Annotated in this window: 54 protein-coding genes and 1 tRNA gene (2 of these 55 running past the window's edge); 34 read left to right on the forward strand and 21 right to left on the reverse strand. The window is 42.3% G+C overall.

Features of this window, described 5'->3' with window-relative positions; all coding sequences use genetic code 11:
* From AAC855_RS10465 to AAC855_RS10480, 4 genes are all read right to left on the reverse strand, one after another.
* A protein-coding gene (locus AAC855_RS10465) for a solute:sodium symporter family transporter (protein ID WP_340609494.1) crosses the window boundary here: on the reverse strand, window positions 1-384 show its beginning. It extends 1,305 nt beyond the left edge of the window; 384 of the gene's 1,689 nt are visible here — the first part of the coding sequence; it begins with the start codon at window positions 382-384; its stop codon lies beyond the left edge, outside the window.
* A gap of 26 nt (window positions 385-410) precedes the next feature.
* Complete coding sequence (gene iolG, locus AAC855_RS10470; protein ID WP_340609495.1) at window positions 411-1,397, reverse strand: inositol 2-dehydrogenase; 987 nt, start codon at window positions 1,395-1,397, stop codon at window positions 411-413.
* A gap of 446 nt (window positions 1,398-1,843) precedes the next feature.
* The gene (iolD, locus tag AAC855_RS10475) at window positions 1,844-3,808 is read right to left on the reverse strand and encodes a 3D-(3,5/4)-trihydroxycyclohexane-1,2-dione acylhydrolase (decyclizing) (RefSeq protein WP_340609577.1); all 1,965 of its coding nucleotides are present in this window, start codon (window positions 3,806-3,808) and stop codon (window positions 1,844-1,846) included.
* Window positions 3,809-3,872: 64 nt separating this feature from the next.
* Window positions 3,873-5,384, reverse strand: a complete 1,512-nt coding sequence (locus AAC855_RS10480) for a CoA-acylating methylmalonate-semialdehyde dehydrogenase (RefSeq protein ID WP_340609496.1) — start codon at window positions 5,382-5,384, stop codon at window positions 3,873-3,875.
* Window positions 5,385-5,585: 201 nt separating this feature from the next.
* Between AAC855_RS10480 and AAC855_RS10485 the strand changes: the two genes are divergently transcribed.
* Complete coding sequence (locus AAC855_RS10485; protein WP_340609498.1) at window positions 5,586-6,419, forward strand: MurR/RpiR family transcriptional regulator; 834 nt, start codon at window positions 5,586-5,588, stop codon at window positions 6,417-6,419.
* Window positions 6,420-6,892: 473 nt separating this feature from the next.
* Here AAC855_RS10485 and hpaR read toward each other — a convergent pair whose 3' ends face one another.
* On the reverse strand, window positions 6,893-7,339 hold the full coding sequence (gene hpaR / locus AAC855_RS10490) for a homoprotocatechuate degradation operon regulator HpaR (RefSeq protein WP_340609500.1): 447 nt from the start codon (window positions 7,337-7,339) through the stop codon (window positions 6,893-6,895).
* A gap of 386 nt (window positions 7,340-7,725) precedes the next feature.
* Here hpaR and AAC855_RS10495 point away from each other — a divergent pair, with 386 nt between their 5' ends.
* The 15 genes from AAC855_RS10495 (at window position 7,726) to dtpB (ending at window position 23,659) form a co-directional block, all read left to right on the forward strand.
* On the forward strand, window positions 7,726-8,373 hold the full coding sequence (locus AAC855_RS10495; protein WP_340609502.1) for a fumarylacetoacetate hydrolase family protein: 648 nt from the start codon (window positions 7,726-7,728) through the stop codon (window positions 8,371-8,373).
* Window positions 8,370-9,134: a fumarylacetoacetate hydrolase family protein gene (locus AAC855_RS10500; protein WP_340609504.1), complete on the forward strand. Its 765-nt coding sequence runs from the start codon at window positions 8,370-8,372 to the stop codon at window positions 9,132-9,134. The genes AAC855_RS10495 and AAC855_RS10500 overlap by 4 nt, the downstream gene beginning before the upstream one ends.
* Window positions 9,131-10,597 carry a 5-carboxymethyl-2-hydroxymuconate semialdehyde dehydrogenase gene (gene hpaE / locus AAC855_RS10505; RefSeq protein ID WP_340609505.1) on the forward strand — a complete coding sequence of 489 codons (1,467 nt, stop codon included), beginning with the start codon at window positions 9,131-9,133 and terminating at the stop codon, window positions 10,595-10,597. Before AAC855_RS10500 ends, hpaE begins: the two co-directional genes overlap by 4 nt.
* Before the next feature lie 111 nt (window positions 10,598-10,708).
* On the forward strand, window positions 10,709-11,584 hold the full coding sequence (gene hpaD / locus AAC855_RS10510) for a 3,4-dihydroxyphenylacetate 2,3-dioxygenase (RefSeq protein ID WP_340609506.1): 876 nt from the start codon (window positions 10,709-10,711) through the stop codon (window positions 11,582-11,584).
* 12 nt (window positions 11,585-11,596) lie between these two features.
* Window positions 11,597-11,995, forward strand: a complete 399-nt coding sequence (locus AAC855_RS10515; protein WP_340609508.1) for a 5-carboxymethyl-2-hydroxymuconate Delta-isomerase — start codon at window positions 11,597-11,599, stop codon at window positions 11,993-11,995.
* Window positions 11,996-12,097: 102 nt separating this feature from the next.
* Window positions 12,098-13,570 carry an NAD-dependent succinate-semialdehyde dehydrogenase gene (locus AAC855_RS10520; RefSeq protein WP_340609509.1) on the forward strand — a complete coding sequence of 491 codons (1,473 nt, stop codon included), beginning with the start codon at window positions 12,098-12,100 and terminating at the stop codon, window positions 13,568-13,570.
* A gap of 20 nt (window positions 13,571-13,590) precedes the next feature.
* A complete protein-coding gene (gene hpaH, locus AAC855_RS10525) occupies window positions 13,591-14,394 on the forward strand; it encodes a 2-oxo-hept-4-ene-1,7-dioate hydratase (RefSeq protein ID WP_340609510.1) in 804 nt (267 codons plus the stop codon).
* Window positions 14,395-14,459: 65 nt separating this feature from the next.
* A complete protein-coding gene (hpaI, locus tag AAC855_RS10530; RefSeq protein WP_340609511.1) occupies window positions 14,460-15,269 on the forward strand; it encodes a 4-hydroxy-2-oxoheptanedioate aldolase in 810 nt (269 codons plus the stop codon).
* A 20-nt stretch (window positions 15,270-15,289) separates the two neighbouring features.
* The gene (gene hpaX, locus AAC855_RS10535; protein ID WP_340609512.1) at window positions 15,290-16,639 is read left to right on the forward strand and encodes a 4-hydroxyphenylacetate permease; all 1,350 of its coding nucleotides are present in this window, start codon (window positions 15,290-15,292) and stop codon (window positions 16,637-16,639) included.
* A gap of 65 nt (window positions 16,640-16,704) precedes the next feature.
* Window positions 16,705-17,634 carry a 4-hydroxyphenylacetate catabolism regulatory protein HpaA gene (gene hpaA / locus AAC855_RS10540; protein WP_340609514.1) on the forward strand — a complete coding sequence of 310 codons (930 nt, stop codon included), beginning with the start codon at window positions 16,705-16,707 and terminating at the stop codon, window positions 17,632-17,634.
* A gap of 269 nt (window positions 17,635-17,903) precedes the next feature.
* Entirely contained in the window at window positions 17,904-18,482 is a 579-nt protein-coding gene (locus tag AAC855_RS10545; protein ID WP_340609515.1) for a hypothetical protein, read from the forward strand.
* 217 nt (window positions 18,483-18,699) lie between these two features.
* Window positions 18,700-20,262, forward strand: a complete 1,563-nt coding sequence (gene hpaB / locus AAC855_RS10550) for a 4-hydroxyphenylacetate 3-monooxygenase, oxygenase component (RefSeq protein WP_340609517.1) — start codon at window positions 18,700-18,702, stop codon at window positions 20,260-20,262.
* A gap of 21 nt (window positions 20,263-20,283) precedes the next feature.
* The gene (hpaC, locus tag AAC855_RS10555; RefSeq protein WP_340609578.1) at window positions 20,284-20,802 is read left to right on the forward strand and encodes a 4-hydroxyphenylacetate 3-monooxygenase, reductase component; all 519 of its coding nucleotides are present in this window, start codon (window positions 20,284-20,286) and stop codon (window positions 20,800-20,802) included.
* Window positions 20,803-21,038: 236 nt separating this feature from the next.
* The gene (locus AAC855_RS10560) at window positions 21,039-21,638 is read left to right on the forward strand and encodes a LysE family translocator (RefSeq protein WP_340609518.1); all 600 of its coding nucleotides are present in this window, start codon (window positions 21,039-21,041) and stop codon (window positions 21,636-21,638) included.
* Between the two features lie 554 nt (window positions 21,639-22,192).
* Window positions 22,193-23,659, forward strand: coding sequence for a dipeptide/tripeptide permease DtpB (dtpB, locus tag AAC855_RS10565; protein WP_340609519.1), 1,467 nt, complete (start codon window positions 22,193-22,195; stop codon window positions 23,657-23,659).
* 109 nt (window positions 23,660-23,768) lie between these two features.
* Here dtpB and fbaA read toward each other — a convergent pair whose 3' ends face one another.
* From fbaA to AAC855_RS10590, 5 genes are all read right to left on the reverse strand, one after another.
* The gene (gene fbaA, locus AAC855_RS10570; protein ID WP_340609521.1) at window positions 23,769-24,845 is read right to left on the reverse strand and encodes a class II fructose-bisphosphate aldolase; all 1,077 of its coding nucleotides are present in this window, start codon (window positions 24,843-24,845) and stop codon (window positions 23,769-23,771) included.
* A gap of 69 nt (window positions 24,846-24,914) precedes the next feature.
* Window positions 24,915-26,081 carry a phosphoglycerate kinase gene (gene pgk / locus AAC855_RS10575; protein WP_340609522.1) on the reverse strand — a complete coding sequence of 389 codons (1,167 nt, stop codon included), beginning with the start codon at window positions 26,079-26,081 and terminating at the stop codon, window positions 24,915-24,917.
* A gap of 161 nt (window positions 26,082-26,242) precedes the next feature.
* A complete protein-coding gene (gene epd / locus AAC855_RS10580) occupies window positions 26,243-27,277 on the reverse strand; it encodes an erythrose-4-phosphate dehydrogenase (RefSeq protein ID WP_340609523.1) in 1,035 nt (344 codons plus the stop codon).
* 335 nt (window positions 27,278-27,612) lie between these two features.
* Entirely contained in the window at window positions 27,613-29,607 is a 1,995-nt protein-coding gene (tkt, locus tag AAC855_RS10585; RefSeq protein ID WP_340609524.1) for a transketolase, read from the reverse strand.
* 385 nt (window positions 29,608-29,992) lie between these two features.
* Window positions 29,993-30,508, reverse strand: coding sequence for an O-acetyl-ADP-ribose deacetylase (locus AAC855_RS10590; RefSeq protein ID WP_340609525.1), 516 nt, complete (start codon window positions 30,506-30,508; stop codon window positions 29,993-29,995).
* A gap of 88 nt (window positions 30,509-30,596) precedes the next feature.
* On the opposite strand from AAC855_RS10590, the gene AAC855_RS10595 reads away from it, so the two are divergent.
* Window positions 30,597-31,142, forward strand: a complete 546-nt coding sequence (locus AAC855_RS10595) for a GNAT family N-acetyltransferase (RefSeq protein ID WP_340609526.1) — start codon at window positions 30,597-30,599, stop codon at window positions 31,140-31,142.
* 65 nt (window positions 31,143-31,207) lie between these two features.
* On the opposite strand, the gene AAC855_RS10600 is transcribed toward AAC855_RS10595, so the two are convergent.
* Both AAC855_RS10600 and dnaQ read right to left on the reverse strand, forming a co-directional pair.
* A tRNA-Asp gene (locus AAC855_RS10600) sits at window positions 31,208-31,284 on the reverse strand.
* A 127-nt stretch (window positions 31,285-31,411) separates the two neighbouring features.
* The gene (gene dnaQ, locus AAC855_RS10605; protein ID WP_340609528.1) at window positions 31,412-32,161 is read right to left on the reverse strand and encodes a DNA polymerase III subunit epsilon; all 750 of its coding nucleotides are present in this window, start codon (window positions 32,159-32,161) and stop codon (window positions 31,412-31,414) included.
* Window positions 32,162-32,224: 63 nt separating this feature from the next.
* Between dnaQ and rnhA the strand changes: the two genes are divergently transcribed.
* Window positions 32,225-32,686 carry a ribonuclease HI gene (rnhA, locus tag AAC855_RS10610; protein WP_340609529.1) on the forward strand — a complete coding sequence of 154 codons (462 nt, stop codon included), beginning with the start codon at window positions 32,225-32,227 and terminating at the stop codon, window positions 32,684-32,686.
* Between the two features lie 25 nt (window positions 32,687-32,711).
* Here the strand turns inward: rnhA and AAC855_RS10615 are convergent, their stop codons facing one another.
* Window positions 32,712-33,428 (reverse strand): class I SAM-dependent methyltransferase, encoded by a 717-nt coding sequence (locus tag AAC855_RS10615; protein WP_340609531.1) that lies wholly within the window; start codon window positions 33,426-33,428, stop codon window positions 32,712-32,714.
* A 129-nt stretch (window positions 33,429-33,557) separates the two neighbouring features.
* Between AAC855_RS10615 and gloB the strand changes: the two genes are divergently transcribed.
* The 6 genes from gloB (at window position 33,558) to AAC855_RS10645 (ending at window position 38,019) form a co-directional block, all read left to right on the forward strand.
* On the forward strand, window positions 33,558-34,313 hold the full coding sequence (gene gloB, locus AAC855_RS10620) for a hydroxyacylglutathione hydrolase (RefSeq protein WP_340609532.1): 756 nt from the start codon (window positions 33,558-33,560) through the stop codon (window positions 34,311-34,313).
* A gap of 72 nt (window positions 34,314-34,385) precedes the next feature.
* On the forward strand, window positions 34,386-35,717 hold the full coding sequence (mltD, locus tag AAC855_RS10625; RefSeq protein WP_340609533.1) for a murein transglycosylase D: 1,332 nt from the start codon (window positions 34,386-34,388) through the stop codon (window positions 35,715-35,717).
* Between the two features lie 144 nt (window positions 35,718-35,861).
* Window positions 35,862-36,461 carry a hypothetical protein gene (locus tag AAC855_RS10630; protein ID WP_340609534.1) on the forward strand — a complete coding sequence of 200 codons (600 nt, stop codon included), beginning with the start codon at window positions 35,862-35,864 and terminating at the stop codon, window positions 36,459-36,461.
* 133 nt (window positions 36,462-36,594) lie between these two features.
* Window positions 36,595-37,125, forward strand: a complete 531-nt coding sequence (locus AAC855_RS10635) for a MepB family protein (RefSeq protein WP_340609535.1) — start codon at window positions 36,595-36,597, stop codon at window positions 37,123-37,125.
* 98 nt (window positions 37,126-37,223) lie between these two features.
* Window positions 37,224-37,514 (forward strand): putative quinol monooxygenase, encoded by a 291-nt coding sequence (locus AAC855_RS10640; protein WP_340609536.1) that lies wholly within the window; start codon window positions 37,224-37,226, stop codon window positions 37,512-37,514.
* A 127-nt stretch (window positions 37,515-37,641) separates the two neighbouring features.
* A complete protein-coding gene (locus AAC855_RS10645) occupies window positions 37,642-38,019 on the forward strand; it encodes a RidA family protein (protein ID WP_340609537.1) in 378 nt (125 codons plus the stop codon).
* A gap of 93 nt (window positions 38,020-38,112) precedes the next feature.
* Here the strand turns inward: AAC855_RS10645 and AAC855_RS10650 are convergent, their stop codons facing one another.
* Both AAC855_RS10650 and AAC855_RS10655 read right to left on the reverse strand, forming a co-directional pair.
* On the reverse strand, window positions 38,113-38,883 hold the full coding sequence (locus AAC855_RS10650) for an ABC transporter permease (protein WP_340609538.1): 771 nt from the start codon (window positions 38,881-38,883) through the stop codon (window positions 38,113-38,115).
* Window positions 38,880-39,806 (reverse strand): ABC transporter ATP-binding protein, encoded by a 927-nt coding sequence (locus AAC855_RS10655; protein WP_340609540.1) that lies wholly within the window; start codon window positions 39,804-39,806, stop codon window positions 38,880-38,882. Before AAC855_RS10655 ends, AAC855_RS10650 begins: the two co-directional genes overlap by 4 nt.
* A 182-nt stretch (window positions 39,807-39,988) precedes the next feature.
* Here AAC855_RS10655 and can point away from each other — a divergent pair, with 182 nt between their 5' ends.
* Complete coding sequence (gene can, locus AAC855_RS10660; protein ID WP_099110459.1) at window positions 39,989-40,642, forward strand: carbonate dehydratase; 654 nt, start codon at window positions 39,989-39,991, stop codon at window positions 40,640-40,642.
* Between the two features lie 80 nt (window positions 40,643-40,722).
* Here can and hpt read toward each other — a convergent pair whose 3' ends face one another.
* The 4 genes from hpt to AAC855_RS10680 form a co-directional block, all read right to left on the reverse strand.
* Window positions 40,723-41,259, reverse strand: coding sequence for a hypoxanthine phosphoribosyltransferase (gene hpt, locus AAC855_RS10665; protein WP_099110457.1), 537 nt, complete (start codon window positions 41,257-41,259; stop codon window positions 40,723-40,725).
* A 361-nt stretch (window positions 41,260-41,620) separates the two neighbouring features.
* On the reverse strand, window positions 41,621-41,776 hold the full coding sequence (locus AAC855_RS10670) for a DUF2474 domain-containing protein (RefSeq protein WP_340609579.1): 156 nt from the start codon (window positions 41,774-41,776) through the stop codon (window positions 41,621-41,623).
* A 1-nt stretch (window position 41,777) separates the two neighbouring features.
* Window positions 41,778-42,785: a cytochrome d ubiquinol oxidase subunit II gene (cydB, locus tag AAC855_RS10675; RefSeq protein ID WP_340609541.1), complete on the reverse strand. Its 1,008-nt coding sequence runs from the start codon at window positions 42,783-42,785 to the stop codon at window positions 41,778-41,780.
* On the reverse strand, window positions 42,775-44,157 hold the full coding sequence (locus tag AAC855_RS10680) for a cytochrome ubiquinol oxidase subunit I (RefSeq protein WP_340609543.1): 1,383 nt from the start codon (window positions 44,155-44,157) through the stop codon (window positions 42,775-42,777). The genes cydB and AAC855_RS10680 overlap by 11 nt, the downstream gene beginning before the upstream one ends.
* A gap of 695 nt (window positions 44,158-44,852) precedes the next feature.
* Here AAC855_RS10680 and AAC855_RS10685 point away from each other — a divergent pair.
* A complete protein-coding gene (locus AAC855_RS10685; protein ID WP_340609544.1) occupies window positions 44,853-47,132 on the forward strand; it encodes an FdhF/YdeP family oxidoreductase in 2,280 nt (759 codons plus the stop codon).
* 111 nt (window positions 47,133-47,243) lie between these two features.
* On the opposite strand, the gene AAC855_RS10690 is transcribed toward AAC855_RS10685, so the two are convergent.
* Complete coding sequence (locus tag AAC855_RS10690; protein ID WP_340609580.1) at window positions 47,244-48,167, reverse strand: LysR family transcriptional regulator; 924 nt, start codon at window positions 48,165-48,167, stop codon at window positions 47,244-47,246.
* Window positions 48,168-48,659: 492 nt separating this feature from the next.
* Between AAC855_RS10690 and AAC855_RS10695 the strand changes: the two genes are divergently transcribed.
* The 3 genes from AAC855_RS10695 to speD all read left to right on the forward strand — a co-directional run bounded on the left by AAC855_RS10695 (window position 48,660) and on the right by speD (window position 50,796).
* Window positions 48,660-49,007 (forward strand): YacC family pilotin-like protein, encoded by a 348-nt coding sequence (locus tag AAC855_RS10695; protein ID WP_340609545.1) that lies wholly within the window; start codon window positions 48,660-48,662, stop codon window positions 49,005-49,007.
* A 104-nt stretch (window positions 49,008-49,111) separates the two neighbouring features.
* Window positions 49,112-49,975: a polyamine aminopropyltransferase gene (speE, locus tag AAC855_RS10700; protein ID WP_340609546.1), complete on the forward strand. Its 864-nt coding sequence runs from the start codon at window positions 49,112-49,114 to the stop codon at window positions 49,973-49,975.
* A gap of 26 nt (window positions 49,976-50,001) precedes the next feature.
* Entirely contained in the window at window positions 50,002-50,796 is a 795-nt protein-coding gene (gene speD, locus AAC855_RS10705; RefSeq protein WP_340609548.1) for an adenosylmethionine decarboxylase, read from the forward strand.
* A gap of 161 nt (window positions 50,797-50,957) precedes the next feature.
* Here the strand turns inward: speD and AAC855_RS10710 are convergent, their stop codons facing one another.
* Complete coding sequence (locus AAC855_RS10710; protein WP_340609550.1) at window positions 50,958-51,506, reverse strand: cysteine hydrolase family protein; 549 nt, start codon at window positions 51,504-51,506, stop codon at window positions 50,958-50,960.
* Between the two features lie 462 nt (window positions 51,507-51,968).
* On the opposite strand from AAC855_RS10710, the gene AAC855_RS10715 reads away from it, so the two are divergent.
* From AAC855_RS10715 to AAC855_RS10735, 5 genes are all read left to right on the forward strand, one after another.
* Window positions 51,969-52,598 (forward strand): response regulator, encoded by a 630-nt coding sequence (locus AAC855_RS10715; protein WP_340609551.1) that lies wholly within the window; start codon window positions 51,969-51,971, stop codon window positions 52,596-52,598.
* A 3-nt stretch (window positions 52,599-52,601) separates the two neighbouring features.
* Complete coding sequence (locus AAC855_RS10720) at window positions 52,602-54,149, forward strand: MASE1 domain-containing sensor histidine kinase (RefSeq protein ID WP_340609552.1); 1,548 nt, start codon at window positions 52,602-52,604, stop codon at window positions 54,147-54,149.
* Window positions 54,150-54,227: 78 nt separating this feature from the next.
* Window positions 54,228-55,538, forward strand: a complete 1,311-nt coding sequence (gene uhpC / locus AAC855_RS10725; protein WP_340609553.1) for an MFS transporter family glucose-6-phosphate receptor UhpC — start codon at window positions 54,228-54,230, stop codon at window positions 55,536-55,538.
* A gap of 872 nt (window positions 55,539-56,410) precedes the next feature.
* Complete coding sequence (locus tag AAC855_RS10730) at window positions 56,411-57,442, forward strand: ABC transporter substrate-binding protein (RefSeq protein ID WP_340609554.1); 1,032 nt, start codon at window positions 56,411-56,413, stop codon at window positions 57,440-57,442.
* A 115-nt stretch (window positions 57,443-57,557) separates the two neighbouring features.
* Window positions 57,558-57,671, forward strand: partial view of an ABC transporter permease gene (locus tag AAC855_RS10735; RefSeq protein ID WP_340609555.1) — the 5' portion only. The gene runs 1,965 nt beyond the window's last position; the window shows 114 of its 2,079 coding nt (coding positions 1-114); its start codon is at window positions 57,558-57,560; its stop codon lies beyond the right edge, outside the window.

A 57,671-nucleotide genomic window follows, 5' to 3' on the forward strand; every position in this document is an offset into this window, starting at 1 on the left:
ATACATGGCCAGAAATAAAAGAGAAGTAATTAACAAAGTATTTTTGTCAAATCGCCGTTCTAAATATTCTGGAATTGTTGATATCCCCAATTTTAAATATTTGGGCAGGAAATAAATGGCAAACAGGACAATAGTTAAGGCAGCTATAACTTCCCATGCCATAACAATAAATCCCGTTCTGAATGCCAACCCATTTAAACCAACCAGATGTTCTGTAGACAGATTCATTAATAACATGGAGCTACCGATATAAACTCCGGTCAGAGAGCGCCCACCAAGAAAATAACCTTCAGTGGAATCAATTAAATGTTTATTCCTTGTTTTATAATAAGCAATCCCTGCCACCAGCAGGGTGAAACCAATAAAAGAAAGAAAAGCTGACATGTAATGTTCCCCTGTTTTTCTGTGGTTTATAATTTGATTTCTTTACCGGACAACAGGGATTCAAGCGCCTTATCAGCAAGATATAATGCCTGTTCACCATCAAAACCGGTTGTTTCTGGAGTGGCTCTGCCAGCCATAACATCGACAAAATGATCCCATTCCGCGATATATGCCTCACGATAACGTTGCAGGAAAAAATGTTCGGGTTTAGCGGAAAGACACCCGTTGTCTCCCCATAATTCCACACTATTTTCCTTAATATTACCGGCTGTCAGTAAACCTTTTTCACCATGCAGCTCAAGACGCTGGTCATAGCCATACCCTGAACGGCGGCTATTCGCGATGCTCACCATAGCGCCGGAAGGAAATTTCATCACAATAAACGCAGTATCAATATCACCCGCGAAGCCAATGGCAGGATCAACAAGATTACTGCCTTGTGCATAAATAGCACACGGCTCCTCTCCGATAATAAAACGGGCCATATCAAAATCATGAATCGTCATATCCCGAAACATACCACCGGAAACCCGGATATATTCAGCGGGTGGCGGAGCAGGATCGCGGGATGTGATCATCAGGGATTCTGCCTTACCTATTTTCCCCGCATGAAACAGATTTTTCAGCCGTCGGAACTGAGGGTCATAGCGACGATTAAAGCCGACAAATAGAGGGACCTGACACTCTTTTACCACAGCAAGACATTGCCGTACCCGTTCAAGCTCAAGATGAACCGGCTTCTCACAGAAAATCATTTTATGATTACGCGCAGCCAGTTCGATCAAATCAGCATGCGTATCTGTTGCTGAAGCAATAAGTACACCGTGAACCTCCGGATCAGACATGGCTTCTTCAGTTGTTTGTATTTTGACCTGATATTTCTGTGCCAGTGTTTCAGCATTTACCTGATAAGGATCAACGACAGAGTAGAGACAGGTTTCTTTATGACTAGCAATGCTAACTGCATGCACCAGACCAATTCTGCCAGCACCAAATAATGCAATATTAAACATGAATGCTCCTTGATACCTCTGTATCCCCGTCGTCTTTCAGATTGCTGCGTTATGAACCATTCCCTGAAATTCATCGGGTCTATTTGCTTTGGGTTTGAATAAAAATATATCAATCAAAATATTTATTTCAATTTAACTAATATTGAAAATTTTATTTTTTAGAGGCGCTTAGCATTTTGAGATGAAAAAGATGAAATTAGTGTTATACCTATCACGAAAAAAAAGCTATCAGGTATGAGAAATTAAACAAAAATCCCTTAAAATCATATAGTAGATACAAAAAAGCACCCAACTACAGAAAAGTTGAATGCATTGAAATTACAATTGTGTTGAAGAGATAATGAAGCCGTCCGGCATGAAATAAATATTCCATTCCTTGTATAAAAAAGCATTTTCACGGTCAGATGAAAGGCATGAAACAATATATAAACAATGATAGTCGAATATTAGTACTGCCGAGTATATTTCTCCACATACTGCCTGATATTTTCAGCCGCATTGGTGATCGCCTGATTATCTGCAACCTGTGCTGTTCCTGTTCTCCACCATGATTCATAATCATGGGTCATGGTCTTCGGCAACACTTTAATATCAATCAGAGTGGCACAGAGTTGTTGACGAGCGTCCTGCAAAGCAGCAATTAATTGTTGTTCGTTATGTACCCGATAACTTTTGCAACCGTAACTTTCTGCATTTTTGGCAAAATCTACCGGAATCAGTGCGCCATCCAGCCGACCACTTTGTTGATTACGATAACGATTTTCTGTCATAAAACTGCCCATGCCCTGACTCATCTGTAAGTTATTGATGCAGCCAAACCCCGTATTATCAAATAACAGCACAGTAATTTTGATGTTTTCCTGAATCGCCGTTTGCAGCTCACTGTGTAGCATCATATAAGAGCCATCCCCGACCATTGCATAAACTGGCTGATTAGGGCAGGCAATTTTTGCTCCCAGCGCTGCCGCAATTTCATATCCCATACAGGAATAACCATATTCAAGGTGATAGGTATCCGGCTCTTTCGGTTGCCACAGGCGTTGTAAATCCCCCGGCAAAGAACCGGCTGCACCGACAATAATTGCGTTATCTTCCAGATACTGATCCATTAGCCCAAGCACCCGCGTCTGCGCCAGATTAGTCTGCAATGTGTCACTGTATTCATTTAATTTCTCATCCAGATGACCTGCAATTTCTGGCCTGTCTCCGGCCTGATATTGGATAGAAAACAGCCGTGACAGTTCCTCCTGCCAGACTGATTTAGTCTGAGCAACCTCCTGTTGCCAACCGGAGTACCATCCCGTTTTTGCTAATGCCTGAGTCAACGAAGATAAACCTTCTCTTGCATCAGAAATCACTGCGACCGCATCCAGTTTGTAGGCATCAAACTCTGCCACGTTAATAGTAAGAAATTCAGCTTGCGGATGTTGGAACAGGGATTTGGATGCTGTCGTAAAATCAGTAAAACGGGTGCCGACACCAATGATTAAGTCCGCATCCTTAGCCAGCAAATTAGCGGCCAGACACCCTGTTGTTCCGATTCCACCGCAATTCAACGGATGTGTTGCGACAATGGCACTTTTTCCTGCCTGTGTTTCTGCAAATGGAATATTAAAAGTTTCTGCGAACTGGCGGAAAGCTTGATCTGCACCGGAATAACGTACTCCTCCCCCACAAATCAATAATGGCTTTTTCTTACGCTGTATCAGCTCTACGGCATCCTGAATACGGGATAAAGAGGCAGGCCGACGTTCAAGATGATGTACCCGTTTCTGAAAAAAGTAATCAGGGTAATCCCAAATTTCTCCCTGTACATCCTGCGGCAAACAAATTGTCACTGCACCGGTATCCGCCGGATCAGTCAATACCCTCATGGCCTGAATCATCGCCGCCATTAATTGTTCAGGTCTGGAAATGCGATCCCAATAGCGAGAAACAGGCCGGAAACAATCGTTGGTACTGATAGTGCCATCCCAGTACTGTTCAACCTGCTGTAAAACCGGATCCGGCTGGCGGCATGCAAAGGTATCTCCCGGTAATAACAGTAGTGGGATACGGTTAGCCGTCGCTGTCGCTGCGGCTGTAACCATATTGGCCGCTCCCGGCCCGACAGAGGAGGTGACAGCAAAAATCTGTCGCCGTTTTTTCTGCCGGGAAAAGCCGGTGGCTATGTGTGCCATTCCCTGTTCATTACACCCCTGATAGACCCGGAGATGCCCGGGCTCCTGTTCCAACGCTTGACCTAACCCCACAACATTACCGTGACCAAATAGGGTAAAAACACCACAGATAAAGGGCAGTTCCTCCCCATCCACGTTGATATACTGCTGATTGAGAAACCTGACCAAAGCCTGAGCCATGGTCATTTTCTGAGTGTGTTTTGTCTGAGAAAATGTTGCCGATTCTTTCATGGAGCGGGTATTTATAGAATCAGTATTTATGGGCTTGGTATTTATAGGCTTAGTATTCATAGGATTACTCCATTGTTGGCATGACAAAGCTGCTGCTATGGTGTTCCAGACGAACACTGGCAGGCCAACGGCTCGTGATTGTTTTCATGCGGGTATAAAAACGTACACCATCATTGCCATGTACATTCAACGGACCGAAAATAGAACGTTTCCAGCCGCCAAAACTATGGAATGCCATAGGAACAGGAATAGGGATATTGATGCCAACCATACCAGTCTGTACATCTTCACTGAATTGACGGGCCGTTTCACCATCACGGGTAAAAATAGCCGCGCCATTACCGTATTCATGGTGGTTAATCAATTTCAGTGCGGTGTGATAATCAGGTACGCGCACAATGGATAGTACAGGCCCGAATATCTCTTCTTTATAAATTTTCATCTCCGGCGTGACATAATCAAACAAAGTCGGCCCCACGAAATAACCCTTCTCATGACCTGTGACCTGATACCCTCGCCCATCTACCAGTAGCTTTGCTCCCTGCTCCACACCACTGTTAATGTAATCACAGATTTTTGATCTGTGCTGCTCAGAAATGACCGGCCCCATATCATTTTCACGACCCTCGCTGATCCCGGCACCGATAACCATTCCGTCAATTTGCTGCCGGAGTTCTGTTACCAGCTCATCCGCTATTTCATCCCCTACAGCCAGAACAACAGACAGTGCCATACAACGTTCTCCTGCGGCACCAAAGGCGGCCCCTATAATGGCATTTGCAGCCATTTCCAAATCAGCATCCGGCATTAGAATGCTGTGGTTCTTCGCACCACCCAGTGCCTGACAACGCTTGCCATGTGCTGATGCCGTTGCATAAACATACTCAGCAACCGGTGTTGAACCCACAAAACTGACAGCCTGAACATGGGGATCGGTCAATAAGATATCTACGGCTTCCTTATCCCCTTGTACGACATTGAATACCCCATCCGGCAACCCCGCCCGCTGTAACAATTTAGCCAGTTCAATCGAGAGAGAGGGATCTTTTTCGGAAGGTTTCAGAACAAAAGTATTTCCTGTTGCTAACGCAATCGGGAACATCCACATTGCGACCATAGCAGGAAAATTAAACGGAGTGATCCCTGCACATACGCCCAGTGGCTGCATCAGGGAATGGCTATCAACCCCGGTCCCTACATTGGCAGAGTGCTCACCTTTTTGTAAGTGAGGAATACCACAGGCAAACTCAACGACTTCAAGGCCACGGGTCAATTCCCCCACCGCATCAGAGTAGATTTTCCCATGTTCTTCGGAAATCAGGCGAGCTAAATGCGCCTGATTTTCTTCAAGGAGTGACTTAAATTTGAACATGATCCTGGCTCTTTTCAATGGTGAGGTTTTAGACCATTCTTCAAAAGCCTGATGGGCAGATTCGATAGCGGATTTTGTTTCATTAGCGGTACTCAAGGCAACCTGCCGTATTGATTCCCCCGTTGCAGGGTTAAAAACAGGTAAGATTCGAACACTTTGACTACTGATAAGTTTCCCGCCAATAAAATTTTTAATCTGTTCCATTTTGAGCCTCTCTCAATACAATTATGGGCCTAACCACATACAGGCTGAACCACGTAAGATGAGTTGAATCATTATGAATTGAACCACGATGCTAAAGATATATGAAATATAAATTTCATTTTCAATCGGAATTGAAATACTATTTTATTAATGTGATCAACACGCTATTTTTGTGCAATTACAATTTATTAGGGAGACATTATGTCTGCTGCATCGAATCTGCCCGAACTACAGGAACAAATTCGCTCGCGTTATGACGAGTTAAGTAAGCGGTTACAGCAAGTTGCAAGGTATGTTCTGGATAATACCAATAGCGTGGCATTTGATACGGTTGCGGTTATTGCAAAAGAAGCTGATGTTCCGCCTTCTACTCTTATCCGCTTTGCCAATGCCTTTGACTTCAATGGGTTCAATGAAATGAAACAATTATTTCGCATGAATCTGGTAGAAGAAACCGCCAGTTATACCGACCGTGCCCGTCTGTTCAGGGCACTGGATGGTGATAACCAGCAAGTGGAAGATCCACAACATATTTTGCAGGAATTCGCCCATTCCAATGCTCAGGCTATGCAGCAACTTGCCGCCCGCACTCCGGCGGAAGACTTAAATAAGGCCGTCGATTTACTGGCAAATGCTCACAATATTTACATTATCGGGCTGCGGCGTTCGTTCAGTGTCGCATCATATTTAGCCTATGCCCTGAGTCATCTGGAATGCCGCCCTTTGCTGGTAGATGGTCTGGGAGGAATGTTCCGCGAACAAATAAATATGATTGGGGCAAATGATGTGGTGATTTCCATCAGCTTTACCCCCTATGCCGAAGAAACGGTGATGGTCAGTGAAAGAGCTGCAAAGGCTGGAGCAAAACAGATTGTGATTACTGACAGCCAAATCAGCCCATTAGCGAGTTTCAACGACGTTTGTTTTGTGGTGAAGGAAGCTAAAGTTGATGCATTCCGCTCCCAGTCTGCCACGTTATGTCTCGTTCAATCACTGGCTGTCGCTTTGGCTTACCGGCAGGAAAATTCCGGATAATTATTCTCTTTCGAGTTGCTTCGCGGAGGCAAAGGAACAACAAAGAGGCAACTTGAAAGACAACGGGTATATTAATTTCAGGTTGTTGGCTCACTGATGACAGCCTGAAATATATTGCTTAATTAAACAGAAAATAACCCCTCATCAAAAATTAATTATTTTCCTCAGCTTATAAACTGTGATTATTTTTTTATTCACATAATCACCAATCATGTTCTATTCATTCTTTGAGTCAATAATCAATATTCATTATGGGTTATTTCATACAGAGGCGTTTTAACATAAATATATTTTATGAAATATACGGCATCATAAATAAAATTCATAATGTGATAAGGCTGCTGAATTTTTCTCAAATCAAAGAAAACACCGCAATAAACTGTTCAAAAAAATAACAACCAGTTTATTCCGGTGCTCTTTCTCTTATTATGGAGAGATTGATTAATTAATATATTAATACAAATATGTGTGTACTACTCTTCGTTTTCATCTATATTGGTTTGAGAGTGGTTTCCGATAGAAATAAGATCATCCAACAATTTTAACAGCTGAGCTAATTTTTCTGGGGAAAAAGCGGCTTCAATTGCTTTATAGCCTTCATCGACTTCTCCTTTTGCCTGTTCATACAGCTCCTGACCTGCCGGTGTCAGAGAAACGTACAGCTTCCGCTGGTCATTCATTGGTTTTAAGCGAAAGATAAGACCGTCACGCTCCATGCGGGTCAGAATGCCCGTCAGACTTGGGCGTAAGATACAGGTGAGGTTAGCCAAATCATGAAAATCAATCGAGCGACTGCTTGCGAGTACACGAACAATACGCCATTGCTGTTCAGTCAAATTATAACTCTTCAATATCGGGCGGAAAAAACTCATCGAGGTTTCCCGAGCTTGAAGCAATGCTAATGTCAGGGATTCATGCATAAGTAAAGGTGACTCTTAAGTTAACCACGGGCAATTCTCTATAAGTTGAACGCATGCGCTACCGATTATAGACAACATTAAAGTCGAAAAGACTAACATGCTCATAACTATCCACAAAGGAAAAAGAATTCAATATTAACAAATAAATAAAATTATTTTGCCATAAAAAGTTAACAGAAAGTTAAACACAATACCAAATGACCCTATTAGATAATATAACGGTTTGATCTTTATGTACTAAAAATAGTCATGAACAGAATGTTGTTACAGAGATCACAATTAAAATTAACAATTAACTTAACATATTGAACATCATCGCTTCTTGATTTATTAATATATTAATGATTTACTTTGCGATACGTCGCCCAGCTTTCAAGGAGTTGTTAATGAAAGGCACCGTCTTTGCCGTCGCTCTCAACCACAATAGTCAGCTCGATTTTTGGCGTAAGGCATTTCACGAAGCGCCATATAACGCACCACCTCAAACTCCAGTTTGGTTTATCAAACCCCATAATACAGTGATTAAGTCTGGTGATGTTATTCCCCACCCCATTGGGGAAACTGTGCTAAGTGGCGCAACGTTGGCACTGTTTATCAGCACAAATAACACCGGCAAAGCTGTCCGCAAGGTTTCAGTCAAAGATGCCGAACAATACATAGCCGGTTATGCACTGGCTAACGAAGTCAGCTTACCGGAGACTTCATTTTATCGCCCGGCTATAAAAGCAAAATGCCGTGATGGTTTTTGCCCAATTGGTCAGATGTCGGATGTAAAGACTGTAAGTTCACTGGATATCATTACCGAGATAAACGGGCAGGAAGTTGATCGCTGGACAACTCATGATCTGGTGCGTTCTGCATCAGAACTTTTATCAGCATTAAGCGATTTCACCACTCTGAATGAAGGAGATGTCATTCTGCTGGGGACTCCTCACCAACGTGCCACTCTGCACCCCAATGATACTGTCACCATCAAGGCTGATGGTTTTCCCATTTTACAAAACACCGTTGTATTGGCCGGAGGTCAGGCATGAAACACGCCAGAATTCACTATCAGGGTCAGGATCTTCATGTCACTGTTGATGAGCAGGAGAATGTACTGCTGCCTGATGGCAGCCGGGTCAGCGGGCTTGATGTTGTATGGCTTCCGCCAGCCAATGGAACCCTGTTCGCATTGGGTCTGAATTATGCTGATCATGCCACCGAGCTGGAATTTAAGCCGCCGGAAGAGCCTCTCGTATTTATCAAGGCAGCCAACAGTTTCACGGGCCACCGTCAGGTTTCTGTCCGTCCTGACAACGTGGAATATATGCACTATGAAGCAGAATTAGTTGTTGTCATTGGTAAGCCAGCCCACAAAGTTTCCAGAGCCAATGCTATGGATTACGTTGCAGGCTATACCCTCTGTAACGATTATGCCATCCGTGATTATCTGGAAAATTATTATCGCCCCAATTTGCGTGTAAAAAGCCGTGACACGTTAACACCCATCGGGCCATGGATTGTTGATAAACACGAAATTGCCGATCCACACAATCTGACCCTGAGTACCTGGGTTAATGGTGAATTACGCCAGCGTGGCACAACCGCAGATTTGATCTTCGATATTCCCTTCCTGATTGCCTATCTGAGCGATTTCATGACATTACAGCCAGGAGACATGATCGCCACGGGTACGCCCAAAGGTTTATCCGATGTTGTTCCCGGAGATGAAGTGATCGTGGAAATCGATGGTATCGGACGTCTGGTAAATCATATTGTCAGCCAGCAAGCCTATGAGGAAAGCCTGTCATGACCACAATTAATCATTGGATCAACGGTAAAAACGTTGGCAGCAGTACCTATTTTGAAACAGTCAATCCCGCAACAGGTGAGGTGTTGGCAGAAGTCGCTTCTGGCGGAAAGGAAGACATTGATCAGGCGGTGGCTGCCGCAAAAGAGGCCTTTCCTAAATGGGCAAATACCCCAATGAAAGAACGCGCACGTCTGATGCGGCGTTTAGGCGAATTAATCGACCAGAATGTACCTGAAATTGCTGCGATGGAAACCAGTGATACGGGCTTGCCAATCCATCAGACAAAAAATGTCCTTATCCCACGCGCTTCCCACAATTTCGATTTCTTTGCGGAAACTTGTCAGCAGATGAACGGGCGCACTTATCCCGTCGATGACAAAATGCTCAATTATACCCTTATCCAGCCTGTAGGCGTCTGCGCACTGATTTCCCCGTGGAATGTGCCGTTCATGACTGCCACATGGAAAGTTGCCCCCTGTCTGGCTCTGGGAAACACCGCTGTTCTGAAAATGTCCGAACTGTCACCACTGACTGCTAACCGTCTGGGAGAACTGGCTCTGGAAGCCGGTATCCCCGCTGGGGTACTGAATGTGGTACAGGGATATGGCAATACCGCAGGTGATGCGCTGGTAAAACATCATGATGTCCGCGCTGTTTCTTTCACCGGTGGGACAGCTACCGGTCGCCTGATTATGCAGAATTCAGGGCTGAAAAAATATTCCATGGAACTGGGCGGTAAATCGCCGGTACTGATTTTTGAAGACGCCGATATTGAACGCGCGTTAGATGCAGCCCTGTTCACGATTTTTTCCCTCAATGGTGAACGCTGTACAGCAGGTTCCCGTATTTTCATTCAGGAAAGCATCTATCCTGAATTTGTGAAGCGTTTCGCAGAACGCGCCAGTCGCTTGCGTGTCGGTGATCCACAGGATCTGAATACACAGGTCGGCAGCCTGATCAGCCACCAGCATTGGGAAAAAGTTTCCGGTTATATCCGATTGGGTATTGAAGAAGGCGCAACGCTGTTAACCGGAGGCCCGGATAAACCGGCAGATCTGCCTGATCATCTGAAAAAGGGTCACTTCCTGCGACCAACTGTCTTGGCTAATGTAGATAACCGGATGCGCGTGGCACAGGAAGAAATTTTCGGCCCGGTTGCCTGTCTGTTGCCATTCAAGAGTGAAGAAGATGGTCTTCGCATGGCTAACGATGTGGAATATGGGCTGGCATCTTATATCTGGACTCAGGATGTGAGCAAAGTTCTGCGTCTGGCACAGGGAATTGAAGCCGGCATGGTTTTCGTCAATTCCCAGAACGTACGCGATCTGCGCCAGCCATTTGGTGGTGTCAAAGCCTCCGGTGTAGGACGGGAAGGCGGAGAATATAGCTTTGAAGTTTTTGCTGAAGTGAAAAATGTTTGTATTTCAATGGGAAATCATCCCATTCCTCGCTGGGGACTTTGATCTGAGAAAAGAGATATATCCGAGGGATTTCAGACTACAAACTGAATGATGGCGGCGATATCACTTCCAGCGTTAACCGCTTTTCATCATCCTGATACTGAGTGAGGATTTATGGGCAAGTTAGCGTTAGCAGCAAAAATTACACATGTACCTTCCATGTATCTGTCCGAATTGCCGGGTAAACACTATGGTTGTCGGCAAAGTGCGATTGACGGGCATAAGGAAATCAGCCGTCGCTGCCGGGAGTTGGGTGTCGATACGATTATCGTGTTTGATACCCACTGGCTGGTAAATAGTGCCTATCATATTAACTGTGCCGAACATTTTTCCGGTATTTATACCAGTAATGAATTACCGCATTTTATCCGCGATATGAATTATGAGTATGACGGAAATCCCGAACTGGGACGAATGATCGCAGAAGAAGCGCGCCAGATGGGCGTTCGTGCAAAATCCCATGAGATTGCCAGCCTGACGCTGGAATATGGCACATTAGTGCCAATGCGCTATATGAATAGTGACCGTCATTTTAAAGTGATTTCAATTTCTGCTTTTTGTACTGTTCATGCTTTCGAAGATAGCCGTAAGTTGGGAGAAGCCATTTTACGGGCTATTGAGAAATATGATGGCACCGTTGCCGTGCTGGCCAGCGGTTCACTCTCCCACAGTTTTATCGATGATCAACGTGCCGAAGAAGGTATGAACAGCTATACCCGCGAGTTTGATGAGCAAATGGATAACCGGGTTGTCAAACTTTGGAAAGAAGGTCGCTTCAGGGAGTTCTGCGACATGCTGCCTGAATATGCCCTCTACTGTCGGGGGGAAGGCAATATGCACGATACCGTCATGCTACTCGGGCTGCTTGGCTGGGATAAATATGACGGCAAAGTCGAGTTTCTCACGGAATTATTTGCCAGTTCAGGGACAGGACAGGTGAATGCTGTTTTCCCATTACCACATTCTGTTAACCAGACAACTTCCGTCTGACAGGAGTTAGCTATGCCACATTTTTATGCTGAATGTACCGAAAATATCCGCAAAGAAGCCAATTTACCGGAACTGTTTGCGAAAGTGAATCAGGCGCTTGCCGATACCGGCATTTTCCCTCAGGGCGGGATCCGCAGCCGAGCGATTTGGCTGGATACGTGGCAAATGGCAGATGGAAAACAGGATTATGCTTTTGTTCACATGACGCTGAAAATCGGTGCTGGGCGCAGCGCTGAGGATTGCCAGAAAGTCGGGGAAATGCTGTTTTCGCTCATCAAAGCTCATTTTGCCGATTTAATGGCGCAGCGTTACCTTGGCCTCTCTTTTACAATGGAAGAACTTGATCCAATACTGAATTATAAATCCAATAATGTTCATAAGCTGTTTAAATCAAAAGCTAACACATTATGAGTGCCATAATTCAATGTTACTGAAATTCAAAGTGACTAAAATTCAAAGTCATTGAAGTACAAAAACGTTAAGTTCACCTTTTTGTTAAATGAAGAGAAAACCATGACAAACCATCTTGATGCTGTATTACACGATTCCTTGTTATTACGTCAGCAGGGTTATATTGACGGAAAATGGCTTGATGCTGACAATAAAGCCACCTTTGCTGTGACAAATCCTGCCACTGGTGACATCATCGCCAATGTCAGTGATATGGGGGCAGCAGAAACTCATCGTGCGATTAAAGCAGCCGAAAAAGCACTGCCTGCATGGCGTGCCCTGACCGCCAAAAAGCGTAGCCAGATACTCAGGCAGTGGTTCAATCTGGTCATCGATAACCAGAAAACATTGGCCGAGCTGCTGAGTATTGAGCAAGGGAAGTCTCATGCTGAGGCGATGGGAGAAATTGCTTATGGTGCCAGTTTTATCGAATGGTTTGCAGAAGAAGGCAAACGCGTTTACGGCGAAACTATCCCTTCCCCCATGCCTAGTTACCGTACATCCACCATCAAGCAACCCATCGGCGTGGTTGCTGCCATTACGCCGTGGAATTTTCCTAATGCCATGATTACCCGCAAAGTCAGCCCGGCACTGGCCGCAGGTTGTACTATCGTTCTGAAACCTGCCGCAGAAACCCCGCTTTCAGCACTGGCTCTGGTTGTTCTGGCTGAGCTGGCAGGCATCCCGCCTGGAGTCTTTAATATTGTCACCGGAATGGATGCCAAAGCGATTGGGGAAGCCCTGACTTCAAGCCCTATCGTACGCAAACTCTCTTTTACCGGATCGACGCGTGTTGGGAAATTGCTCATGGCGCAAAGCGCCGATACGGTGAAAAAACTCTCTCTTGAGTTAGGTGGCAATGCACCTTTTATTGTTTTTGATGATGCCGACTTAGATGCCGCAGTTAAAGGGGCAATGGCAGCGAAATTCCGTAATAGCGGTCAGACTTGTGTTTGTGCAAACCGAATTCTGGTTCAGGAAAACATTTACGAAGCATTTGCTGAACGTCTGGCTCAGGCGGCCAAGAAATTGCACGTCGGGCCAGCCAGTGATAGTTCTTCACAACAGGGCCCTCTGATTAATCAGGCTGCGGTAGATAAAGTTCAGACGCATGTCAGTGATGCCGTTTCCCGTGGTGCAAGGCTTCTGACCGGAGGAAAATCCCACAAACTGGGTGGCCTGTTCTTCGAACCCACCGTACTGGCTGATATTGATGAAACAATGCAAGTCGCCCATGAAGAAACATTCGGCCCTCTGGCTGCCCTGTTCAAATTCCGGGATGAAGAAGAGGCTATTCGCATTGCCAACAATACCGAGTACGGTCTGGCGGCTTATTTTTATTCCCGCGATATCGGCAGGATTTACCGTGTAGCAGAAGCACTGGAAAGCGGTATGGTCGGTATTAACGAAGGGCTGATTTCCAACGAAGCTGTTCCGTTCGGCGGCATAAAACAGTCTGGTCTGGGGCGTGAAGGTTCGCGCTACGGCATAGAAGATTATCTGGAAGTGAAATACCTCTGTTTCGGAGGATTATAAACCAAAGGAGTTTGACACATATGCTACAGCAAGAAGTCGTATCACAGGTTGCTCGTCGTTTATATCTGGCAGAGAAAGACCGTAAACAGATCCGTCAAATCTCTCTGGATTATCCGGAAATAACCATTGAGGATGCATACGCCATTCAGCGTGAGTGGGTCAGTATGAAAATGGCGGAAGGCCGGGTATTGAAAGGGCATAAAATCGGCCTGACATCCAGGGCCATGCAGCTCAGTTCACAAATTGAAGAACCGGATTATGGCGCACTGCTGGATGATATGTTTTTTCAGAGCGGTAGTCATATCCCCTGCGAACGTTTTATTGTTCCACGCATTGAGGTGGAACTGGCATTTGTACTGGCAAAACCGCTGCAAGGCCCGAACTGTACACTGTTTGATGTTTACAATGCGACAGATTACGTCATTCCGGCACTGGAGCTGATCGATGCCCGCTGTCATAACATCGATCCGGAAACCCAGCGCCCGCGTAAAGTCGTGGATACGATTTCTGATAATGCAGCAAATGGGGGCGTCATTATGGGAGGACGCCCCATCAAACCCCATGAGCTGGACTTAAGATGGGTCAGCGCTCTGCTCTATCGCAATGGTGTCGTTGAGGAATCCGGCGTAGCCGCAGCAGTGCTTGACCATCCCGCCAGTGGTGTTGCATGGCTTGCTAATAAGCTGGCACCACATGGTGTCCAGCTTGAAGCGGGCCAGATCATACTGAGTGGCTCTTTCACCCGACCGGTTGCAGCCCGAAAAGGCGATACATTCCATGTGGATTATGGCGTATTAGGTTCAGTGAGCTGTTATTTTTCTTAAAGATCAGTCTGGTATAAAACATGGATTAAACATTTAATTAAAAATTAGGAACATAAGGTGCACTCATGGATCAACTGACAAATAGATTCAAACAGGCCCTGCAATCGGGGCAGCCACAAATCGGTTTGTGGCTTGGGCTTTGTAGTTCATACAGCGCTGAAATGCTGGCGGGAACCGGTTTTGACTGGTTATTAATTGATGGCGAACATGCCCCTAATGATATTACTTCTGTCCTGAATCAGTTACAGGCTATTGCTGCTTACCCAAGCCAGCCGGTTGTGCGTCCGCCATGGAACGATCCGGTAATTATCAAGCAACTGCTGGATATCGGCGCTCAGACACTGCTCATCCCGATGATCCAGAATGCTGAGCAGGCACGTGAGGCTGTGCGGGCTACCCGCTACCCGCCTGAAGGCATTCGGGGTGTAGGCAGTGCGCTGGCAAGAGCTTCGCGCTGGAATCGTATCCCTCATTATCTGGCTCGTGCCAATGAAGAAATGTGTGTTCTGATCCAAGTGGAAACCCGTGAGGCTTTGAATAATTTGTCAGAAATGCTGACCGTTGAGGGTGTTGATGGTGTATTTATCGGCCCCGCAGATCTCAGTGCTGATATGGGGCATCACGGCAATCCCCAACACCCCGAAGTTAAGGCAGCGATAGAACATGCCATCAGGCAAATCAACACAGCAGGTAAAGCTGCCGGAATATTGATGACCAATACTGAAGCCGCTGATCACTATCTGGATCTCGGTGTGCAGTTTATTGCCGTTGGTGTTGATACCACACTGCTCACTAATGCAGCCAGTTCACTGGCAGCACATTTCGGTAAGGGACAGGAAAACGCCGTATCGTCTGTATCCAACGCTGCATATTAATCAATAAAAAGGTAACAGCCATGAGCAGCTCACCTGAAGCCATACAGAAACAAGATACACCAGACTATTTACATAAAAACCTCACAGCTCAGCAGCAAAGTGTTATCAAAAAATTATTTCGCCGCCTGATCCTGTTTCTGTTTGTCCTGTTCATATTTTCTTTCCTGGATCGTATCAATATTGGTTTTGCCGGTTTAACGATGGGAAAAGATCTGGGTCTTACATCGACCATGTTCGGGTTAGCTGCAACATTGTTTTATGTGACTTATGTAGCTTTTGGTATTCCCAGTAATATCATGCTGGGTATTGTGGGAGCCAGACGCTGGATTGCTACGATTATGGTGCTGTGGGGGATTGCTTCCACTGCGACAATGTTTGCTACCGGTCCCACCAGCCTGTATATCCTGCGTATGCTGGTCGGGATTGCAGAAGCCGGCTTTCTGCCCGGCATTCTGGTCTATCTGACATATTGGTTTCCGGCTTATTACCGTGCCCGTGCTAATGCCCTGTTTATGATTGCTATGCCTGTCACAATGGCATTTGGCTCGCTGGCATCCGGTTATATTCTGGAAATGGACGGGATCTGGGATCTGCGCGGCTGGCAGTGGCTGTTTTTTCTGGAAGGCTTCCCCTCTGTTCTGCTGGGTGTTGTCGTCTGGTTTTATCTGGATGATTCACCCGAGAAAGCAAAGTGGCTGACAAATGAAGATAAAAAATGCCTACAGGAAATGATAGAGAACGATAAAGTTGCTTTGACACACGCTGAACCTGCATACACAAAAACCAGCCTGTGGCGTGAAATTTTTACCCCGATTGTCCTGATGTACACCTTCGCTTACTTCTGCCTGACCAATACGCTGAGCGCCATTAATATCTGGACGCCACAAATTATGCAGAGTTTCAATCAGGGAAGCAGCCACACCGTTATTGGCCTGCTAACAGCCATACCTCAATTTTGTACTATTTTGGGGATGATCTACTGGAGCCGTCGGTCAGACCGCCTGCAAGAACGAAAAATGCACACAGCGCTGCCTTATTTGTTTGCTGCTACTGGCTGGGTTCTGACGTCACTGACAGACAACAGCATGATACAGCTTTTAGGCATCATCATGGCATCAACCGGCTCGTTTACTGCGATGGCAGTATTCTGGACGACACCCGATCAATCCATTAGCCTGCGAGCGCGTGCCATTGGGATCGCGGTGATCAATGCCACGGGTAATGTGGGTTCGGCTGTCAGTCCTTTATTGATCGGGTGGCTGAAAGATCAGACCGGCAGCTTTAACTCTGGTCTCTATTTTGTTGCCGGGCTGCTGGTGATCGGGGCACTGATAGTTCTGCTGATCCCGATGAAACACGCAAGATCATAAAAATCAGCCAAGTTCCGACGTTTCAACACAATATCCTGATTACCGGCTTAAAAGGGAATAAATTGATGTCATCCAGCCAGATAAACAGCGAAGTTATTAGCAATATTGATATCAGTAAAGATTATGATGAAACTCAAGGGTCAGATGATGTCCATTATCAGACTTTTGGCCGCATGGCTGCATTTTTTGGCCGTGATATGCAGGCACACCGTCATGATGGCTTTTTTCAAATCCACTATCTGGTAACCGGCCGGATTGAATTACAATTGGATGATCTCCGCTACTCTGTACAGGCTCCGCTGTTTATCCTGACTCCTCCCTCCGTACCCCATGCATTTTTCACGCAGGAAGACACAGATGGTTATGTATTGACTGTGCGTCAGGAATTAGTCACTCCGCTACTTAACTCGCTCTATCCTGCGCATCGGGAACTGATTGATATTCCCGCTTTCTGCCTTTCCATTGCCGATAGACCGGACGAACTGGAAACATTCAATCACTACTGGGCATTGATTAAGCGTGAAGCTGTCAATCAATTTGCAGGCCGGGAGCAATCGTTATCTTTCTTGGCACAATCGCTGTTTACCTTTTTATTGCGCAGTATCTCCCTGAATGATTACCGTTCCGGTGGCGTCAGGGGAGAATTGAAGCTGTTTCAAAACTTTAACCGATTGATTGATCAACATTACCAGCAGCATTTAACTATACCGGAATATGCCCAGAAACTGGGGATCACAGAGTCACGCCTGAAAGATATGTGTCGCCGGTTCGCTAACCGCCCTCCCAAGAGATTGATTTTTGATCGGCAATTACGGGAGGCTAAACGGCTATTATTATTCAGCGACAGCCCTGTATTTGAAGTGGCATATCAACTTGGATTTAAAGATCCTGCTTATTTTGCCAGATTTTTCAACCGGCTTGTGGGATGCTCTCCGAGTGTCTGGCGGGAAAAAGATATACCGTCCTCCGGTCATTCATTGCCTGATGAAGGCTAAAATGATAGGGTGAAAATCTTATATAGCAAAATAAAAATATTGATATAAATGCGCTCTGAAATTCAATGACTATTAAATAATAATAATAATTAATTATTCCTGATTTTTTCTCAGAGGAATAGAACCATGACATTATCCAGAAATATTCTTTTAGCAAGAAGAGCGATTAATTACTTAACTAATTCTTTAAACGTAATTTTATAACTCTAAAGTCGCTTTTAAAGGGTCATTAGCTTTACGTTATCGATATGAATAAACAGGATAAAATTATGACATCACTTCCTTATAATCTATTTTTAGCAAGAAGAGCAATAAATTATGTGAATAATAAAATTCAAGTTATCTCGCCCAATCGACTGCCAACAGAAACAAATGAACAAAAGGATCTGAAAAAAGAATTAGAACGCCGGTTAGAAAATCGACGGAATGCAGCCGACCTAAGAGCCGATGCAGTTTCTGGTAATATATTCACCAGAAATAAGATTAGAACAATCATGCTTCTCACCAATGCTAGCACCATAGAATCCAAAATTGGCAATTGTGGAGAAAAAGCGATTCTTGCGTTCTACTATTTGAAAATGCAACAAGTTGAGCCTCTGGAGCTGTTTGATGCCAGTATGGGTGAGGCGGCAGACGATTATCACACATTCGTTGTTATTGGCAGGACAAGAGGAATAGAAACTGACCCCAGCACATGGAATCATGAGACTGTAGTTTGTGATCCGTGGGCTGAACAGGTTTATCCGAGCTACAGTTACAATAGCCACGCACAATTCACCGGTGAATTAATTTTAATTTACCGTCAGGGTCCCAATATCTCACAGCATGTTCCCTATCATTTGCTATAACAGAAAAAATCTATTACTGCCAAAACACAAAGCAGATCACAGTTGCATAACAAATCCGCCTTTTTTGTCGAAAAGTACCCGCAGATCTTCTGAAAATCTCTTCAGATATTCTTCGTCTATCGCTTCAATCAAACATATAAATAAACATTTATTTAACACTTAAGCTCCCATTAAGATAACAAATAAAAATGGGAGACTTAAGAATGATGAGGTAGCCATGAGATCAGAAGATTTGCAAGCCACTCATAAACGTCCTTTTACCAGCAAAGAATACTTAAGCTCCCTTCAGGATGGACGGGAAATTTATATCTATGGTGAACGCGTTAAAGATGTCACGACACACCCTGCTTTTCGTAACGCAGCCGCCTCTATCGGCCAACTCTATGATGCCCTTCATGACCCCAAAACTCATCGCACTCTCTGCTGGGATACTGATACCGGCAATGGCGGCTATACTCACAAATTCTTTCGTTTCGCGACCAGTTCTGATGAAATAAGACAGCAACGTGATGCTATTGCTGAATGGTCACGTCAAAGTTATGGCTGGATGGGGCGCACACCGGATTATAAAGCGGCATTTTGCTGTGCTTTAGGTGCTTATCCGGCGTTTTATGGGCAATTCGCCGATAATGCCCGCAAATGGTATAAACACATTCAGGAAAATGCGCTTTATTTTAACCATGCCATCGTCAACCCCCCTATTGATCGTCATAAACCCGCCGATCAGGTTAAAGATGTTTTTATCCAAATAGAGAAAGAAACGGATGCTGGGATTATTGTCAGCGGTGCCAAAGTCGTGGCAACCAACTCCGCCTTAACTCACTATAATTTTATCGGTTTCGGCTCAGCGCAGGTCATGGGTGATAACCCCGATTTTGCCCTGATGTTTGTCGCCCCAATGGATTCTGACGGCGTCAAATTAATCTCCCGAGCCTCCTATGAACTGACGGCAGGTGCTACCGGATCACCTTTTGATTATCCGCTTTCCAGCCGGTTTGATGAAAATGATGCCATTCTGGTGATGGATAAGGTGTTAATTCCGTGGGAAAACGTGTTAATTTATCGTGACTTTGATCGCGCACGTAACTGGGCCGTTCAAAGTGGCTTTGCCCGTCTGTTTCCTATGCAGGCCTGTGTACGTCTGGCTGTTAAACTGGACTTTATCACCGGATTACTGCAAAAGAGCCTAGAATGTACTGGTGTGGTGGATTTTAGAGGCGTTCAGGCTGATTTGGGTGAAGTTGTGGCATGGCGCAATCTGTTCTGGTCGTTGACAGATGCAATGTGGGCAGAAGCAAAACCCTGGGAAGGTGGAGCCTACCTGCCGGACACTCAGGCAATACAGACTTATCGGGTCATGGCACCAATGGCTTATACAAAAATTAAAAATATCATTGAACGTAATGTTACCAGTGGATTAATTTATTTGCCATCCAGTGTACGGGATATGAATAATCCTGAAATCAGTCAATACCTTGAAAAATATGTCCGAGGTTCAAACGGCATTGATCATGTTGAACGCATTAAAATTCTGAAACTCATGTGGGATGCCATTGGTAGTGAATTTGGTGGGCGCCATGAACTATATGAAATCAACTATGCCGGCAGTCAGGATGAAATTCGCCTTCAATGCCTGCGCCATGCGTATGGTTCTGGCAATATGAAAAAAATGACTGAACTGGTGGATCAGTGTCTCTCTGATTATGATGTAAATGGCTGGGTAAGCCCCCACTTACATAACAACAATGATATTAATTTATTAGACACGCTACTGAAATAAATGAGTAGCAGGAGACTTATGATGTCTTTAGAAAATGAACATCGCTTGCTATTCAGAGATGCGATGGCAAGCCTTTCCGCGGCGGTGAATATTATCACCACCGACGGCCCGGCCGGGCGCTGTGGCATGACAGCGACGGCAGTATGCTCCGTGACGGATACTCCGCCGACTTTGATGGTATGCATAAACCGTAACAGTGCTATGAATCAGGTATTTCAGGGTAATGGCCAGCTATGTGTCAATATCCTGAATCATGAACAGGAATTGCTGGCCCGCCATTTTGCGGGTATGACTGAAGCCAGTATGGAAGAACGCTTCAGCTGGGATATCTGGCACACAGGCTCATTAGGGCAACCCATGCTGAAGGGAACACTTGCCAGTCTGGAAGGAAGCATCGAACAGGTACAGGAAATCGGCACACACAATGTTTATCTGGTGGAAATAAAACAGCTTCATGTTCTGGAAGAAGGCCACGGGTTGATTTATTTTAAGCGTGCTTTTCATCCGGTGATGAACAAAACACTGGCTACCGCAGTTTGAAGTGAAGCCAAAAGTTAAAATTAGGTATAAGGGCAAGGACGTAAAGCCCTTTACTTTTTCGGCTGGCTTTTATCCATCGCCTTTCAGGGCGTCTCTTTGTCAACCGGGCAAATGAGTTCCTGACGAATTTGTCATTCTTACCATCATGATTCAACTCAAAATTTATTAGGTATATAATCGATAGGTTTCAACGTCATAAACATCCCGACAAGAGCCATTAATATACAGGTGAAATTTTGAATATTTCAGGCTTTATTCTTACGATATTACCTATCGCTTTATCCCCCGGAGCAAGTTTTACCCTTGGCATGGCAAATGCTATTAACCGTGGAATAAAAGGCTTACTTGCCATCATCGTCGGGACAGCTTTAGGTATTTATACGCATGCATTACTGGTTGGACTGGGTATTACTGGTATAGTGACGAAATATCCACTTATTATGCAAGCCATAAAAATCATAGGCACAATTTATCTTATCTATCTCTCTTGTGTATTAATAAAAAACGGAGTTTATTCCGGTAAAAAAATGACAGAGAAAGGGACGAAGGTTGCAACAATAAAAGATGCCTATATCGCCAATATTCTGAATATAAAAGCAATTTTACTCTATCTTACTGTTGTGCCCAGTTTTTTAACATCTGGCTATATTAGTGTATTAAATTTTATCATCCTTGCTTCTATCCATATTATTATTATAACAATCTGGTTATTATCATTTGGTTATATTGTCATCTTTGCTGCAAGAAAAATAAACTTCAGTATCGTAAGCCGGTTTGTTAATACTGTAGGGGGAGTTTGTTTATTATATTTCACTCTTGCTCCGTATATTCTATAGTATCACTTCCATCCTATATCGCTGTTGTCTTTAAAATGACCTCCTTGCTGGCTACTCAATTCCCTTCCTTCCACAAACTGATTTATTATTTAATAAATATGATAAATTATATAAAACGTGTAGTTTTATGTCGCTCTATCTCATACAGAAACAAACAAAAAAACTAAATATATAACATAAACTTAATATATTGATGCTGATGTTCAAAAGTTGCCACATACATCTTTTGTGGTATTAGCTTATCAATAAGAATGGAGAATAAAGCGCAAACAACCATCAAATCGCTTTATTTACGAACACTTAAACCATTAATAGATGATTTTTCCTATTAATTTAGTGAATATTCTGTCAAATCTGGTATTAATTTTTGCATTAGTGTGATCAACCACTGAGAAGATATTTTACCAGTATATTAACCTCCCGCGCTTTCGATCACTCTGAATAATTAAACAAAAACACAACCCGTGCAATACATTATGTTACTTCTATGTTAACAACAGTATAAACTCTGGATGTATTGTCCATTGGTACGACAACTAACAGAGGCAATTACTATGAATAAAACCGCTCCAGTCGGTTTATGGGATCAACCGAAGCCCTTTTTCATGATTTTTTTTGTAGAATTATGGGAAAGATTTGGCTACTACGGCGTTCAAGGCATTCTCGCTGTTTACTTCGTTAAACAGCTTGGCTTTTCAGAAACACAAGCATTTATTACCTTTGGTGCATTTACTGCGCTGGTTTATGGTTTGATTTCCATCGGTGGTTATGTAGGAGACCACTTACTGGGAACAAAACGAACCATCATTCTGGGTGCTATTATACTGGCGATAGGCTACTTCCTGATTGGCCTTTCCATTATGGAACCAGAACTGATTTTTTATGCTTTAGGAACTGTCGCTGTCGGTAATGGCCTGTTCAAAGCTAACCCTGCAAGCCTGCTGGCTAAGTGCTACCAACCACAAGATCCACGTTTAGATGGTGCTTTTACGCTGTTCTATATGTCCATCAATCTTGGCTCTTTGGTTTCTCTTTCTCTCGCTCCCGTTATTGCTGAAAAATATGGCTATGCTGTTACCTATAATATCTGTGGTATCGGTCTGATTATCGCTCTGTTGGTTTACATCGCCTGTCGCCGTATGGTACATGACATCGGCTCTGAGCCAGACCATGCCCCTCTTAACTACATAACCCTATTTTTAGTTTTGCTTGGCTCAGCAGTAATGGTCGGTGTCTGTGCGTGGCTATTGCACAATATTGATATTGCTAATCTCGTTCTCATTGCAATTTCAGCTATTGTTGTGGTGATTTTCTTCTGGCAGGCATTCAAACAGGATAAAGTCGGCCGCAATAAGATGTTTGTGGCATTTATCCTGATGATTCAGGCTATTGTGTTCTTTATGCTGTACAACCAAATGCCAACCTCCCTCAACTTCTTTGCCATCAATAATGTTAATACCCAAATCCTTGGTTTTAATATTAACCCTATCAGCTTTCAGGCTCTGAACCCATTCTGGATCATCGTCGCCAGCCCAATTCTGGCTGTGCTTTACACCCGTCTGGGAGCGAAAGGCAAAGACTTTTCGATGCCAACGAAGTTTACCGTCGGTATGTTCCTGTGTTCTCTTGGCTTTCTGACAGCCGCCGCTTCCGGCCTGTTCGCCGATGAACATGGCATGACTTCACCGTGGTTTATCGTACTGGTTTACCTGTTCCAGAGTATCGGGGAGTTGATGATCAGTGCATTAGGGCTGGCAATGGTTGCGGCGTTCGTTCCCAGCTATCTGACAGGGTTTATTCTGGGTATGTGGTTCTTATCTCAGGCTGCTGCATCAGTATTGGGAAGCTATATAGCAACATTCACCGCCGCACCAGAAGGTGTCACCGATCCTCTGCAAACGCTGCCGATATATACGGGCGTATTTGGTAAAATAGGTATTGCCACTCTCATTGTTGCCGTGGTTATGGCTTTCATGGTGCCGTGGCTGAACCGTATTATGAAAGATGGCGCAAAGGCGTAACTGTTCTGATTCGGTTTAATTAAAAAAATTCCCGCCCGTTTTTATTATTAACGGGCGGGAATTAGAAAACGTGAATCGACTAAAACTTTAATTCCAGTCAGTACGCAAATTACAGCACATCAACCGCATTCAATTCTTTGAAAGCCTGTTCCAGACGAACTTCCATTGACACCTGACCAGCCCGCAGCCACACGCGTGGGTCATAGAATTTCTTATTAGGTTTATCCGCACCTTCTGGGTTACCCAACTGACCTTGCAGATAGCCTTCATTCTTCTTGTAGTAGTTCAGAATACCTTCCCAAGTCGCCCACTGGGTATCGGTGTCAATATTCATTTTAACTACGCCGTAGCTGACAGCTTCCTGAATCTCTTCTGCGGTAGAACCTGAACCACCGTGGAAAACAAAATCCAGACTATTGTGTGGCAGGTTGAATTTCTCTGAAACATAGTCCTGAGAATTACGCAGAATTTTTGGAGTCAGTTTGACGTTACCCGGTTTATATACACCGTGAACGTTACCGAAAGATGCTGCAATGGTGAAACGTGGGCTAATCGCGTTCAGTTTTTCATATGCATAAGCGACATCTTCTGGCTGAGTATACAGAGAAGAACTATCCAGATGGCTGTTATCAACACCATCTTCTTCTCCGCCAGTACAACCCAATTCGATTTCCAGCGTCATGTCAATTTTTGCCATACGCGCCAGATACTGGCTGCAAATCTCGATATTTTCTTCCAGAGACTCTTCTGACAGATCAATCATGTGGGAAGAGAACAGAGGCTTGCCTGTCTGAGCATAGTGCTTCTCACCCGCCTCTAACAGGCCATCAATCCACGGCAGTAATTTACGTGCACAGTGGTCGGTATGCAGGATCACCGGCACACCATAATGCTCTGCCATCTGATGTACATGATAAGCACCAGAAATAGCGCCCAGAATCGCCGTCTGCTGACCTTCAGCTTTCAGGCCTTTACCTGCTACAAATGCTGCACCACCATTGGAAAACTGGATGATTACCGGAGCACGTACTTTTGCCGCTGTTTCTAACACAGCATTGATAGAATCAGTACCGACACAGTTAACTGCCGGTAAGGCAAAATTATGTTCTTTTGCGATGGCAAAGACTTTTTGAACATCATCACCAGTGATGACACCCGGTTTTACGAAATCAAAAATTTTAGACATATTACGTGGTCCTGTATTGACATTGAGCAGGCAGCAAATACTGCCTGCTATCACAACGAGTTACTCAACTTAGTTACTGTTAGCACGTTCTTCCAGCATCACAACGGCGGGTAGTTTTTTGCCTTCAACAAACTCAAGGAAAGCACCACCACCTGTAGAGATGTAAGAGATTTTGTCAGCAATCTCAAAAAGATCGATTGCCGCTAAAGTATCACCGCCACCTGCAATGGAGAAAGCATCGCTCTCTGCAATCGCACGGGCAATAATTTCGGTTCCTTTGCGGAAATTCGGGAATTCAAATACACCAACCGGGCCATTCCAGAGAATGGTTTTTGCACCCTGCAGGATTTCAGCCAAGCGTTCAGCGGAAGCATCACCCAAATCGAGGATCTGCTCTTCATCTTTAATTTCACTGGTTGATTTCAATGTGGCTTCAGCTGTTTCAGAGAACTCTGTCGCAACACGAACATCAGTAGGTACCGGGATATCACAGCATTCCAGCAATTTTTTCGCTTCTGGGATCAAATCATCTTCGTACAAGGAGCGACCAACATTGTGACCTTCGGCAGCAACAAAAGTATTGGCAATTCCACCGCCAACGATAAGCTGATCGGCAATTTTGGACAGTGAATCAAGAACAGTCAGTTTAGTTGAAACTTTAGAGCCACCCACAATCGCGACCATTGGGCGAGCAGGGTTATGTAATGCTTTCCCCAAAGCTTCCAGTTCACCGGATAACAATGGACCTGCACAGGCAATTGACGCAAATTTAGCAACGCCGTGAGTTGAAGCCTGAGCACGATGGGCTGTACCAAAGGCATCCATGACATAAACATCACACAATGCGGCATACTGTTTTGATAATGTTTCGTCGTCTTTTTTCTCACCTTTGTTAAAGCGAACGTTCTCCAGAACAACTAATTCGCCTTCCGCCACTTCAACGCCATTCAGATACTCTTTTTCCAGGCGGACAGGAGAAGAAAGTGCTGCTTTCAGGTAATCAACGACAGGTTGTAGTGAAAACTCTTCGTTGTACTCTCCCTCAGTTGGGCGTCCCAGGTGAGAAGTAACCATGACTTTGGCTCCCTGACTCAGCGCAGCCTCGATCGTCGGCAAAGACGCACGAATACGTGCATCTGAGGTAACTTTGCCATCTTTTACAGGCACATTCAGATCAGCCCGGATCAGAACTCGTTTACCCGCCAGATCTAAATCAGTCATCTTAATTACAGACATGGTGAATCCTCTCATTGATTCTCTATAAAATTACTCAATCCCCTGCTGTATGCCATTTGCTCAATCATATTTAATTTAATAACATCTGATCTCACAGAATTCGACACAATATTATCGATACAACAGACGATTTATTTGAAACCCGTTTATTTAAAACCCATTTATTTGAAACCTTTAGAAGCCATTGCCAGTGTTGTGTCAAGCATACGATTGGCAAAGCCCCACTCATTATCACACCAAACAAGTGTTTTAATCAGGTGGTTTCCGCTCACTCTTGTTTGTGTGCCATCCACGATAGCGCTGTGAGGGTCGTGGTTAAAATCCGTTGAGACCAACGGCAAATCGGTGAAATCCACTATACCACGAAACGAACTCACTGCTGATTTTTGCAGTAGTTGGTTTACCTCACTGACATTAACGGCAGCACTGACTGTAACACTCAAATCAATCGCTGTGACGTTGATGGTAGGAACCCGTACAGAAATCGCTTCAAACCGATTACTGAATTTGGGGAAAATACGGGTGATCCCTGCGGCCAGTTTAGTATCGACAGGTATAATCGACTGACTGGCTGCCCGGGTTCGACGCAGATCACTGTGATAGGCATCAATCACTGGTTGATCATTCATGGATGCATGGATTGTTGTCACCGTCCCTGATTCGATATTGAACGCATCATCCAACACTTTAATAATCGGGATAATGCAGTTTGTCGTGCAGGATGCATTAGAAACGATGCAATCTTCCGCAGACAACAGTTCATGGTTCACACCGTATACCACAGTCGCATCCAGATCGTTTCCTCCCGGATGGGCAAACAGTACTTTTTTAGCACCACTGGCGAGATGAGCTTCCCCATCGGCGCGTTCGCCATATTGACCGGTACAATCGAGTACGATATCAATACCCAACTCTTTCCACGGCAAATCCGAAATATCGGGTTGATGAAACAGCCGGATACTGTCATCTCCCACATGCAAGACTGTATGATTCAAACCTATTTTGTTCAGGCGCACATCCCATGCAAAACGTCCGTGGCTGGAATCATATTTCAATAAGTGAGCGATACCTTCTGCATCAGCCAACTCATTGATGGCGATAACTTCAATTTCAGCCCGACGCCCGGATTCGTAGAGCGCACGCAGGACACTGCGGCCTATTCTCCCAAACCCGTTAATCGCTACCCTGATTGTCATGTTACTCCCTGAATTTCTCTGTTGTCACGCAACGGCTTAGGATAACTGAGCAGGTGCAAATTGTACGGATGATTCATCATAAAATTAATCAGATTGTGACAGACAAGACATTTTGCATGCGATAACTGAAACGGTTCAGCTAATTATAAGGGAAGACTACGAGAAAAAAGGGCCAATAGCAAGGATCGTTAATAGCATAATAAAAATATTTTGAACAAAAAAAGAGCGCATCAGATCAAAGTTTGATGCAGATGCGCTTAATTTCCTTCGTCTTTCAAGTTGCCTCTTTATGGGCTTCGCCTCGAAGCAACTCGAAATCGGTTGAAGGTGTATTGTTATTTCAGCAGTGCTGCCGCTTTCGCAACGACATTTTCAACTGTAAAACCAAACTCTTTGAACAGTGCGTCAGCCGGTGCTGATTCACCAAAGCTGTTCATACCAACGATCGCACCATTGATACCGACATATTTAAACCAGTAATCAGCAATGCCAGCTTCCACTGCAACACGTGCGGAAACCGCGGCAGGAAGTACGGCTTCACGGTATGCTGCATCCTGTTTGTCGAATGCATCGGTAGATGGCATGGAAACAACGCGGATTTTACGGCCTTCTGCGCTCAGTTGATCAGCGGCTTTCACTGCCAGTTCAACTTCTGAGCCAGTCGCGATCAGGATTAATTCAGGCTGACCTGCGCAATCTTTCAGAACGTAAGCACCTTTCTCAATGTTTGCCAGCTGCTCAGCGGTGCGCTCCTGCTGTGCCAGATTCTGGCGGGAGAAGATCAGAGAAGTCGGGCCATCCTTACGCTCAATCGCATATTTCCATGCAACCGCAGATTCCACCTGATCACATGGACGCCATGTGCTCATATTGGGTGTGACACGCAGGCTGGCAATCTGCTCAACCGGCTGATGGGTCGGGCCATCTTCGCCCAGACCGATAGAATCATGGGTGTATACAAAGATGCTACGGATTTTCATCAACGCAGCCATACGTACTGCATTACGGGCATACTCAACAAACATCAGGAATGTCGCACCATAAGGCACAAAACCACCATGCAGAGCGATACCGTTCATAATGGCAGACATACCGAATTCGCGAACACCGTAATGAATGTAGTTACCGTCCTGAACTTCGTTCAGAGGTTTAGAGCCAGACCACATCGTCAGGTTACTTGGTGCCAAGTCAGCAGAACCACCCATGAATTCAGGCAGAACCTTACCAAATGCTTCCAGTGCATTCTGTGACGCTTTACGGCTGGCAATAGAAGCGGGATTCTGTTGCAGGTTTTCAATGAATGCCTTGGATTCTGCTTCCCAGTTTTCTGGCAGTTCACCGCTGGTACGACGGCTGAATTCTGCTGCCAGTTCAGGATGTGCTTCAGCATAAGCGGCAAATTTTGCATCCCATGCACTTTCTTTTGCTTGACCGGCTTCTTTCGCATTCCAGCCAGCGTAAATATCCTGAGGAATTTCAAAAGCAGGGTGTTCCCAACCCAGTGCTTTGCGGGTTGCTTCGATTTCAGCATCTCCCAGTGGCGCACCGTGGCACTCTTCTTTACCGGCTTTGTTTGGTGAACCAAAACCAATGACAGTTTTGCACATCAACAGAGATGGTTTGCCGGTTTCTTTGCGTGCTTCTTCGATTGCGGCTGCAATGGCGTCAGAATCATGGCCATCAACACCACGGATAACATGCCAGCCGTATGCTTCAAAACGGGCAGCGGTATCATCAGTGAACCAGCCTTCAACTTCACCATCAATAGAGATGCCGTTGTCATCATAGAAAGCAATCAGTTTGCCCAGTTTCAGCGTACCCGCCAAAGAGCAGACTTCATGGGAAATGCCTTCCATCATGCAACCATCACCCATGAATACATAAGTATGATGATCGACGATATCGTGGCCCGGACGGTTAAACTGCGCTGCCAGTGTACGTTCTGCGATTGCGAAGCCAACTGCATTGGCAATACCCTGCCCCAATGGGCCGGTTGTTGTTTCTACACCCGCTGTATAACCATATTCAGGGTGACCCGGGGTTTTGGAATGCAATTGACGGAAATTTTTCAGATCGTCGATGGAAACATCGTAACCAGTCAGGTGCAACAAGCTGTAAATCAGCATAGAACCGTGGCCATTGGACAATACAAAACGGTCACGATCTGCCCAGTGAGGATTGACAGGATTATGGTTCAGATAGTCGCGCCACAGAACTTCAGCAATGTCAGCCATTCCCATCGGTGCACCAGGATGCCCTGATTTTGCTTTCTGCACGGCATCCATGCTCAAGAAGCGGATAGCATTAGCAAGGGTTTTACGAGTGGTCATTCTTTACTCCAAGTCGGATAAAAGCGTTAGTGAACTAGAACTAATTTTCGCAGCGCAGCATACAAACCGCAATCATTAATGCCATATAAACGAAAACTATCTTAATTTCCGTTTAGCATCAATTCTTTGATTTATCCCGCCGTTTTAACCTATTTTCCGGTGAATACACCTAACCGAAGGTTAGTTTGCGCAAATTCAGAGTGATTTCATCTCATGATTTGCGCAATAAGAAACCATGTATTAGACACGATAATGAATGAACGAATCAAGATAGAAGAGGCCTGTTTTTCTGCTGATTTGGAGCATGATAGCAAGCCAGAGATGATAATTACCTCTGGCTAAAAATACTTTGTGATTCAAATAACACTTTGATGCAGGCAACGGTCTAATTTAAAGAGCGATAAATGTCATAATTTTCATCATCAAAACAAATAAGATTCACTTGTAATCTATTTTGATTGCCAGACAGACGAGAGTGAATCACTTCCAACGCAATTTCCGCTGCCAGTTTTTTGGGAAAACGGTAAATACCTGTGCTGATATTGGGGAAAGAAACCGTCTCAATATTATACTGCTCAATAATATCAAAGCAGCTTACATAGGCCTTTTTCAATAATTCAGGTTCATTATTGGCACCTCCGTTCCAGCAAGGCCCTACTGTATGGATCACATACTTTGCCGGTAAATTCCCTGCTCCGGTGATCACTGCATCACCAATGTCACAACCCCCTTGCTTCGCCCTGATTTGCATGCATTCTTCCAGAATGGCCTTTCCACCCGCTCGATGAATAGCACCATCAACACCTCCACCGCCCAACAGAGAGCTATTTGCTGCGTTAACAATCGCTTCAACAGCAATTTTGGTGATATCACCATGAATTATTTCGATTCTATTTTTCATTTCGTTATTCCTTCTTATATTTTCTTATGTTCAGAATAGATTTACTTATATAGTGTTTAATCATCACTCATTCTGGACTTAACAATAAATGGCAAAAAATCCCCCTACGTTGAATTCAATACCAGTTCCGAACATCACGTTATTAAACTCCCTCAATACTCAATGTCACGAACTCATTAAATTACTGCATAACTGTGTCGAAAATGGTGCATCTATCGGCTTTATTTCACCATTGGAAGTCAATGAAGCAGCACAATATTGGCAAGGTGTTGAAACAGATATTGTATCTGGTCATCGCTTGCTATTAGTGGCAATGGAAGGTGACAAAATCGCAGGCTCGGTACAACTTAGCCTTTGCAGAAAAAAGAATGGGAAACACCGAGCTGATGTGGAAAAACTTATGGTACATACAACCTATCGTCGACGTGGAATTGGCAATATGTTAATGGCAGAACTGGAACGTGTCGCAAAGCAGCATCAACGCAGTTTGCTAGTGCTGGATACCCGCACAAATGATCCTGCTTCTGTTCTTTATCGAAAATGTGGCTTTGTTGAAGTCGGGCAAATTCCGAATTATGTCATGAATGATAGAGGTGAATTCTCCGGAACAACCTATTTCTATAAAATGATTTGAGACTTTTTGCTATCAGAAAAGAAAAACAGAAAACCCCGAGTTTAAAACTCAGGGCTTATAAATTCTGGCGGTGCGGACGGGACTCGAACCCGCGACCCCCGGCGTGACAGGCCGGTATTCTAACCAACTGAACTACCGCACCGCATGGTGTTCTGGTTGAGAACGGGGTGGATAATACGAGCACCGGCTCAATACGTCAATCTATTTTTATAATAAAATAGCGCGTTTGCGTGGTTTTTAATCTTAATGGTCACTTAACACCGTTCCCATCAGTGTAATTGTTCAGGTTTCGTCCTCCACAGACAACTTCCCCCTTTCTTCTCTACTAAGTCTAAACGGGATTCATGTTGAAGCAATTCCTCATCAGAAGCGTAAATAACTTTCAACCCTGCCTGTGGGCGATCAATTTTTTGAATTTCCGCAACCTGCGCACTATTGGATGATTCCCCTTCCATCGAAAAAGCCAGCGATGTCTGACCACCAGTCATGGCCAGATAGACATCAGCCAGAATCTCGGCATCGAGTAATGCCCCGTGGAGAGTTCGTTTAGCGTTATCAATATGGTAACGATCACACAGCGCATCAAGGTTATTACGCTTACCGGGGAAAAGCTTCCTTGCCATCGTCAGGCTATCGGTAATTGTACAAAATTCAGCGGTTGGCGGGATGCCTCGATTAAGTTTGCTGAATTCATAATCCATAAAGCCGATATCAAACGATGCATTGTGGATGATCAACTCAGCGCCACGGATAAATTCAATAAATTCATCAGCGATATCAGCAAATACAGGCTTATCCTGTAAAAACTCATCGCTGATGCCATGAACTTCAAATGCTTCCGGGTCAACCAGACGTTCCGGCTTGATATAAATGTGAAAATGACGCCCTGTCAGACGACGGTTAATCACTTCCACCGCGCCGACTTCAATGATGTTATGCCCCTCGTAGTGAACCCCCAGTTTATTCATACCGGTTGTTTCAGTATCAAGGACGATTTGACGGGTAATTGCAGTGCTCATAGTGTTTTTTTGTGTCAGACTTAGAGTTTTGAATAAAGATGATATAGGAAGAGTCTACCAAATATGAATAAACAGGTAGAAATTTTCACCGATGGTTCCTGCCTCGGTAATCCCGGCCCCGGCGGATATGGTGTTTTACTTCGTTATAAACAAAAGGAAAAAACCTTAAATGGGGGTTATTTCCGTACAACCAATAACCGGATGGAGCTGATGGCCGCTATTGCCGCACTGGAAGCTCTTAAAGAACCCTGCTCAATCACTCTTACCACTGACAGCCAGTATGTTCGTCAGGGAATTACCCAATGGATACATAACTGGAAAAAACGGGGCTGGAAAAAAGCTGATAAATCCCCGGTGATCAATGTCGATCTGTGGCAACGACTGGATAAAGCAATTGCGCCCCACGAAATTGAATGGCATTGGGTCAAGGGGCATACCGGTCATCGTGAAAACGAATTGTGTGATGAACTCGCCCGCGCAGCGGCTAACGCTCCGACCCAAACAGACAGTGGCTATATTGAATAAAGCTATACACTTCGTCTTTCAAAAGTTAATCGCGCTGATGAGAGTTTTTCACTACTCCCAGAGCATTACTGAATTTCGGTTTCAACAATCTTACCCGCATGGGATTGAGCGTCAAAGGTATTGTCCGCTTGCGGGCAATAATCACATTCAGGCAGCCAAACAGTGATGACGAAGATTCATATGGATTATTGGCACTTTTCCACGGTAAAACATGGAAATTAGCGTGATAAAGAACTTCATAGTTCAACAAGCGAAGCCAATCCAATTGACGTAGTCTGGAAAACATTTGAGCTTGATAAAACCGCCTGTGGCACACACCTGAAATAATTTTTTTCAAACCCAGCAGACTGATCGGGTTAAAGCCAGAGATAATTAACCAGCCATCATCAATCATGATCCTATCAACTTCTCTAAGCAACCAGTGAGGATCAACACTATAAGACAGCATATGCGCCAGTAAACAGGCATCAACCGACTTAGCCTCAAAAGGGAGATAATGAGGATCGGCAATCACATTCATGCTTTCACCTTTCAATCCCACATTAACCTGATGGCTGATTAGGCACGAGTGGCTGTCAATTTCTACACTTAAATTCCCGATTTTCACTAAATGAAAACCAAAAATTTTCGGCCACCACGGTTCCAATTGACGTTCCAAAGCGACACGGTAATACTCACCCCATGGTAATTCAGCCCAGGAAGCAGGCGGGGTTATTTGTTTGATTGCACGTGTTGATTGCATGTCATCTTCCTTCCAACCTACTATACTCTCCGTCTTTCAAGTTGCCTCTTTGTTGGCGGCGCTCACTGACCTCCACGATGCATCTTGAAACCCATTAAGAATAAAATCGATTGCTAAACGAGGCATATAATGAAGCTTATCAGGCTCCCAGCCCTTTCAGATAACTACATTTGGTTACTTTGTGACGAGAACAAGCATTGTGTCATTATCGATCCTGCTGAATCACACCCTGTTATGGATATTTTAGCAGCCAACCAACTTATTCCCGTTGCTATCCTGTTGACGCACCATCACCATGATCACGTTGGTGGTGTTGCTGGGCTACTTAAACAATATCCGACCTTACCTGTATATGGCCCAGAAGAGACTCAAAGTAAAGGGGCAACTCACGTTGTGCATGAAAATGATCTTATTGAAACAGATGATTTTTCCTTTCGGGTTATTGCACTACCGGGTCATACCCTTGGACATATTGCTTTCTATCAGGCTCCTTATCTATTTTGTGGCGATACCTTGTTTTCAGCAGGTTGTGGCAGGCTCTTCGAAGGTACTGCTGAACAGATGTTTTCTTCCCTAGAGAAAATTGCCTCACTGCCTGATGAAACATTGATCTGCTGTGCCCATGAATATACCGCCGCGAATATGAAATTTGCACTGGCTGTATTACCCGAAAACCAGACTATTAACGATTATCATAAGAAAATTATCGAGTTACGCATAAAAGATCAGGCAACAGTCCCGACCACATTGAAAACAGAGCGAAAAATTAACGTTTTTTTAAATTGTCACGATATTGATTTACAAAAAAATATCGGTATTAAACCTAATTCAATACCACTTTATTCTGTTTTTCAGCAATTAAGGGCCTATAAAGATCGATTTTAACTTTTTTGGGTTGTCTTCTGCGTAATAGGTCAGTATCATTGCTCACCTTTTAAGCAAACATCAAAGCAGAATATGAAGACAAAAGCGATCCTATTCGCATCTGTCTTGCTTGCCGGGTGTCAGTCGGGGCTACAGCCAAAGCCCGCTTCCCAGCAGCATACACAGAAAATGTCTTCGACGAATCAGAAAACAATCGGTATTGCAGAACCAGAGGAAACTGCAAACTGGAAGGAGAGTCCGACAGCTCAACAAGATTTGTGGGGACATATCCGTGATGAGTTGAAGATGGAAATTCCTGATAATAACAGGGTGCGTGAACAACAGAATTATTACCTGAAACACAAGAGTTATCTCCAAAATGTGGCGTTACGCGCGGAACCATATATGTATTGGATCGTTGAGCAGATTGATCAACGAAATATGCCTATGGAAGTGGCCTTGCTTCCCATAGTGGAGAGTGCTTTTAATCCTCATGCTACATCTTACGCCAACGCGGTTGGCTTATGGCAGATTATCCCCAGCACAGGCCGGCATTATGGTCTGACACAGGATAAGTGGTACGATGCGCGTCGTGATGTTGCGGCATCCACAACCGCAGCCCTAGACATGCTTGAGCGTTTGAATGTACGTTTTAACGGGGATTGGTTACTGACTATAGCTGCTTATAACAGTGGTGAAGGCCGTGTTGCACGGGCAATCAAAGAAAATCAGTCTAAGGGGAAACCAACAGATTTCTGGTCATTAGCATTGCCACGTGAAACGATGCATTACGTGCCTAAGATACTGGCGCTCAGTAATGTTATTCGTCAAAACGAAAGATATAGCCTTACATTACCGAAACCCAATAATCAGCAGGCACTCGCCAAAATTGAGGTTGGGCAGCAAATCACGCTCTCACAGGCGGCTGAATTGTCCGGGCTTTCCTTGACCTCCATGAAAGCTTATAACCCCGGTTATAAGCAGGGTATGACATCTCCTCATGGGCCGCATTACATTATGTTGCCAAAAGAGAATGCGGGTCAGTTCAAACACTCGCTGACAGATCAGAGTGTTTTGAAAGAGATCAGGCTGGCTGTTGCGAAAAATATTCGTCAGTTACATCAGCAAAGTCATTATACCGTTCGTTCAGGTGATACCTTATCTGCGATTGCAAAACGGTTTAAGACATCTCACCATCAACTACAGAGATTGAACGGTCTGAAGACCGCTGACAGGCTCAGAATCGGGCAAGTTCTGAAGGTGAATATCAGTGAACCTATTAAATATCAGGTTCGCAAAGGGGATTCTTTTACCAGCATTGCTAAACGGCATGGTGTAAATCTTAATGACCTGATGAACTGGAATAAGGACATCAAGCACAAAGATATGAAACCGGGTCTGGCGTTGACGCTTTACCTCAAATAAAATACCTTTCCCGCCAGAACATAACTCCCTGTTAATCAGGGAGTTTTTCTTTAATTGATTTGTAACTTTAATTTATAGTAACCTTGATTTAAAACGCAGTTACAAATATCCCTCCACCTATCTATTAGCAGAGTGGTCAATATTATGTCTTGGGAAAAGGTTTTTATACTGTTGTGTAGTTCCGATCCATCTATTTATCAAGCCGCTGATGCAGCCAGAAGACGTTATCGGGTAAACCTCTCACGATGTTATGCCTACCGGGGGATCAGCAATTTCTTGCCGCTAGATAGCACCCCACCTCCATTTAGACACTGTGACCTTAATTCCAAGTTGCTCATTTTTGCTCATGGCACACCTAATGACACAATTTATATAGAAGAAGATAGTGAATATAACGGCAGGCAACTTGCTGACCTTCTTTTTAGCTGCGGGTTAAAAAACATCGGCTTAGTCTCAATCAAAGCCTGTAGAAGTGGTTTGGGAAATTTTCTACCGACTTTTGTCCGCTACTTCACAAAGAAAGCCAAAATTGGTTGGGCGATAGGATATAAAGGCGATATCTTCACTTCCAGAAATGGAAAACATATTTATTCGTCACGATTAGATATGTGGACACGTACATTAATCCATTACAAACTACCAGATAGCTACAGAATACGTATTATTGAAGGAAATACACCTGTTATTCATCCCGATAGCCGAAGATATAACAATTTTACCGGAGTGAACCTTACTGATGACTAATTTATCACGGCTTCCTCTGCTCTGACTGATTCGATCTTGATGAAAAATATGGGAAACAGCAAAGTATCGTGTAAAAATCGTAATTTATTACACATGGTCAATAATTGCACTTAATTAATAAAGGAACATTACTTTGTTATCACTCAGTCACGAAAAAAATAGCCTTCCTGATAGTTTTAATGAAATATACCAATCCCTGTTACTTCCCACCGGAGCTCATCTAAGCTCTCATCCCTACCGGGAAAATGAAAGTCATGACTATGACGCAATGCGATTCGGTATTGATGGAAAATCAATTATTTTTCGTCAGGCTAAAATCACGCCACGCAAAATTGGTCAATTCGTTACATTATGGAAAAGGCCTTCTCCTAACGCAGAAATAATGCCATTAGACGCTAAAGATAATATTGATTTTTGCCTGATAGCCACTTTTACAGAGGATAAAAAAGGTATTTTTCTATTTGATTCAGATATTCTGATCAAGAAAGGTGTATTTTCTTCTGGAACGAAAGAGGGGAAAAGGGCTATTCGAATCTATCCTTCTTGGGATTTTCCCGATTCTAAACAGGCAACTCAAACCCAAAAATGGCAATCATCTTATTTTATCAACTTAGATAATCCATTAGCTGCCATTGAGAAATTAAAGAATATATTATCCAATTAAAAAAATAACTCAGGTATATTATTAATATATAAAAATCATTTGAAATAACGATTAAACTTAGGTATACCGTTATCCTTCCAAAAATAAGGATGTCATACATGTATAAAAATGGTTATTTTGTTACAGCAGAAATTAGAGCTAAAGAAAATACAGACCTTAATGTCGTTATCAGAGAGTTAAAAGCCTTACAAGAAAAAACACTGTCAGAACCGGGATGTGAAATATTCTTCATTCACCAATCAAATGAAAATCCAAACACATTTATCATGTGGGAGAAATTCACTAGCCCTGAAGCGTTAAAAAAACATTTTGAATATGACCATACCAAGTATTATTTATCACTCGACTTAACAGAAGTTATTCAGGTTTTTACTACCGATACGATTTAACTCTACACAATGGATTTCAAGATGCATCGTGGAGGTCAGTGAGCGCCGCCAACAAAGAGGCAACTTGAAAGACGAAGTGTATACATTCAAATACTCTACAATCCTCATCTTATATAAGGGGTCTCTCATGGTTACTCGAATAAATTATTCCAGCCTCCCACAAGTGAAAGGCCCTTATGTACATGCAGTAAAACACCAAGGGTTACTCTATATTTCAGGGCTGACCGCACTGGGTACAGAATCACAACAGCATGGTGTTGAAGCACAGACTCTGACTATTCTCCAACAAATAACCTCCATTCTTGAACAAGAAAAATGTCACAAATCTGATCTGATTAAATTTACGATCTTCGTCAAGGATATCAACCAGCTTCCGCTTATCCGTCCTTTATTATTTAACTTCTGTGAAGGAAATTTACCAGCGTGTTCTCTGGTAGAAATATCAAATCTTATTCATCAGGATTTACAAATAGAAATTGAATCAATTGTTGCTGTCAGGGGCTGATTCATATTAAGCAGGCGGTAAGTCGTTAATCGGTTTATTTTCAATGCTGCCTTGTGTGCAATACAGTAAGGCAGCATATTTGTGTAGCCTAGTTTAAGTTCTCAACCCTCTGCCGGATTCAATTAAATACCAGGCCAGTAAATAAAACCCAAGTATAAATACACCCAGCATACCCAGTGTCATAGCCAGAGAGACATCCGCAATACCGAGGAAACCATAGCGGAATCCACTGATCATATACACGATAGGGTTTAGCTTTGATACCATCTGCCAAAATTCAGGCAACAGCGTCAGAGAATAAAAGACGCCACCCAAATAAGTCAGCGGAGTCAGAACAAACGTCGGGATGATACTGATATCATCAAAAGTTTTCGCAAAAATGGCATTCAATAATCCAGCTAGCGCAAATAAAATCGATGTTGCTAACAGAGTTATGACTACCATTCCCCATGAATGAATCTCTAATGGCACGAAAAACAGGGAAACCAGCGTCACTAAAATACCCACAAATACACCACGCGCAACACCACCACCGACAAATCCGGCAATAATCACATGGGTCGGTACAGGAGCAACCAAAACTTCCTCAATACTGCGCTGAAATTTAGCCCCAAAGAAAGAAGAGGAAACATTTGAATATGAGTTAGTGATCACTGACATCATGATCAACCCGGGAACGATAAACTGCATATATGTGAATCCCCCCATTTCACCAATCCGGGAACCGACTAAGTTACCGAAAATAACAAAATAGAGAGACATGGTAATCACAGGAGGCAATAGGGTTTGCACCCAAATTCGACCAAAGCGGGTAATTTCCTTAATCCAGATGGTTTTCAATGCCACCCAATAAAGTTGGATCATGAACGAGCTCCTTGGCTATTATTTGTTAACCCAACAAACAGCTCTTCCAAACGATTCGCCTTGTTGCGCATACTGTTAATCTGAATACCCTGCGTACTTAATTGGGAAAAAACATCATTTAGTCCCTGACCTCGTTTCACATCGACTTCTAGCGTAATTGTGTCAACCAAGCGATAACTATAGCCCTCAAGCGTAGGTATATTTCCTTCAGGTACTAAGTCGAGTAAAAATGTTTCTACTTCAAGTCGGCTGAGTAGATCTTTCATGCTGGTATTTTCCACCAGCTCACCATTCTGGATAATGCCAATATTGCGGCAGAGCATTTCAGCTTCTTCCAGATAGTGAGTCGTCAGAATAATCGTGGTTCCCTGCTCATTAAGAGATTTCAGAAAGTCCCACATAGAGCGGCGTAGTTCGATATCAACACCCGCTGTCGGTTCATCCAGAATTAATAATTTAGGCTGATGCATCAAAGCGCGGGCGATCATCAGACGGCGTTTCATTCCTCCTGACAGACGAATTGCACGTTCATTACGTTTGCCCCAGAGATCCAATTGTGACAGATAAGTTTCCGCTCTACTTTGTGCCACATTGCGCGGTACACCGTAGTATCCCGCCTGATTCAGCACAATCTGAATCACAGTTTCAAATGGGTTAAAGTTAAATTCCTGCGGGACTAACCCCAGTTGCCGTTTAGCATTGACTAAATCCGTATCAATATCGTAACCGAATACATTAACTTTACCGCTGCTTTTATTGACCAGAGAACTAATAATGCCGATAGTCGTTGATTTCCCGGCACCATTTGGCCCTAAAAGTGCGTAAAAATCGCCGGTTTCCACTCGCAGATCAATCCCACGCAGTGCTTTTACTCCACCTTTATAGGTCTTCGTAAGCTGCGTCAATTCCAATGCATAAGCCATAAGTAAACAACACCTTTATTTTTTTGCTATTTTTGAGTGCAAGGGACAGATTATGCCATTCTTTTCCTTGCACTTCTTTTCAATGATAGGGATCAACTCAAAAACATTACTCAATTAAATATTAAATTCTCAATTAATGTTGTATATGATTCTATCTCAAAAATGTTGCCAGGCTATTAGTCATGATGAGAAAAATTGAAGAGCTGTTTGCCCGGAACAAGCAGTGGTCAGAGTCCGTAAATGAAGAAAATCCGCATTTCTTCAAGGAATTATCGAAAGCACAAAAGCCACACTTTCTGTGGATAGGCTGTTCTGATAGCCGTGTGCCTGCTGAAAAACTGATTGATGCGGCACCGGGTGATCTGTTCGTTCACCGAAATGTTGCAAATCTAGTTATACACACCGATTTAAATTGTTTATCTGTTGTGCAGTACGCTGTCGATGTTTTACAGGTTGAACATATAATCATCTGTGGTCATTACGGATGCGGGGGTATTGAAGCAGCAGTAAACGGGACTGAATTAGGTTTAATCAATAACTGGCTGCTCCATATTCGGGATTTGTGGTACAAACACAGCTCAATGCTTGGTGAATTGCCACCTAATGATCGGCTGAATCGCCTGTGTGAGCTGAATGTGATTGAACAGGTTTATAATCTGGGTCATTCAACCATTATGCAGTCAGCGTGGAAGCGTGGACAAAAAGTCATGATCCATGGCTGGGTATATGGCTTGAAAGATGGCGAATTGCATGATTTGGATATTACCGCAGACAGCCGTGAAAAACTGGAGCTTAATTACCGTCAGGCTATCTCTAAGCTGGCTCGTAAAAAGTAACAAGTTCCCGTCAAAATAAATGGCAGCAAAAGCTGCCATTTATTGACTACACAGGTCCCTGTTTGCACCATCGCAAAAATTTACTCTTCCAGCAGAGTAACATGACCGATATAAGGCAAATGGCGATAACGCTGAGCATAGTCAATGCCATAACCCACCACGAATTTGTCTTCAATTGAGTAACCGATCCACTCAACCGGCACATCAACTTCACGACGGGATGGTTTGTTCAGTAACGTACAAATTGCCAGAGAATTTGGTTCACGAAGAGACAGAATCTCACGGATTTTATTCAGTGTATTCCCGGAATCGATAATATCTTCAACGATTAACACATCTTTACCACGAATATCTTCATCCAGATCCTTCAGGATCTTCACATCGCGGGTAGAATCCATTCCATTGCCATAGCTGGATGCGGTCATAAAATCCACTTCATGAGAAACCTGAATTTCACGACACAAATCTGCCATGAAAATAAACGATCCTCTCAGCAGGCCAACTAATACCAGCTCACGATCGCTATTGCGATAATGTTCCGTAATCTGTTGCCCCAATTCAGCAATACGTTGTTTAACCTCCTGCTCGGAGATCATCACTTCTACAATATGTTTCAATTTCACATACCTATTTGTTTTAAAACAATAAACCCATCTTTAATTATGTGATAAATCACCAATATTGATACACCGAGTGATATACAGTTAGTCGCACAAAGACGGACACATAAGAAAATATGAGAACAAAATATTTGCGGAGTATACCAGAAGGAATCGATTGCGGTAAAAGAAGAAGCCAAGCTGAGTACGACAACCTTAGCCCGCATTATTTCATGATGGCGTTCTTTCTAACACCGAGAGAGGTATTACATCAGTTATGTAGGCCTGCATATGACGGCACAATTTGGTTTACTGATCCCTCCTATGGAAGCCTCAGTGATCAAATAGGCCGCATAATGTCGTTATGCGGCCTATCTTATTAATGTGTTCTCATCCCGGCACTGTACATGAGTAATTTAAACAGTGTTGCAACGATCCCCAGACTTAATACACTTGCTAACCAGATAGTTATCATCCACCCCAGTTTCTTATACCAACGGGAATCACTCCGATTTTCTATCTGAGGTAAATGAATATTAGTGATAGTTTTCACCTGATTTAACTTTTCCTCGGAAGACATAATAACTCCAACTTGTATAACCTAAGACAACGGGAATAATTAATAACCCACCCACTAACATAAACCCTTGGCTTTGTGGTGGAGAAGCGGCATCCCAGATAGAAACAGATGGTGGAATAATATTAGGCCACAGGCTGATACCTAAACCGGAAAAACCTAAAAATATCAATAATAAGGTCAGTAAAAATGGCGCATAGTTACCATAGTTATAGGCACTACGAACAAGGCACCATGTGCTGACTAAAACTAATAATGGAACCGGCAGCAAGAAGTAGAGATTAGGTAAACTGAACCAGCGCGAAGCAATATCTGCATGTGCCAAAGGTGTCCAGATGCTAATAACAGCAATGATAGCCAATAAAGCGAGGGCTAAATAAACGGTCAATGAGCACATCTTACGATGCAACCGGTACTCGGTTTTCATTATTAACCATGAGCTGCCCAATAAAGCATAAGCAATAATCAACCCAAAACCACAAAATAGCGGAAACGGTGCTAACCATGAGAGTGCTGAGCCACTAAAATGGCGGCCTGTTACTTCAAAACCATTAATCACCGCACCAACGGTAATACCCTGACAAAATGTCGTCAGCAGTGAACCACCGATAAAAGCACGATCCCAGAAAGCGCGATGTTCTGGCAGTGCTTTAAAACGGAATTCAAAAGCAACTCCACGGAAAATAAGCCCGACTAGCATCAGTGTCAGCGGAATAGTTAATGCATCAATAATGACAGAATAAGCCAGTGGAAAAGCGCCATAGAGCGCAGCACCACCTAATACCAGCCACGTTTCATTTCCATCCCATACAGGGGCAACAGTATTAACCATCACATCCCGTTCGGTGGGATCTTTGGTAAAAGGCAATATGATACCGATACCCAGATCAAAGCCATCAGCAACAATGTACATCAATGTGGCGAAGATAATGATGACAAACCAGATAATAGAAAGATCAATACCCATTCTGTTTTTCTCCACTAAGCGGTTGCTGCATTTCAGAATGACTTGGCGATGCTATTTCTTCGGGCCCCTGTTTCACCAGACGCATCATATAAAAATACCCAATACCGAAAACAGAAAAATAGACCAGAATAAAGAGCAATAAACTTAAGCTCATTTGCATATCGCCGTGCGCTGAAACAGCCTCTTTTGTCCGCTGTAACCCATAGACCACCCACGGTTGTCGGCCAATTTCGGTAGTAAACCAACCAGCAAGAATTGCGATTAAGCCAGAAGGCCCCATGCAAAGAGCAAAGCGTAAAAATGCACGAGAACGGTATATTCTCTGTTTTTTCCGCAGAATGACGCCTGTTAATCCTAACAAAATCATTAGCATACCAAGACCTGCCATGACTCGGAATGACCAGAAAATAATGGTGGAGTTAGGTCTGTCTTCAGGAGGAAAAGACTTAAGAGCGGGAATTTGTCTTTCCAGACTATGAGTCAGGATCAGGCTACCCAGATAAGGAACTTCCAGTGCATATTTGGTTTTCTCTTCATTCATGTCTGGTATACCAAATAAGATCAGTGGTGTTGCTTCACCCGGTGTATTACTCCAATGCCCTTCAATAGCTGCAATTTTTGCTGGCTGATGTTCAAGGGTATTCAATCCATGTGCATCACCGATAACCGCCTGAATGGGAGCAATAATTAAAATTAGCCATAACGCCATAGAAAGCATTTTACGTACAGGCGCTGTGTCCTTGCCACGCAACAGTAACCAAGCCGCACAGGCCGCGATAAACAAGGCACTGGCAAGGAATGCACCGACAGACATATGTAACAGGCGGTAAGGAAATGAAGGATTAAATATTATCTGTAACCAGTTATCAGGAATAACAATATCATTTTCGATGTGATATCCCTGAGGTGTTTGCATCCAGCTGTTTGAAGAAAGGATCCAGAAGGTAGAAATAATGGTTCCTATTGCCACCATACAAGTGGCAAAAAAGTGTAGTTTTCTACCGACCTTATTCCAACCAAATAACATGATGCCGAGGAAGCCAGCTTCAAGAAAGAAGGCGGTAAGCACCTCGTAAGTCAATAACGGGCCTGTAATGCTGCCGGCAAATTGTGAGAATCCGCTCCAGTTTGTGCCGAACTGATACGCCATTACCAAACCGGAAACAACCCCCATCCCAAAGTTAACGGCAAAAATTTTTATCCAGAAGTGATATAGCTTCAGATAACTTTCCTCTTTTGTTTTTAGCCATAAACCTTCTAAGATTGCAAGAAAACTGGCTAGGCCAATGGTTAAAGCCGGAAAGATAATATGAAATGACACAGTGAAAGCGAATTGGATCCTGGCAAGATGAAAAGCGTCTAATCCGAACATAACGCCTCCATCAGCATTAATATATGTGCGATGATATTTATCATTATTTATTTTACCTGATTGTTAGTTTGTTTTTTAATAAAAACAAACCTCAATATTGAGGTTTTATAATACCTACCCATAGATATTACAAAGTTAGCTTTTTAATGAACAGGTGACTTCCATTAATACATTAACCCAAACTCTCCTTTCGTTATTTCTCATTTTTCAATATTCATTTAATTCAATAACACCAATATATATCAAGTCATATAACGCCATATGTTTCTGCTGTATTAATATTTGTGTAATCTCTTAATTTTCAACGTCTTTTCCAAGCCATTTGTTTTTATTTTTATAGTGGCATGTATTTTTAACCCATTGTATCTCAGAGTCAAATAAATTAAGTTTATCGAATGATAGATGGTATCTATGATAAAAATAAGTCCAAATCATTTTTATTGACTTTACAAATATCTTGTTCTAATGTTCTAAAGAACAGAAAAGAACGTTTATATTTAAAACCTTCTCAAAAGTAAATTTAATATTTTTTTATTCATTTTTTGTAAAGCAAAGTTAATATTTACTTATCTTTTTATATATGACTTATCTTTTTTATTTTGTAATATCTATTCGTTGATATACCTATCTCGATTCAAATATTCACCTGCATATTCTTATAAAAAAGATTATTAATAAATGTTAGGAATGTAGATATGAGTAAAAATAAATCAACCGTGCCGGGTGTACATCCTTATCATGGCCCCGCAGGCGGATGGGGAGCATTAAAAGCAACGGCGATTGCTGTTCGTACTCAGATGGACGCTTTTGTTGCACCAAAGACCTTACTAAATACTAACCAACCTGACGGTTTTGATTGCCCCGGGTGTGCCTGGCCTGATAAAGAACACAACTCTACATTCCAGTTTTGTGAGAATGGCGCAAAAGCCGTTACGTGGGAAGCCACCAAAAAACGTGTCACTCCTGAGTTTCTGGCTGAAAATACCGTGAGCACTTTACTGGAAAAATCAGATTATGAATTGGAAGGATACGGTCGGTTAACTCATCCACTGGCTTATGATGCTGCCACCGATACACTGGTTCCTGTTTCGTGGGAAGCGGCATGTCATCGTATCGGTGAAATTTTAAGAGAAATACCATCACCTTCTGAGGTCGAATTTTACACATCAGGACGCGCTTCGAATGAAGCAGCCTATTTATTTCAGCTCTTTGCCAGAGAATACGGCACAAATAATTTCCCGGACTGCTCCAATATGTGCCATGAACCTACCAGTGTAGGGCTGCCTCAATCCATTGGCATTGGTAAAGGTACTGTCTCATTAGATGATTTTGATAAAACTCAGCTGATTATTTCTATCGGCCATAATCCCGGGACTAACCACCCACGGATGATGGGAACATTGCACGAAGCTGCTCGCCGTGGTGTGCCTATTGTGGTGTTTAATCCACTGCGTGAACGCGCCTTGGAACGTTTTACCGATCCGCAAAACATGATTGAAATGGCGACCTATAGCTCAACGAATATCGCCTCTTCTTACTATCAGGTAAAAGCGGGAGGTGATGCAGCAGCGCTGAAAGGCATCATGAAAGTCTTATTGGAATGGGATGAAAAACGCGGGAATATTCTCGATCATGAGTTTATCACAACACATACCATGGGATTTGATGCAGTCAAAGAAGAGCTGCGCTGTACTTCCTGGCAAGATATTGAGAATGAAAGTGGCATTTCTCAGGCCGATATTGAAAATGTTGCGCTGTTGTACGCTAATTCAGATGCGACCATCGTCACTTATGGTATGGGAATCACTCAGCATAATAAAGGAACCGCGAACGTCCGGTTAATTGCCGATTTGCTACTCATGAAAGGCAATATCGGCAAATCTGGTGCAGGAATATGCCCACTGCGCGGCCACTCTAATGTTCAGGGTAACCGCACCGTTGGCATTACAGAAAAACCATCGCCAGAATTCTTACAAAAACTGGAAGAAGTCTTCGGGTTCAAACCCCCTTATGAGCACGGGCACGATGCGGTTAAAGCGATGCAAGCGATGGTGGACGGGCGCGTGAAGGCACTGCTTTGTCTTGGTGGAAACTTTGCAGTGGCGTTACCTGATCCTGAATTATCATTTTCAGCAATGAAAAAACTCGACCTGAGTGTACATATCGGAACTAAACTTAATCGCTCCCATTTACTGGTGGCGAAAGAAACCTTTATTTTACCTTGTTTAGGCAGAACTGAATTAGATATCAGGGAGTTAGGGCGACAATCTATTACTGTCGAAGATTCCATGTCAATGGTTCATGCATCATCGGGAAAATTAACGCCCGCATCACCACTGTTAAAATCAGAGCCTGTTATTGTGGCTGAAATGGCAGCAGCCACGTTACTGCATAGTAAAACACCATGGTTACGCTATACCGAAAGCTACGATCTTATCCGTGATTTGATTGAGAAAACTATTCCTGGGTTTGATAACTATAATCAACGCATCCGGGCTCCGGGCGGATTTCGCATGCCATTACCACCAACAGAGCGTATTTGGCCCACACCAACGGGTAAGGCGATGTTTTCTGTGTTTAAAGGAGTGAAAGAAAACGCAGATGTGCTGGGTGAAGATGTATTGCGCCTAATGACTATTCGTAGTCATGACCAATACAATACAACTATTTATGCATTGGATGATCGTTATCGTGGAGTATTCGGGCGACGTGATGTGCTGTTTATGAATGATGTTGATCTGGAAGCCCGGGGTTTAAAACACGGGGATAAAATCAGTATTGAAACGGTGAGCCAAAACAGAAAGTTATCTCTCAAAGATATAACCGTTATTTCATTCAGTATTGCACCGGGCACTGTTGCTGCTTATTATCCAGAAGCAAACATTTTAATTCCATTAGATTATATTGATAAAGAAAGTGGTACACCTTCTTATAAATCAGTGCCGGTAAGAGTTTTTTCACAGCAGGAAAAATAAGCTTAATTCGTTAAAGTTTTCTCAATGATGATAGTCGCACAATAATACGTGCGACTATTTCCTCTCAAGCTTACGTATTTTCATCTACTAAAGTGAAATATATTAACATGCCTAAATATTTATCTTTTCTATATAATCGCACATATTAGCAAAGCAGGTTTCAATTAATACTGAACGAGGCTCTTCTCGGCGGATCAATATGCCAAGTGAGGCATTAATAACAGCATCCTCTATTGGAATAATATCAATATCATTACTTAGTTTTTCCATTTTTTTAGTAATAGGAATGATAGAAGCGCAAAAGCCAGAATTCACGGACTGAATAAGATGCAGAGTAGAATCACTTTCAAGAATTATTTTAGGTTGAATATTATAACGCTGAAATGCAAGATCGATAGATTGGCGAAAATAATTCGCCTGACTGATAAGTGCCAAGGGTAGTGTTGCTACCATTTCCCACGTTACTGTTGGTGTGGCAGGCGTAAATTGTGCCCGGTTAAATAAAAGCCCGAGTTTTGTTTTCTTCAGGGAATAAATATCATGTTGATGAGTATCCGCCTTTTCCAGATAACAAATACCAATGTCTAAACGGTTACTATTGAGATCATCAATAATTTTTTCACTGTGGCCCGAACTTACTTGAAAGCGTATTTCGGTAAATGTTTCAGAAAGATGTTGTAACATTTGCATTGGCTCAATATTAGTCAGAGGAACAATGCCAATACGAAGCTGGCCTAACAATTGTTGGCGAAAATTAGCAGCTTCTGCCTGTAGCCCTTCATAGGCGGACTGCATGGTTTTAGCCCACTTTAATATTTTTTCACCTTCTTCTGTAAATCCTTCAAAACGCGAGCTTCGTTTTATCAAAATGACATCAAGCTCTTTTTCGAGATTTCTGAGTCGCATAGAGAGCGTTGGCTGAGTGACATGACACATTTCTGCCGCTTGTCCGAAGTGCTGAGTTTTATCTAATGCGATTAAATAAAATAACTGTTTAATATCGATGGGATTTTCCTCGGCGATGAGCAGGTAAATGGCTGTAAGTAAAAGACTTACTCATTATATAGCGTTTCACCTGACTCCAAAAATTATCAATACCATTGATGTAATGCTGTCTGATTTTTTATCTATACACTGTAGAGCTATGGTTGATCTTGTTGTGCTTAAAATCAAGCAATTAAAATAGCTCACATCTAACACATCATATCTGGAAAAATGATCGACATAGATGATATATCAGGGTAAATTTCGGGCCCGGTAACTGATAATAATACACATAATTTTGCATCCGAATTGCCTTAGTGTAAATTGAAGCCTGTCGCATTAGCAGGGAAATTTCGCTCGAAAGTATCTTGTTTGATTGATTTTTCTTGTTACTGATAAATACCCATTATTCATCAAATTTGCATATGATTCGAATTTCATTACCCACAAGATTTTCCTAAGTCAGGGAAATAAAGTTTGGCTAATGAAGATATTAATATGTTAACTTAGTCAAAACGGTAGAAAATCAATATAATAGGAACTATGAGAAAATTTTCATTATTGACCTACGCCTTGGTTCTGTTTGGTTTCACACAACCTGTGAAAGCTTTGTCCGAAAGTGAAGCGGAAGATCTTGCTGATCTCACAGCCGTTTACATCTACCTAAAATATGATTGTGGCTATAGCCAGATCCCAGATAGAGAAATCAGGCGTACGGTTGTCTATTTTGCCCAGCGTAATAAATGGGATCTCGGGAATTATGATGGTCAGTTAATGGAGGAACTGAATCAGCAGGGCTACAACGATCTGAAGGGAATCGACCTGCCTCATGAGGTAAAATGCCGCTCTCTTGCACGCCGCTCCCTCAGCCTGCTTGCTTATGTAAAATAATTTTATTGTCACTCTCTGGCAAATATCACAGTGCAACTAATTCTGTTGTTGGCTATTATGTGCGCCTCATAATTATGGGGACCACAATGGGGGAATACCAATAGATGTCACAGAAAAGCATTTGGTATGAGACATTACATACCAATTTTGGTCAGTATTTCACGGTTGAAAATGTGCTCTACCACAATAAAACCGAGCATCAGGATCTCATTATTTTTGAAAATGCGGAACTGGGTCGCATTATGGCTCTTGATGGCGTAGTACAAACGACTGAACGCGATGAGTTTATTTATCATGAAATGATGGCCCATGTACCACTATTTGCTCATGGAAATGCCAAACGCGTTTTGATTATCGGTGGTGGGGATGGCGGAATGTTGCGTGAAGTTTGCCGCCATCAATATCTCGAAAGCATCACTATGGTAGAAATTGATGCCGGAGTTATCGAATTCTGCCGCCAATACCTACCAAACCACAATGCAGGGGCTTACGATGATCCCCGTTTCAAACTTGTTATTGATGACGGCGTCAACTTTGTCAATACAACCTCTGATAAGTTTGATGTCATCATTTCCGATTGTACCGACCCAGAAGGGCCCGGCGAAAGTTTATTCACATCTGAATTTTATGAAGGCTGTGCTCGCTGTCTGAATGAAGGAGGCGTTTTTGTCGCTCAGAATGGTGTTTGCTTCCTGCAACAGAGCGAAGCCATCACAAGCCACAAAAAACTGAACCACTATTTTGCTGACAGCAGTTTTTATCAGGCTGCTATTCCTACTTATTACGGTGGGATCATGACGTTTGCATGGGCAACGCAAACCCCTGCCCTACGTCAGACGCCTCTGGAAATCCTGCAACAGCGTTTCGAAAATGCGGCGATAACCTGCCGTTACTATACCCCAGCCATACATGCAGGTAGCTTTGCCCTGCCACAGTATTTGCTGGATTCTCTATCTGGAAACCAATAGTCACCCATGCCGGGAGGTGAAGTAAATTGCGTAAACTGAAATTGCACGGCTTTAACAATCTCACAAAAAGCTTAAGTTTCTGTATTTACGATATTTGTTATGCAAAAACGAAAGCCGATCGCGACAGTTATATCGCGTACATTGATGAACAGTACAATGCAAACCGCTTAACTGAAATTCTCAGTGAAACCTGTTCAATCATTGGTGCAAACATTCTTAATATTGCCCGTCAAGACTATGACCCTCAAGGGGCAAGTGTAACCATTCTGATTAGTGAAGAACCCGTCGATCCCAAACTGGTGGATAATACGGAAAACCCGGGGCCTCTTCCTGATTCTGTCGTCGCCCATCTGGATAAGAGCCATATCTGTGTACATACCTATCCGGAAAGCCATCCTGATGGCGGCATATGCACGTTCAGGGCAGATATTGAAGTTTCTACTTGTGGTGTCATTTCACCCCTTAAGGCACTTAATTATCTGATCCATGAACTGGAATCTGACATTGTAACAATGGATTACCGTGTTCGCGGTTTTACCCGGGATATTAACGGAGTAAAACTGTATATCGATCACGAAATTAGCTCCATTCAAAATTACGTGACTGAAGAGATCCAATCTCAATACCATATGATGGATGTGAATATTTTTCAGGAAAATCTTTTTCATACCAAAATGATGCTGAAAGAGTTTGATCTGAATGAATATTTATTCAACACCACAGCTGAAGAATTAAACGAAACAGAAAAGCAGGAAATTATCCGCCTGCTTAAAAAAGAGATACAGGAAATCTACTACGGTCGTAATTTACCAGAGATTTAAATATACTCCTTTCGTTTCAATAAATTTACTGGCAGATATCTTATCTGCCAGTCATATTATTTTCTTCATGCTCATTGTCTTTCCCGTTATCTGGCCAATAAAATCTCAACCTGAAATATTAAGCGTTAATTAAAATATAAAGGGCTTAATTCATCGAATAGTTATAGAGAATAAATACCAAGTTCTGTACTTGTTGTAATTTCAACTCCATAAATTGTTTTAAGATAATTGAGTGCTTCATCCTGATCCGCTTGCAAAAAAACACAAACAGCATCAGATAATACTTTAATACTATAACCGCGAACAAACGCACCATAAGCTGTATGCCGGACACAACAATCAGTATGCTGCCCAGTCAATATCACTTCTGTCACACCATATTGCTCGAAAACAGCGCCAAGATTTGTACCATCAAAAGCACCATAAAACCGTTTAGGGGAGACGATTTCACGCTTTGCTCCGATGGGAGCCAGAGCATCAATAACATCAGCACCCGATGTCCCCCTCATGGCATGCCTACCCCAAATAGCCATTTCCCGGTCATCTTCCAAATGTGAATCATTGGCATATACAACCAACCAATCAGGCTGACTTCTGGCATGGTTGAGCATTTTCTGTATTACAGGAACAATGGGAATGACATTCGCTTCATTTGCGAGAGCGCCCGTTACAAAATCATTCAACATGTCAATTACGATAAGTGCTTTCATTTAGACGACCTTAATTTTACATGAAGAAATATTAGTATAAAATGAAACCACTGTTTATCATTCACTATATATAAGAAAATAGCCACCACAAGATCGCATTATTTAAATAACAAATAAAATGCCTTTCATATCAATACATAGAAAATTTCATTTTATGACTAAATAAAATACAGACTGCTATTCGCAGTATATTCATCTTTCCCGCCTTGTGGAATAAATCACCTAATAAAATTTATTCTTCTTTTATATATTCAGGTTAGTTTAATGACAGTTAACATCAAAAAAACAGATAAATTAAAAAATGAAATAATAACCAATATAAATTAAAAACAATGTAATTAACTAAGGGAACAATCTAATTTGTTATCTTCATTGCAAATTTAACGCATTTAGTTGCACTAAATTTTTTTCATGAACATCATGATATATAAATAATTTATAATAATTACCCTATAACGAAAAATGAAGATAAAAGTTGCACTTATTGATGATCATGTTGTAGTTCGTTCAGGGTTTGCCCAGCTACTGACACTCGAAGATGATATTACAATAGTAGGACAATACAGCAATAGTATAGAAGCATGGCCCGCTCTGCTGAAAAAGAAAATTGATATTGTCATTATGGATATAGCCATGCCGCATGAAAATGGTTTGCAGCTCCTTGCACGGCTACGTCCCGAGCAGCCCAATTTTTGTACTATTATGCTTAGTATTTATGATACAGCAGCTCTTGTGCAAACTGCGCTTGATTCAGGGGCTCGTGGCTATTTGACAAAATGCTGTGGAGCAGAGGAGCTCGTACAGGCTGTACGTACAGTCCATAAGGGAGAAATTTACCTTTGTGCTGATGCAATGAAGGCTTTACGCCAAAAGCCACAAGAATTGGATGTGCTACAAGTACTAACGCCCCGAGAGCGAGAAATTTTTAATCTTTTAATCAATGGGATGAATGCGAGAAATATCGCAGAACAACTTAAACTGAGCCCTAAAACTGTCCATGTCCACCGCGCGAATATTCTCAGTAAATTACAGTGTGACTCCACCATTGAGCTCGTCCATTACGCATTAAAACACCAAATTATTACAGGCTAATAGATGAATTGGAAAACACGCTTTGGTTTGCAATCTCTGTTTTTATTGATTTTCTATTCCATTATCTGGACTTCTCTGTGGATAATCAGTTTTTATCTGAGTAAAAACGGACAACAGGCAGCCCTATTTTTACCACAGGGTCTAAGATTGGTACTTATGATTTTGCTATGGAAACGTTATCTACCAATCCTGATTGGCAGTGAAATAGGGGTATTAATATGTTTATCTATTGAACACTTTATTGTAGATCTGGCTATTTTACTTTCCCCTATTATCAGCGTAGTAACAGTCTTAAGTATTAAACAGATATGGAAACGTTATTCCCTTTATTGGCAACAACTTTCCATCTTACTCGCTTCTGTCATCATCAATAGCTTATTACAAACCCTTTGTCTTAGTAGCTTATTGTCCTGTGAAGCCAGTCTTATTTTTCTCACCTCTCTAACTGGTGGTGTTCTACTATCCCCTTTTATTTATTTGATTTATATATATATATATGAACAAAACTTAAAATCTCAGGATATTACAGATAGCTCGACCTATCCACAACTACATACATCGTTGCTTATGTGGTGCTTTTTATTCAGCTTACTAGGTATTAGTGGACAATTTTTTTTATCCCCTAAAATTGAAGGAATTATATCTATTTTAGTATTCATTCCTAATGTTTTTATGGCCTATCATTATGGCTGGCAGGGAGGGGTATTATCCGCGTTATTAGGGAGCCTCATTGTGACCTTCGCTCGTCAGTTTAGTGGTTCATTCGGTGAATTACAGGAACTAGAAATATTTTTAACAACTCAGGCACTATTAGGTATTGGGCTTGGTATTGCGATCAGCCGTCAACAACAATTAGCAAATAACCTAAGTATCTACCGCATTCAACTGGAGAAAGAACTGACTGCACGTTATACCCTAATGCAGAATTTAGTGCACATTGAAGAAGATACCCGTAAAAAAATTGCCAGAGAATTACATGATGAAATCGGGCAAAACATTACTGCAATTCAAATTCAGTCCACATTAGTAAAACGCACAACAGACTCACCATTAGCAATAAAAGCAGCAGAACAAATTAAATCTCTCGCTCAACAGATCCATCAAGCCACTCGCCAGCTTCTTCGTGAATTACGTCCACCAGCTTTGGATGAAATGTCATTTGAACAGGCAATTCGCCACCTTGTAAGTGAATTCGCATTTGAAGAACAAAACATTGTCTGTCGATTTGATTATCAACTATCGAGGGAGCCTCATAACAGTACTACCATCTTAACTCTGTATCGTCTTGTTCAAGAGCTACTGAATAATATAAGTAAACATGCTAATGCCAGCATTATAATCATCACATTAAAACAACAGAGTAATTTTATTGAACTCCTAGTTAGTGATAACGGAGTCGGTATAGCAGATGATAAGAAAAAGTCAGGATTAGGACTGAAAGGTATTGAAGAACGGATTCACGTTCTGGGCGGACATTGGAAATTAAAAATTGAGCAAGGGACTCATATAACAGTTAATTTACCCATAAATTCTGACCAGTACATTGAATGATCATACTTTGACCTTGGATGTTTAATCTCACTAAATTTTAGTGGTATTAATACATTTTTTATTTTATGGAGACACATTATGCAAGCCAATAGCAATGAACAGATTTCACAAAATTATCGTTATTGGCGACGTCATTTATTGATATCAATGATTATAGGCTATGCCGCATTTCAACTGACACGAAAAAGTCTAAATGTTGTTATGCCTGCCATGCAAATAGAATTTACGTTAGATAAAAATGATCTTGGCTGGATAGCTACGTTATTCTACCTCTCCTACGGCTGTTCAAAATTTGTATCCGGTATTTTCCATGATAATACCGGATACCGCTGGTTTATGGGAATAGGGCTATTAGCAACAGGAATACTTAACATTATATTTGCCTTTTGTTCATCATTATCTGCCATGCTAATTGTCTGGACACTAAATGGTTTTTTTCAAGGATGGGGATGGCCTCCTTGTGCACGACTATTAACTTACTGGTATTCACATAATGAACGAGGGTTTTGGTGGGGTTGCTGGAATATCTCCATAAATATAAGCGGAATTTTGCTAGCATTACTTTCTGCTTTGTTGGCAACTCATTATAGCTGGAGAATTTCACTGTTAATCCCTGGAGTGATTAGCATAATACTAGGTATCTGGTTATGCCGACAGCTAAAAGGTATTCCTCAGGAACATGGCTTACCCAGTGTCGGAGTCTGGAGACAGGATGAAATAGAGTTACGACAAGAAAAGTTATCTCCTTCAATGCCAATGATGAAAATTTTAAAGGAAACCATTGTATTTAATCACACCATCTGGCTGCTAGGGTTTTCCTATATTTTGGTTTATTTCATCAGAACAGCAATACATGACTGGGGAAATATTTGGCTATTAGAAAGACACGGTTCCAATTTACTCAGTGCGAATGCCGCTCTTTCACTATTTGAACTAGGGGGCCTACTGGGTGCTTTTTGTTCTGGATGGAGTTCTGACCTATTCTTCCGCAGCCAGCGTGTTCCTGTGATCTTATTATTCTCTCTTGGTTTATTTTTTTCAGTCACTGCACTATGGCTGGCTCCTATGCAAAATTATCTACTATTATCCATCTGTATTTTCAGTATCGGTTTTTTCGTTTTTGGGCCACAAATGTTAATTGGCTTAGCAGCAACAGAATATTGTCATAAGAAAGCAGCTGGTACAGTTACAGGATATCTAGGTGTGTATGCCTATTTTAGTGCTGCTATTGCAGGCTGGCCATTGAGCCAAATCATTAATCGCTATGATTGGACAGGAATGTTCGCTTTGCTGACTATTGCTGCCGCCGTAATGGGGTTACTATTGTTGCCTCTACTGATATCAGACTCTAATAAATACAACAAGATGCATTCGATAAATAAAAGATAACCTTAAAAAGGTAAGTAGATAACAACTAATGTTAACTGAGTATTAAAATTAATAATCTGACAAACATAAATGGAAAACTACGACATCTATTCAGAGAGTAATTATCCTATATCCAATATTATTTAACAATCACGGAAGTATTAAAATTTGATATACGTGAGTTAAATTTTAGTCTTTCATATATTCAGGATAAAATAACCAAAATAACTCATAGGCTATTAGATCAACAATCATTATTTTAACCGTTCATAATTTAACAGCACATCTGCAAATCACTTCTCTCTCATCGAGGTTTTAAGAAAAAATTTTCTTTTTATTTTTTCATAAAAACCCCTAATAAATCATTAAATCATAAAAAACAAAAATAAACCCTTATTTATTTTCCCATTTTTTCAATAGGATATTATAAAATAACTATCTCCCCCCATTTATATATTACATAGTACAAACATGAACACATTTATTATGCTGTTATTTTTCAGAAAAAAATTACAATTTAAGCCCAATAAAAAAACAAAAAAATAATGTATGTATATCATCTGATATAACATATGATTAAAATCACAAAGGTAACAAAAAACAAAATAATATTTCAATAATTTATCATTTTGCTAGAGATTTTAAAATTTAAACATTAATTACACCACCATCACTATGCTTTCAATAAAACAAAAAACAATCCGTTAAATATATTAATTTTGTTATCTTCCTTGCAATTTTACTCTGTGGATTTGCATAAAATGACTTACCTAATCATCATAACAACTGAATGAGTTAAAAAACCTTATTTTTATAGGGTGAATAAGAACTAAACTTATTAATATTCATATCAAAAAACCCCAAAATAATACTTTGACATAAGGATAGAATTAATGAGGTTAAGCCAATTATCCGCATTTCTCATAGCAGGATTAACCATATCTACCATGAGTAGTACAGCTCAAGCCGCAGGAAGATTAGTCGTTTATTGCAGTGCAACCAACGCTATGTGTGAAACAGAAACCCGAGCTTTTAGTGAAAAATATAATGTCAAAACGACATTTATTCGTAATGGCACCGGTAGTACATTAGCCAAAATTGAGGCTGAAAAGCGTAACCCACAAGCTGATGTATGGTACGGAGGTACACTAGATCCACATTCTCAAGCGGGAGAAATGGATCTATTACAACCTTATAAATCCTCTAATTTAGATCAGATAATTCCGCAATTTCGAGATCCTGCCAAACGTAAAGGTAACTATACTTCTGCAATATATATGGGCATTCTGGGTTTTGGTGTAAATACAGAACGTCTGAAAGAGAAAAATCTACCTATTCCTACCTGTTGGAAAGATCTAACTAAGCCAGAATATCAAAGCGAAATACAAATAGCTGATCCACAGAGTTCAGGAACAGCCTATACAGCACTGGCTACATTTGACCAATTATGGGGTGAAGAAAATGCTTTTGATTATCTGCATAAATTAAATAGCAATATATCCCAATACACTAAATCTGGTGTTGCGCCCGCACGTAATGCGGCTCGTGGAGAAACCGCCATTGGTATCGGTTTTTTACATGATTACTCATTGGAAGCTGAAAATGGCTCACCGATTAAACTGATTTCTCCATGTGAAGGTACCGGCTATGAAATCGGTGGTGTCAGTATTATAAAAAATGCCAGGAATATGGAAAATGCCAAATTATTTGTTGATTGGGCTCTATCTAAAGAAGCTCAAGAACTAAGCTGGAAAAAAGGTAAGTCCTATCAAATTCTGACCAATAGTACAGCAGAATCTTCACCAATGACATTAAACCCAGCTGAATTAAATCTAATCAATTATGACATGGATAAATATGGAGCCAGTGAAATACGCAAGAGATTAATCAATAAGTGGTTGACTGAAGTGAAGATGGGTAAATAAACCTCCTTTATCACACTGTGATACCTGCTTAAGCTGCGAGCCATAAATATGTGCTCGCCTGTTAATAACACAATTTCAATCTTTTTATCATCATAAACTTTATTGGGGGATTTTTATGTCTCACTCCCTTACCTTGCACAAAAAGCAGGGTCGGGACGCTGTTTTCTGGTGGATTATGCTAGCATGGCTGTCATTTGCCCTGCTGCCATCATGGAGTCTGGATTACGGT

It is taken from the genome of Xenorhabdus bharatensis (assembly GCF_037996705.1).
In the GTDB taxonomy this organism is placed as follows: Bacteria; Pseudomonadota; Gammaproteobacteria; order Enterobacterales; family Enterobacteriaceae; genus Xenorhabdus; species Xenorhabdus bharatensis.

Bases quoted from the DNA above. Each gene is read 5' to 3' on its own strand.
- iolG (WP_340609495.1), bottom strand. From the start codon at position 1,397: ATGTTTAATATTGCATTATTTGGTGCTGGCAGAATTGGTCTGGTGCAT.
- iolD (WP_340609577.1), bottom strand. From the start codon at position 3,808: ATGAAAGAATCGGCAACATTTTCTCAGACAAAACACACTCAGAAAATG.
- AAC855_RS10480 (WP_340609496.1), bottom strand. From the start codon at position 5,384: ATGGAACAGATTAAAAATTTTATTGGCGGGAAACTTATCAGTAGTCAA.
- AAC855_RS10485 (WP_340609498.1), top strand. From the start codon at position 5,586: ATGTCTGCTGCATCGAATCTGCCCGAACTACAGGAACAAATTCGCTCG.
- hpaR (WP_340609500.1), bottom strand. From the start codon at position 7,339: ATGCATGAATCCCTGACATTAGCATTGCTTCAAGCTCGGGAAACCTCG.
- AAC855_RS10495 (WP_340609502.1), top strand. From the start codon at position 7,726: ATGAAAGGCACCGTCTTTGCCGTCGCTCTCAACCACAATAGTCAGCTC.
- AAC855_RS10500 (WP_340609504.1), top strand. From the start codon at position 8,370: ATGAAACACGCCAGAATTCACTATCAGGGTCAGGATCTTCATGTCACT.
- hpaE (WP_340609505.1), top strand. From the start codon at position 9,131: ATGACCACAATTAATCATTGGATCAACGGTAAAAACGTTGGCAGCAGT.
- hpaD (WP_340609506.1), top strand. From the start codon at position 10,709: ATGGGCAAGTTAGCGTTAGCAGCAAAAATTACACATGTACCTTCCATG.
- AAC855_RS10515 (WP_340609508.1), top strand. From the start codon at position 11,597: ATGCCACATTTTTATGCTGAATGTACCGAAAATATCCGCAAAGAAGCC.
- AAC855_RS10520 (WP_340609509.1), top strand. From the start codon at position 12,098: ATGACAAACCATCTTGATGCTGTATTACACGATTCCTTGTTATTACGT.
- hpaH (WP_340609510.1), top strand. From the start codon at position 13,591: ATGCTACAGCAAGAAGTCGTATCACAGGTTGCTCGTCGTTTATATCTG.
- hpaI (WP_340609511.1), top strand. From the start codon at position 14,460: ATGGATCAACTGACAAATAGATTCAAACAGGCCCTGCAATCGGGGCAG.
- hpaX (WP_340609512.1), top strand. From the start codon at position 15,290: ATGAGCAGCTCACCTGAAGCCATACAGAAACAAGATACACCAGACTAT.
- hpaA (WP_340609514.1), top strand. From the start codon at position 16,705: ATGTCATCCAGCCAGATAAACAGCGAAGTTATTAGCAATATTGATATC.
- AAC855_RS10545 (WP_340609515.1), top strand. From the start codon at position 17,904: ATGACATCACTTCCTTATAATCTATTTTTAGCAAGAAGAGCAATAAAT.
- hpaB (WP_340609517.1), top strand. From the start codon at position 18,700: ATGAGATCAGAAGATTTGCAAGCCACTCATAAACGTCCTTTTACCAGC.
- hpaC (WP_340609578.1), top strand. From the start codon at position 20,284: ATGTCTTTAGAAAATGAACATCGCTTGCTATTCAGAGATGCGATGGCA.
- dtpB (WP_340609519.1), top strand. From the start codon at position 22,193: ATGAATAAAACCGCTCCAGTCGGTTTATGGGATCAACCGAAGCCCTTT.
- fbaA (WP_340609521.1), bottom strand. From the start codon at position 24,845: ATGTCTAAAATTTTTGATTTCGTAAAACCGGGTGTCATCACTGGTGAT.
- pgk (WP_340609522.1), bottom strand. From the start codon at position 26,081: ATGTCTGTAATTAAGATGACTGATTTAGATCTGGCGGGTAAACGAGTT.
- epd (WP_340609523.1), bottom strand. From the start codon at position 27,277: ATGACAATCAGGGTAGCGATTAACGGGTTTGGGAGAATAGGCCGCAGT.
- tkt (WP_340609524.1), bottom strand. From the start codon at position 29,607: ATGACCACTCGTAAAACCCTTGCTAATGCTATCCGCTTCTTGAGCATG.
- AAC855_RS10590 (WP_340609525.1), bottom strand. From the start codon at position 30,508: ATGAAAAATAGAATCGAAATAATTCATGGTGATATCACCAAAATTGCT.
- AAC855_RS10595 (WP_340609526.1), top strand. From the start codon at position 30,597: ATGGCAAAAAATCCCCCTACGTTGAATTCAATACCAGTTCCGAACATC.
- dnaQ (WP_340609528.1), bottom strand. From the start codon at position 32,161: ATGAGCACTGCAATTACCCGTCAAATCGTCCTTGATACTGAAACAACC.
- rnhA (WP_340609529.1), top strand. From the start codon at position 32,225: ATGAATAAACAGGTAGAAATTTTCACCGATGGTTCCTGCCTCGGTAAT.
- AAC855_RS10615 (WP_340609531.1), bottom strand. From the start codon at position 33,428: ATGCAATCAACACGTGCAATCAAACAAATAACCCCGCCTGCTTCCTGG.
- gloB (WP_340609532.1), top strand. From the start codon at position 33,558: ATGAAGCTTATCAGGCTCCCAGCCCTTTCAGATAACTACATTTGGTTA.
- mltD (WP_340609533.1), top strand. From the start codon at position 34,386: ATGAAGACAAAAGCGATCCTATTCGCATCTGTCTTGCTTGCCGGGTGT.
- AAC855_RS10630 (WP_340609534.1), top strand. From the start codon at position 35,862: ATGTCTTGGGAAAAGGTTTTTATACTGTTGTGTAGTTCCGATCCATCT.
- AAC855_RS10640 (WP_340609536.1), top strand. From the start codon at position 37,224: ATGTATAAAAATGGTTATTTTGTTACAGCAGAAATTAGAGCTAAAGAA.
- AAC855_RS10645 (WP_340609537.1), top strand. From the start codon at position 37,642: ATGGTTACTCGAATAAATTATTCCAGCCTCCCACAAGTGAAAGGCCCT.
- AAC855_RS10650 (WP_340609538.1), bottom strand. From the start codon at position 38,883: ATGATCCAACTTTATTGGGTGGCATTGAAAACCATCTGGATTAAGGAA.
- AAC855_RS10655 (WP_340609540.1), bottom strand. From the start codon at position 39,806: ATGGCTTATGCATTGGAATTGACGCAGCTTACGAAGACCTATAAAGGT.
- can (WP_099110459.1), top strand. From the start codon at position 39,989: ATGATGAGAAAAATTGAAGAGCTGTTTGCCCGGAACAAGCAGTGGTCA.
- cydB (WP_340609541.1), bottom strand. From the start codon at position 42,785: ATGGGTATTGATCTTTCTATTATCTGGTTTGTCATCATTATCTTCGCC.
- AAC855_RS10680 (WP_340609543.1), bottom strand. From the start codon at position 44,157: ATGTTCGGATTAGACGCTTTTCATCTTGCCAGGATCCAATTCGCTTTC.
- AAC855_RS10685 (WP_340609544.1), top strand. From the start codon at position 44,853: ATGAGTAAAAATAAATCAACCGTGCCGGGTGTACATCCTTATCATGGC.
- AAC855_RS10695 (WP_340609545.1), top strand. From the start codon at position 48,660: ATGAGAAAATTTTCATTATTGACCTACGCCTTGGTTCTGTTTGGTTTC.
- speE (WP_340609546.1), top strand. From the start codon at position 49,112: ATGTCACAGAAAAGCATTTGGTATGAGACATTACATACCAATTTTGGT.
- AAC855_RS10710 (WP_340609550.1), bottom strand. From the start codon at position 51,506: ATGAAAGCACTTATCGTAATTGACATGTTGAATGATTTTGTAACGGGC.
- AAC855_RS10715 (WP_340609551.1), top strand. From the start codon at position 51,969: ATGAAGATAAAAGTTGCACTTATTGATGATCATGTTGTAGTTCGTTCA.
- AAC855_RS10720 (WP_340609552.1), top strand. From the start codon at position 52,602: ATGAATTGGAAAACACGCTTTGGTTTGCAATCTCTGTTTTTATTGATT.
- uhpC (WP_340609553.1), top strand. From the start codon at position 54,228: ATGCAAGCCAATAGCAATGAACAGATTTCACAAAATTATCGTTATTGG.
- AAC855_RS10730 (WP_340609554.1), top strand. From the start codon at position 56,411: ATGAGGTTAAGCCAATTATCCGCATTTCTCATAGCAGGATTAACCATA.